The organism is Megasphaera vaginalis (ex Bordigoni et al. 2020), from assembly GCF_900240295.1.
Taxonomy (GTDB): Bacteria; Bacillota; Negativicutes; order Veillonellales; family Megasphaeraceae; genus Megasphaera; species Megasphaera vaginalis.
The window spans coordinates 57672-115342 of the sequence record NZ_OEQB01000003.1 but is presented as its reverse complement, the minus strand read 5'-3'; the positions used below and the strand labels follow the sequence as shown (position 1 = coordinate 115342).

Below are 57671 nucleotides of genomic sequence, written 5' to 3'. Positions count from 1 at the left end.
AGGCCGTTGCCGCTGCTGCGTCACGACAGCAAAAGCTGTTCATGATTCAGCGTGATATAGCCGATTTGCAACGGCGTTTGGAAGAAAACGCGGCGACCGTCGGGCAGCTTAAAGCCGACCGGCAGGAGCAGGAAGCGTTGTTGCAGCAGGCCCGTCAGGGACATACTGCTGCCGCGTCCGCGCTGATCGAAAGTGAAAAGCTCGCCGTACGTTGCCGCGAGACCATGGCCGAGGCCGCAACGGTACGGCAACAAGCAGTTGCTGCCGTTGAAGACGCAATCCGCAAAGAACGGCAACGGCATAATGAGGCGGAACGATTGCAGCAGCGCATTCGTGTTTTAGCCGGAATGGAAGAAGCCCATGAAGGAGCGGGGCAGGCCGCGCAGGCGGTCTTGGCGGCTAACCAGCCGTGGCGCAATCATGTATGCGGCATTGTCGGGGAGCTCTGCGCGATACCGGCGGCGTATGCCGTCGCCGTCGATGTCGCTCTTGGCGGGGCGGCGCGCCATGTTATCGTCGAACATGAAGAAGCCGCCCGTGCGGCGATCCGGTATTTGAAACAGCAGCACGGCGGCAGGACGACGTTTTTGCCGCTCAATACGGTCAAGTCGAGGAAGCGGACGGCCGAAGAGACCGCCGCTGCCGAAGAAAAGGGAATCGCCGGTTTTGCCGATGCATTAATCCGGTATGATGGTAAATATGCCGGTGTTTTTTCTTCTCTTTTGGGAAAGACGTTGATTGCCGATTCGGCGGATACCGGCTCGGCCGTCGCCCGGAAATACGGGTACAGGTTGAGGATCGTCTGCCTTGATGGCACGCAGTTCCATGTCGGTGGATCGCTGACCGGCGGCAGCAATCAGAAGCGGGAGGGGTCGCTGATCGGCAGGCGGGTTCTTCTGCACGAACTGCGCAGTCAGTATGACCGTTGTGAAGAGGAACTGCTTCAATTGCGTCATAAGGCCGCCGTTTGTCAGCGGGAAGAGACGGCTGCGTCGGCTGCTGTCGCGGCGCAGGAAAAAACGCTTCGTCAGCGTGAACAAGATTTGCAGCAGGTTCGCTGGCAGGCTGAGACGACACGGCGAGAGGCGGACAGGTTGTCGGTCTCCTTGCAGGAAGCAATTCGGAAGCTGGAGGCACTGACAGAACTTCGTTCCGATATTCAAGCCGAACTGGTCGCAGCCAATGAAACGTTGACGCGCTGGCAGAACGAACCGGAAGAAGGAAACGAGGCGTTGCGTGAAATGCATGCGGCCGCCTTGGCCGAAGCGGAACGTTGTCGGGAAACGGTGACAGAACGTCAGGTAGCGGTTGCGGCATTGCAGGAACAAGTCCGCCATGCGGAGATACAACTGGCTCAGAATGGAGACTGGCTGCAACAGCTGATGGAGGAAACCGAAGGAAACGTCAAAAGACGGCAAGATCTTGCCGCTAAAGAAGAGGAACTGACGCGGCTTTATGGCGAAGTTCAGGCCCATCTGCAGAAGAAGGAAGAGGAGCTGATGCAGAAGGAACGGGATAAGGACGCATTTTACCGATCGAAAGAAGATAATTTCCGCAAGAACAAGGAATTGGAAGAAGCGCTGCAGCAGCTGCGGGATGCATTGGAACACTGGGATCACCGCATTAACGGGCAGAATATACTGATAGAAAAGTACGGCGGAGAAATACGTCGCAGTGAAGAGCGTCTGGCGCTGCAAGGATTATCCCGGGCAGAGGCGATGGAAAAACGACGTGAAGGATCTTTGCAAGAACTTCAGCGGACACTGCGCGATTTGCAGCAATCAATTGCTGCCTTGGGGCAGATCAATCCGAATGCAGACAGAGAATATGAAAGTGCCGCTGAAAAGCATGCCTTTTATCAGCGACAATGCGACGATTTGCTGGAAGCGCGCCGCAAACTGACAGCCGTGGTGGCCGAGATCGACAAGGCAATGGCTGAACAGTTCAGCGCTGCTTTCAAGGAAATTAGCTGTCATTTCCAGAATGTCTTCAGCCGTCTTTTCGGCGGCGGTGAAGCAAAGATACTGTTAACGGACAGTCATCAAGTGTTAACGGCGGGAATTGAATTTATGATTCAGCCGCCGGGGAAGAAACAGCAGCCGCTGACGCTGCTTTCCGGCGGCGAACGGGCGTTGACCGTCATTGCGTTGCTGCTGGCTTTTTTGGCTTATCATCCGGCGCCGTTCTGTCTGGTCGATGAAGTAGATGCCGCTTTGGATGAGGCGAATGTCGAACGCATGGCGCGGTATTTGAAAAATTACAGCGGCAATACGCAGTTTATCGTCATTACTCACAGACGGCAGACGATGGAAGCGGCGAATACATTGCAGGGCGTGACGATGGAAGAAAAAGGGATATCCCGCCTTCTGACGGTTGAAGTGGATACGTTACTGGAGAAAGGAAGATGATCATGGGATTTTTTTCTAAATTGCGGCAAGGGCTGGAAAAAACGAAGCATTCATTAATCAGCAATATCGAAACAGTCGTTCGCGGCTATGCCAAAATAGACGAGGAAATGTACGATGATTTGGAAGCCGTCATGCTTACCGGTGATATCGGCGTAGAAACGACGGAATATTTACTCGGAAAAATACGCGAAGGCGTCAGGAGCAAGGAGATCAGGGACGGTAAAGATGTCGTGCCCTATTTGGAAAAGGCCATCGTCGCCTTGTTGGCGGAAAATGAAGCGCCCCTTCCCGACACGACGGGAACGACGAATGTTATTTTCATCGTCGGAGTCAACGGCGTCGGCAAAACGACGACGATCGGCAAGTTGGCGTCCTACTACATGCAGCAAGGAAAATCCGTCATGGTTGCTGCCGGCGATACCTTTCGCGCCGCTGCTTCGGAGCAGTTGACAATCTGGGCGCAGCGTGCCGGCGTGCCGATCATCAAGCACCAGGAGGGAGCCGATGCGGCTGCCGTCGTTTTCGATGCGACCGCTTCGGCCAAGGCCAGGAAGATCGACGTCCTGCTCGTCGATACGGCAGGGCGGCTGCATACCAAGTCGAATTTGATGGAAGAATTGCGAAAAATGGCGCGCGTTGCCAGTAAGAACATTGACGGTGCGCCCCAGGAAACGCTGTTGGTACTTGATGCGACGACGGGGCAGAACGCGGTCAGCCAAGCGAAGCTTTTCGGTGACGTCGTTCCGTTGACCGGCGTCGTCTTGACGAAGCTTGACGGTACGGCCAAAGGCGGCGTGATTTTGTCGGTAAAGCGGGAATTGGGCGTACCTGTCCGCTGGATCGGTGTCGGCGAGGGTGTTGATGATCTCCGTCCCTTTGATCCCGTGCAATTTGCCGACGCCTTATTTGATAAAAATATAGCGGAACGGGAGGCTGCCGGCGATTAATCTTCCGCTCCGCAGGCCGAAGCCGAACCGGCTCACGGATATACAGGCGATCTCTCCGCCATGAGAGATCGTTTTTTATATAGTTTTCAAGTGCAGCTAAAACGGGATAACCAAAAAGCGGGGAAGTGATTGACTATTGTTGCCGGGGGCCGTAAAATTTTACTCAGGACGACGCCGAATGAAGTATCCGTATAAGGGGACAAATTCGCATGATGAACAAGTATGTGGAGCCGTTGGAGGAAAGGGGAGATGATCCAGTGTATATTGCAGATCTGAACTATGTCAAACCGTTGGCAGAGGTGGAAAGATATTTACCGGAACATCGGGCTTTTTTGGAAAAATATTACCGTGCAGGCAAGTTTATTTGCTCCGGGAGGAAGAACCCGAGAACAGGCGGCATAATTCTGTTTAATGCCATTGATGAAAAGGAAATGAAGGCGATCATTTTAGAAGACCCGTTTCATGTGCACGGCATTGCAGCATATACGGTTACCGAATTTTATCCGACTAATTGTGCGAAGGATTTTGAACGCTTTACGGTATAGGCAAAGGAGCCGGCGGCGGAGAACGCAAAAGGCAGCGAGGGAACGGTGTAATCAGGAAAGCGCGGGACAGTTATCGGGTTCGTTACCGGCTGCGGGCCGATAAGGCCTCCTTTTGGGCAGAAGCGGGTAAAACGGCGCGCGTGTCCACCCTTTTTGGTGTTTGCCTGTCGTAGCAGCGCCGGCCGTGGAGACTGAAGGACAGCCCTACGTTTTGACCGGCAGAATGATGAATAGAGGGGGAATAGATGATGAATAAAGACATGATGCCCGTTATTTTTTTCGGTCACGGGTCACCGCTGAATGCGATTGATGAGAACAGTAAAGCCAGGGCGACGTGGGGGAAATGAGCCGGATCCTTGAAAAACCGCGATGCATTGTCGCTATATCGGCGCACTGGTATACGCAGGGCCTTTATGTGCGGACAGCCGACAACAATCCGAAGATCGATGATATGTACGGCTTTCCGGAAGCCTTGTACCGGCTGCGTTATGCGGCGCCGGCCTGTCCGGAGGAAGCGGCAAAAGTGCTGCGCCTTTTGGAACCGGCCGGCCGCGCCGGCAATGATTGGGGTCTTGATCACGGCGTATGGTCCGTTCTGGCCAATGTTTATCCGCAAGCTGACGTACCCGTCGTCATGGTCAGCGTCGACGGTTCGGCCGACAGTTCCGCTCAATTTGAAGTGGGCAGAAGGTTGGCGCCGCTGCGTCGGGAAGGGGTGCTGATTATGGGCAGCGGTAATGTCGTGCATAACCTGATGATGACGGATTGGGATATGACAGGAGGGTATACGTGGGCGGAGACTTTTAACGATCAGATCAAACAGGCCGTTTTGCAACACGATTACACTGCCGTTATCAATTACAAAAAGCTGGATCAGCAACACTTGGCCGTACCGACTCCGGATCATTTTAATCCCCTTCTGACTGTTCTGGGAGCCCTGGACGGCAATGAAAACGTGACGGTGTTCAACGATTATTGTGAGCTCGGATCAATGGCGATGACTTCGTATCTGTTCGGCGTCATATAAATAGAAAAGCTTTTCGGCAGCGATTTGACAAGGCGCTTTTTGGAAAATACGGCTATCATCGGTCTTCTGTTTGATCAAGCAAACGGAAAAGCCGCGGATATTCATGCCGGTTATCCTATAGACTTCGGTTCACTTGCTTCCCGGTTTTCATGAATCGGTTTGCCGGAGGCGCCGCGACATTGCAACCGGTAGATGCCGGTGCCGCCCATGCCGGCGGGAAAGCGGGTTTCTGGAAATTTAATGCTACAGTATAGCCGCTGCGGTATCCGTTGGATAAAGCCGGCATGAGAAGGAGAGGGTATCATGTATATCGGAAATCTGGCGCAATGGCAGGAAGAATGCAGGACATTGCCGTCATTCATCGTTCCTTGGATCACGTATTTGGCAGGGCAAGATCTCCTGGCGCTGCCTGTAGGCCGCCATGAATTGCCTGACGGCAATTATCTGAATATTGACGAGGCGGAAACGGCTCCGGCAGTGCGGCGAAAGATGGAAGCCCATTGCCGCTATGTCGATATCCAGTTGCTGTTGGAGGGTACGGAAAACATCGGGTATCAGCCGATCAGCGATGCCGGGCCCGTTACGGAGGAGCGCAGCGGTGCCGACGCCCGGTTTTACGAACCGCCTGTTGCCGATGATCTGGTCATTTCCATGGTCCCGAAGAAAACGATTGCCGTCTTTTTCCCGACAGACGGGCATCGTTGCCTTTGCAGTCCTGTCGGGACCGGTGCGACGGTTCGCAAGGCCATTTTGAAAGTTCGTTTACCCGAATGAATCGATTTGTCCTCGTTTATGGGAATGGGGCGGTCCGGCTGCGTCAAGTGACGAACGCAGAAGATGAAGAGGTGTTAGAGTCAGGCCGCGCTATTGACTTATAGGCGTATCCATATTAAACTAAAAGATGGTACTGAGTTTTCTTTTTCAGTTTCGCTCGGCACAAGGATAACGTTAGGTGGCATTATGGCGAAAGATATCAGCAAGGATATTTTGCAGGCAGCTTTGCATGAGATAAGTAAATACGGCGCCGATTTCCATATGGACGATTTGGCAAAAAATCTCCACATCAGTAAACGGACTTTATATGAGCATTTTTCATCAAAACAGGAAATCGTTCGTGCCGCTTTTATATCGGTGCAAGATGAACTGTATGAACAGCATCTGCAAATTCTTGAGAACCCGAATATCTCGGCCGAAGAGAAATTGATCGGTTATTTTCAGGTCAAATCGCCTCGGGTGGCGGTAATGACTGTCCGTGAAATGAACGCCTTGCTGGCTAAAATGCCGGATGTCCGCTCCGAACTGCTTGCCCGTTCCCGGCGGGATTGGCAGCTGCTGCAGCGTTTTTTTTGAAGTGGCGCAGGAGAGCGACGCGTTCCGTCATTTTCATACGCCGTTACTGATGCACATGCTGCAAGGAGCTGTAAATGACATTTTAGATCATCTCCATGCGACAGAAAGAGATTACTCGTATCCCGAATATATGGAAGAATGCATCCGCATCATTTTATATGGGATCAAGAGACAGGGGGCAAATGACAAATGATACAGAAGCATAGGATTGTAACGGCAGGCGTGGCGGCATTCACCGTGGCGGCTCTTTTGGCCGGCTGCGGCGCTACCAAGGGAGTGCAGCAGCAGGCAGTAGCCGTCAATACGTATAAAGTAGCTGCCGAAGATACACCGGTGAAGGCCGAGTACAGCGGCATTGTGGCGGCGACGGACAAGGTGCCGGTACAGCCGAAAATATCGGGGCGTGTTGTCGAAAAGTTCGTACAAGGCGGTCAGGATGTCAGCCAGGGGCAGCCGCTTTTCCGTCTGGACAGCCGTACGTATGACGCCGCTTTGGCGGCAGCTAAGGCAAGTCAGGCACAGGCGGCTGCCAACCTGGCTAATCAGGAACTGAATCTCAGACGGTATCAGACGCTGGCTTCGCAGGATGCTGTTTCGGCGCAGACCGTAACAGACCAGGAGGCGGCTACTAATCAGCAGGCCGCAGCCGTGGAAGCACAGGCGGCACAAGTTCAGGCGGCGCAGGATAATGTCGACGACACGATTGTTTATGCGCCTTTTTCCGGTAAATTGAATGTTGACGATGTTCCCGTCGGAACTTTTGCGACTGCCGGCTCGACGGCATTGGTGACCATTTCGACGACGAATCCCGTCTTTGTGGAATTTACGATCAGCGAAGCCGAATATTTGGATATGGTAAAAAAAATGCCGTCCGCGTCGGGAAGCTGGGGCGATCATTTGAAGCTCCGTCTCAGCGACGGCTCCGTTTATGCCTATGAAGGCCATGTGACGCAAGTCAATCACGGGATGGACGGCAATTCCGGTTCTATTGTCGTGAAGGCCGTCTTTGATAATCCGGAAAATCTGCTTTTACCGGGAATGTATGCTACTGTTATTTCCGATACGCAGGTGCAGCAGAAAGCTATTTCCGTGCCACAGCGCGCTGTGCAGCAAACGCTGGGCAAATACTTCGTTTCCGTTATTAATGAAAACGGAGAAGCCCAGAACAAGGAAGTGAAAGTAGGCGCGCAGGTCGGTAAGTTCTGGATCGTCACCTCCGGGCTTTCGGACGGCGACCTGATCATTGTCGACGGGTTCCAGAAGGCGAACGGGGCAACGTTGGAGCAGCATTTGCTGACAAAGGCGGATATCGTAAACGGAACGACGGACAGTCAGTCTAAATAGGGGGCAAAAAAGTGTTATCTAAATTGTTTATCAACAGGCCGATCTTCGCCATCGTCATTTCCTTGATGATCTCCGTTATCGGACTTTTGGCGATGTTTACGCTGCCTATTGCAAAATATCCGAAGGTTACGCCGCCGCAGGTGCGGATATCGGCGTCCTATGTCGGAGCGAATGCGGAGGTTGTCGGCACGACGGTTGCCAGTGTCATTGAACGGCAGATGACAGGCGTCGATAATCTGGTCAGCATGGAAAGCAGCAGTAATGACAGCGGCGTCTATTCCATGACGGCACAGTTTGAAACCGGCTCAAATGACGATATGGACACGGTTAACACCCAGAACCGCGTCAGCCAGATTTCTTCGACGTTGCCGTCTGAAGTAACGGCGACGGGGGTAACGGTGCAAAAGTCATCAAGTTCTATGGCCATGGTTTTTTCGCTGATCTCGCCTAACGGGACCTATGATCAGACGTTTATGAAGAACTATGCGACACAGTACTTTATGGACGAAATGAAATCTGTTTCGGGCATCGGCAGTGTACAGGAATTCGGCGCCGATTATGCCATGCGTATCTGGATGGATCCGTTAAAGATGAGAGTCCTGAAAGTGACGCCGACAGATGTTATCAGCGCCATTAAAAGTCAAAATACGCAGGCCGCCGTCGGTACTATCGGCGCGCGTCCGTACGTGTCCGATCAGAATTTCCAATATACGCTGCGTGCAGACGGCCGCCTGGAAAGTGCCGACGAATTCAAGAAAGTCATTATTCGCACCAATTCCGACGGCAGTATGGTCCGTGTCGGCGATGTTGCCGATGTTGAACTGGGCTCAAAGAGTTACGACGTTTTCGGCAGCTATAAAGGGAATCCGAGTGCGACCTTTATGGTCAGCTTGACGTCTGACGCCAATGCCATGCAAAGTGTCAGCGGTGTCCGCGCCGTACTGGAAAAGGCTAAAAAGTCTTTTCCGACGGATATGGATTATCTCGTGGTGTATGACAGTACGCAATTTGTTCGAGCTTCCATTGAAGAAGTTATTCAAACTTTTGTCGAAGCGCTGCTCTTGGTTGCGCTTATCGTATACCTGTTTCTCCAAAGCGGCAGATCGACGCTGATTCCGCTGATTGCCGTTCCCGTATCGCTGTTGGGTACCTTTGCGGCGTTCAAGGCGCTTGAGTTTTCGATTAACACCTTGACCTTATTTGCCATGGTGCTGTCCATCGGACTACTTGTCGATGACGCCATCGTCGTTATTGAAGCCGTGGAATATGAGATCAAATACAACAAGAAGACGCCGAAAGAGGCGACGCTGATCGCGATGGAAAATGTGCAAAATCCGGTTATCGGCGTTGCCTGCGTTCTTTCAGCCGTTTTCATTCCCGTATCTTTCCTGAGCGGTATGAGCGGTGTCCTATATAAGCAGTTCGCCTTGACGATAGCCGTTTCCGTCATGATCTCCGCTTTTATCGCGTTGACCTTGACACCCGCTCTTTGTGCGACCGTTCTTCGCGTTCATAAACCGACGGAAAATGCGAAAGGCCTTTTCCGATTCTTTCAGATCTTTAATGAAAAATTTGACAGCCTGGTCAACTGGTACGGTATCCGTTTGGCCCATTTGCAGCTCCATTTGAAAGGATGCATCGCCTTCCTGGTTGTCATCAGTGTGATTACGGCAGGACTTTTTACCGTTATTCCGACGAGCTTCGTGCCTTCTGAAGATAACGGGTTCGCTATGGTAAATACGACGCTCCCGGAAGGAACGACGCAGGCTGAGACGGAAAAGACGATGAATCAGATCGGCGCCTGGCTGCAGCAACAACCGGGGGTCAAGGACGTTATGCAGGTTGTCGGGTTCAGTCTGCTGGCGGGCAGTACTAAGACGAACGGCGGCGTTACCTTTATTACGCTCGATGACTGGTCGCAGCGTTCCGGCGCGGCTCTTTCCGTCGATACGCTGGTCGGCAAGATTATGGGTTTCGGCAACCGGTTGCCGCAGGCTACGGTTGTTGCCATGAATCCGCCGCCGATTGACGGCATGGGGACTTCCTCCGGATTTACGATACAGATCGAGAATCGTGGCGGTCATTCGACGAATGAATTGATGGACGTGACGAAAAAATTTATCGGCGCTGCCCGCAAACGGCCGGAAATCGGTTCCGTTTATACGGCTTTTACTAATGATACGCCGGGCTATCAGCTTGATATTGACCGCGACAAAGCGGCTCACGAAAAGGTGTCGCTAAGTGATTTGTATACAATACTGCAAACGTATTACGGATCTTACCAGATCAATGATTTTACGATTTTCGGGAGAAACTTCAAGGTCATGGTACAGGCGAAGCCGGAGTATCGGCAAAACCTGAATGACAACCGTTATTTGTACGTACGCAATTCCGATAATCAGCTGATTTCCGTCGACAATTTCGTGCAGCCGAAGCTGATCGGGTCCGCGTCGATTATTACGCGTTTCAATGATTATCCGTCCATCAAGGTGCAAGGCTCGCCGGCAACGGGATACAGCTCCGGCGATGCGCTGACCGCGTTGGCGGAAGTCGCCAAAGATACTTTAGGCGAAGGCTATGCGTACGAATGGTCCGGTATGAGCCGTGAAGAAATTGAAGCGGGAAATAAGACTATCTACGTCTTTGTCCTGGCCTTGCTCTTCGTATTTCTGGTGTTGGCGGCGCTATACGAAAGCTGGAAAGTACCCTTTGCCGTACTCTTCAGCGTGCCTACGGGCTTGTTCGGCGCGACGCTGTTCACGTATTTGCTGAACCAGCAGAATAACATTTACTTCCAGATCGGTATGCTTGCCGTCATCGGTTTGGCGGCGAAGAATGCAATACTGATTGTCGAATACGCGAAAGTGCGGGTCGACGAACGCGGTATGGATGTCGTTTCGGCAGCTATCGAAGCGGCGAAGATACGGCTTCGTCCGATTATTATGACTTCCTTGGCTTTTGTTGTCGGTTGTGTTCCGTTGGCTCTTGCCACCGGAGCCGGCGCAGCCTCGCGAACGACAATGGGGGTTACCGTCGTTTTCGGGACGTCGATGGCGACTGTTTTGGGACTGTTTTTGATACCGATGCTGTTCATTATTGTTGAACAGGTCGGCCGCCGATCGAAGAGAAAAGAAACGGCAACTGGCCGCTTCCGCGAATAAGCCGGCAGTTGTATAAGAAAAGGACGCACAGCTTTTGCTGTGTGTCCTTTTTTGTCGAAAGCGTGTGTGGTTACTGTCGGAGCAGTTTTTCTTTCAGCGCCAGATATGCTGTCGAATAGTACGGCTTTACCTGCGATTCGCGCAAATCGTTGCCGAAGGAGCGGCGGCTGACGGCGAGAAGTGGCGGCGCCTGGATCCGTTTGGCGACGGCAAAGCCGGCAATCAGATTCCACCATTTTTCCAGATCGGCAATAAAAGAAGCGGCAGTGGGGAAAATAGCAGCAACCTTAAGCGGGCAGCCGATATGGTCTTCCAATGTTCCGGCAGCATACCATTCCAGAATAGACTGCGGTGTAGCCCGCTGCCAGCGTTCGATAAAGGCTGCGAAGAGATAATCGTGGTAGGGATAAATCAACGGGTCGCCTTGTCCCTTGTCAATATTCTGGTTGGCAGACAGTTCGGCGCTGGGAATGATATCGATGCTGCCTTGCGGAACCACTTCACGTCTGAAGACGGCTTGATTCAGATAGCGCGCCAAGTCGTATACCTGGTGCTTCCACAAATCGGCTGTGGCCGCGAGAAAACCGGCGCTGTCACCGTAAAGTGTAGCGTAGCCGACGGCAGATTCCGCTTTGTTGGCATTGCAGGTGAAAACGCCGCCGAAGGCCGCAGCAGCAGCCGCAAGAATACGACTGGAGCGGTCGCGAGCCTGTATGTTTTCTTCGATGAAACTTGTCAGTTCCAGATGGCCCCGTTTTTTACCGCTTTGGTACAGAGCCGCTTCGGCAAATTGTTGCCGTGACAATTCCAGGCTTTCCTGAACGGGGATAACCGTGTAAAGACAGCCTATGTTATCAGCCAATTCTTTAGCCAGTCCCTTGGTTGTCGCCGAATTATAACAGCTCGGCATATTAATCAGCAAGATGTTTTCAGGCGGCAGGACGGAAGCGTATAAAGCGGCGTTGACAGCGGAATCGATACCGCCGGAGACGCCGATGACGACTTTTTTCAGACCGAGATCGCGAAGAAAGGAAGACAAGGCAAAGTGTAAACTGTCGTACAATTCAGCTGTTTCGCCTTTTGGCGGCGCCGTTTTGGCGGCAGACGCGAATCGGCTCGTCGCCTTGTCAAACTGCACGACAGCCAACTCCTCCGTAAAGCTGTCGCACTGGTAATGAAGACTGCCATCGCCGTTGTAGGCTCCGGAGGAGCCGTCAAAGGTATAAATATTTTTCCCGTTGTTTTGAATGCCCGTACAATTGACGTAGACTGCAGGACGGTGAAGGCTGCCGATGGCATTGCCGAAAAGGCGATGGCGACGGTCCGTTTTGCCTAAGGTGAAGGGCGAATTGGAAATATTGACAAATAAATCAATATCATACATTTCGCCCAAGTAAGCCATCGGCTTGAACGGGTAATTTTCATCCCAACTGGCTTCGCAAATGAGCGGACCGATGCAGAGTGTACCCTTGTCGCCGAAAGAAAGCTGTACAGGCGAAAGGAAGTCTTCCGGGAAAGCATGACGCTCCTGGGCTACTTCCATCAGCGAAGTGAAATATCGGATATCGCTGAATTCACGATAATTCGGCAAGAGCGTCTTGATATAAAAAGGATATGGCGAGCGGCCGGGAGAAATCAATTTTCCGTCTCTGGCAATGAACATCGCATTGTATTTACGCAGGCGTCCGTCAAGATTGACGCGTCCTTCCTCTTTGGCGACGTTGCCGAAAATAAGCGTGATTCCTTCGGATAATGACTGGATTTCTTTACCGAAAGCGACACATTCGTCGATGAAGTCGGGTTGGTCCCAAATGTCACCGATAAAATAGCCGGGAATAGACAACTCGGGAAAAATCAATATATCGCAGTTTGCCGCTTTCGCCTTACCGATGTCCGCTTTCATACGTGCCGTGTTGGCGCGCGGGTCTGCGGCTTTAATATCAAATTGTGAAAGGCCGATTGTAAACATGGGCAGGACTCCTCGCATGAGATTTGTTATGCTATTATACTATCACAAATAATCGGGGAAGCATAGAAAAGAGACGATAAGGAAGGACGGGAATACTTGACGTTGACCGGTCTTGCAGGTGTATACTAACGGTAAATCAATAGTGAAGGAGGGATACGATGCATTTGGGATTACAGGAATTGGTCGTTATTTTAGTCATTGTCCTGGTACTCTTCGGCGGCAAGAAGGTCAGCGGCTTAGGTAAGGCGTTGGGAACAAGCCTGCGGGAATTTAAGGAAGAAGTACATAAAGATGAACAAGGTGAAAAGAAGGAAGGGGTCAACGATGAAGACAAAAAAAACTGATGCTTTTTCCCACGTCGGTTCGATTTATTCTTCGCCCTTGGGAGATATACGGCTCGTTGCCGATGCCGAGGCCTTAACGGGACTTTGGTTTATCGGGCAGAAATACGAAGGCGGCACCGTTGATCTGGAAGCGGTCCGTTATGAAAGCAACGCTGTTTTATTGCAGGCAAGGCGTTGGCTGGACGCTTATTTTGCCGGAGAGAACCCGTCTTTGGACGGGTTGCCGCTGCATTTGCAGGGAAGTCTGTTCAGAAAAACCGTATGGAAGCTGCTTTGTTCGATTCCTTACGGGGAAGTGCGTACGTATCAGTCGTTGGCGTTGACGGCGGCGAAGTTGTTGGGGAAAGAACGGATGGCGGCGCAGGCCGTCGGCAATGCAATCGGTCATAATCCGATTTCCATTATCATACCGTGTCATCGCGTTGTCGGGACGACAGGGTTTCTGACCGGCTACGCCGGCGGCCTGGAAAAGAAAAAATGGCTTCTTGCCCATGAAGGTGTCACTATTGACGGAAGCGATAAAATTCGGTTGCAGCGTTGAACTGCTGTTCCGTAACACACGGCTCCGCCCGGAAGATGATCTTGTCTTCCCGGGCGGGGCCGTGTTTGGCAGAAGGGACGGTGTTGATAGAGCGTACAGGACGCGGTTTCTGCGGCATAATTCGGCTACGCCGTATTCCGACAGGGCCGGGCTTGCCGGCGGCGCCGCTTTATGCCGGGAGCGTCGCAGGTTGTGCAGCTTGGCGTGACCTTATTTCAGCATCAGCGGCACCGTCGTAATAATGATGTTTTTTTCCCGCAGCAGCCGCAGCCGCAAAAGCATGCCGCTTTGATTGTGCAAAAGCATATGCCACATTTTTTTGGTTTCAAATTCGGGAATGACGATGGTAATAACATCGTTCGGGCCGATATTGCTTTGCAGCCGGCGAATATATGTCAGCAACGGTACGGTCAGCTGGCGATAAGGGGAATGAATGATCGTCAGGGGCAGATCGGGTTCCAGATCGTGCCATACTTGTTTGACTCTTGCCGCGTATTCTTCATTCGTATTGATGTGAACGGCGCTGATATGGTGGTTGCCGTTGTCGATTATTTTGGCATAGCGCAATGTTCTTACGATCGTTCGTGTCGGAGAGTCCAGGGGGATGACGATATAGTTTTTGCCCAGCTCCTTTTCTTTTACTTCTGCGTATTCGGCGTCTGTCAACAATAGTTGCGCTTTCACGTTGTCATAATGACTGCGGATTTTCGTGAAAATGTATACGGCGAAAGGAATGAAAACCATGATGATCCAGGCGCCGTATAAAAACTTGGTCAAAATGATGATCACAATAACAGTGAAGGTGATGGAAGCGCCGAAGGCGTTAATCAATGCACCTAGCTGCCAGCCTTTGGTCCTCGTTTTAAAGCGATGGACTACCAGCCCCAACTGGGCGATTGTGAAGGAGATGAAGACGCCGAGCGCATATAAAGAAATCAAGTGATCGACGTTACCGTGAAACAGGTAGAGCAGTGCGGTTGCGGCGATTGTCAGGAAGATGATGCTGTTGTCATAGCTGAGCCGGTCGCCTCGGTTGCGCAGATAACGGGGAACATAGCCGTCATCGGCCATTAACGACAGAAGTGGCGGGAGTCCGTTGTAAGAGGTGTTGGCAGCCAGGTAGAGAATCAGCATGGTGGCGATTTGGATGAAATAATAAAAGATAGTTTGTCCGAAAATGCTCTTAGCCAACGTGGACAGCAAGGTAGTATTTTCCATCGGCAGCAGATGGTGGGTAAGGGTCAGATACGATATGCCAAGAAGCATGATCCCCAGTAAAACGGCCATATATACGGTCGTTTTTATGGCGTTTGTATCCTGCGGCTTTTTGAAAACGCTGACGCCGTTGGAAATGGCTTCGACGCCTGTCATGGAACTGCAGCCGTTGGCAAAAGCATGGAGCAAATAAAATATCGTCACGTTGCTTATGGCCGGCGTTACCGATTCGACAGTGGCGGCACGGCGGCACCGGAGGAGAGTTGATACAGGCCGCAGCCGATCAGGACCAGCATGCCGAAGACGAAGGCGTAGGTGGGCCAGACGAAGACGGTAGATGATTCCCGAACGCCGCGCAAATTGATGAGCATGAGGAGACAGAAGAGGACAAACAGATTGATGGCCATCGCATAGGGAAGTAAAGCGGGGAAGGCGCTCACGAAAGCGGCTGTTCCCGACGAAACGGATACGGCCACCGTCAGCGTATAGTCGGCCAACAGGGCGGCGCCGGCTATGAGCGCCGGTGTCCGGCCTAAATATTCCTTGGCAACGGCATAGGAGCCGCCTCCTTCGGGATGGACTTTGATAACCTGGGAGTACGACGTTGCCACGACGGCCAGTAAGATCGTTATGGCAATGACGATCCAGCTGAAATAGGCGTACAGCGAGGCGGCGGCCAGAATGATAGCGATCTGTTCCGGCCCGTAGCCGACGGATGAAAGGGCGTCGGAAGAGAAAATGGGCAGTGCCTTCCATTTAGGCAACGCTTCGCCTTTTAAATCAGCTGATGATAAGGGGCGACCGATTAAGATGCGGTGAAGATTTTTGAGCATATAGGATCCTTTCCTGAATCATGAGAAAAATGTTTTCAATTGATGCTGATTGATTATGCCACTCTTTTCAACAAAAGACAATGGGGAAAAATAAATTTACATTTTTTTACAGAACGATTGTCGGCGACAGCTTGACCTTTGTAATCCTTTTATGATATACAATACAAGTGAATACGAACTTTGACGATAGTTTTGACTGAGGGTAAGGATATGGCTGTTTTTTCAGATAAAGAAAAATATACAGTGATTATTGACGTTTTTTTGTTTCTGGCAACGTTTCTGCTCTTTTACGGCGTATACTATCTGAGCAGGGGAATGACGGTGCCTTTTTCGCTGACAGATGAACCGCGGATCACGTTGGATCCGCTCTATTTACCCTATTATGCCGGACGGTCTGCGCTGCGCATTTTTATTGCCTTCTTTTTTTCCCTGCTCTTTTCCTTGCTGTACGGATATATCGCCGCAAAAAATCCTACGGCGCGCCGGATCATGATTCCGCTGCTGGATATTTTGCAGTCCATTCCTGTCCTGGGCTTTTTGTCGGCGACAATACTCATGTTTATCAATCTTTTTCCGCATCGGTTGACCGGCGTCGAAATTGCTTCCATTTTCGCTATTTTCACGAGCATGGCTTGGAATATGACTTTCAGCGTCTACCAATCGATTCTTGCGGAACCGGGCGATTTGCAGGAAGCGGCGGACGTGCTGCACATGAACGGCTGGCAGCGGTTTTTACATCTCGATGCGCCGGTCTCCGCCATCGGCCTCGTTTGGAACGGAATGATGTCCTTCGGCGGTGCCTGGTTTTTTTTAGCTGCCAGTGAAGCGATCAGTGTCATGGGTCAAAATATTCAGCTTCCCGGCGTCGGTGCCTATTTGGCCGTTGCCACGACGGAAGGCGATTTTACGGCTATGTTTTACGCCGTTATTACGATGTTCATACTGATCGTTCTCATTGATCAGCTGTTTTGGCGGCCCCTTGTCGTCTGGAGCCGGAAGTTTAAGATTGAACTGTCCGAGAGCGGACAGCAGCCTTCTTCCTGGCTTTATGAAGCGCTGCAGCGTTCTTGGCTGATGAACTGTCTGGTGAAGAACATCATCCTTTTTCCCTGCCGTGCGGTCAATAAGGCAATCAACTTTTTTGCCGACGCCGTCGCTTCTTTTCAGCAGCGTTTGGCAAGAGATAAAAAAAAGCATGTCGTCGATGGGGTTATAAAAGGAGTTCTCCTTTTGGCTGCCGTCTATTTTCTGTTTCCCCTCTTGCAGAGCACCTTGTCGAATATCAGTGAGATCAAAGTGGGAGATATAGAAAACGCGGTTGTTTTGGGTCTATATACGCTGCTGCGAGTGTTGGCGGCCTTGACCATCGGCTTGCTTTGGACACTTCCTCTGGGCGTTGCCATCGGCTTGAGACCTAATCTGTCGGAAAAAATGCAACCTGTGATTCAGATCATTTCCGCTTTTCCGGCAAACATGATTTTTCCCTTTGTGACAATTATTTTCTTGAAGTATCATCTGGATTTCGAGTTCGGCTCCGTTTTTTTGATGATGCTGGGGACGCAATGGTATATCCTTTTTAATGTTATTGCAGGAGCCATGAGTATTCCTAACGATTTACTGGAAGCGGCCGCCGTTTTTCATATAACGGGATGGCGGAGATGGCGCTATGTGATTTTACCGAGTATTTTTCCGCATTTGCTTACCGGGCTGATTACCGCTTCCGGCGGAGCTTGGAATGCCAGTATCATTTCCGAAATCGTCATCTGGAAAGATCAGCCGCTGATTGCGCAGGGCCTGGGAGCCTATGTAAGTCAGGCGACGACAGCCGGTAATTGGCCGCAGATCATTATCGGCATCATGATTATGTGTCTGTTCGTCATTATGGCCAACAGGCTGATTTGGCAGAAATTATATGATCTTGCCGAAAGTCAATTCCACATAGAATAAGAGGTTACTTACGATGAAACAGCTCCTTAGCTTAGAGAAAGTGAATCAATCGTTCCGAATCAAAGGAAGAGAAGCGGTAACGATTTTGAAAGATATCAACCTTTCCGTCAACGAAGGGGAGTTTGTAGCGATTTTGGGGCCGTCAGGAGCAGGTAAGTCGACTTTGCTGCGGATTATTGCCGGCCTGATCACGCCTTCGCAGGGGACGGTATCCTATTTGGGGAAGCCGATTATCGGCGTCAATCCGGGGATTGCCATGGTGTTCCAATCGTTTGCCTTATTCCCCTGGCTGACTATTTTGGATAATGTCATGCTGGGGCTGGAAGGCAAGGAGATGTCGGAAAAAGAGAAATTAGAACGTTCGATGAATATTTTGGACGTTGTCGGCTTAGACGGTTTTGAAAGCGCGTTTCCGAAAGAGCTGTCCGGCGGTATGCGACAGCGTGTCGGCATTGGGCGGGCCCTGGTCAGCGAGCCGGATATCCTGTTGATGGATGAAGCGTTTTCGGCCTTGGATATTCTTACGGCCGAGAACCTGCGTCGTGACTTGTTGGATCTGTGGCTGGAAAAAAAGATTCCTACAAAGGCGATTATCCTGGTTACGCATGGCATTGAAGAAGCCGTATACATGGCGGACAGAGCCGTTATCCTTTCTACTCGGCCGGCTACGGTGCGGACGAATTTACCGATTTTGCTACCGCGGTGGCGTGAACGAAAGTCAACGGAATTTTTGACATATGTTGATAAAATCTATTCACTTATGACAAATCCGGAAACTGTCGGAAACGGAGATGCGGCGAGCGGCGTCTTCGGCGCTGCCGACAGCGGCAGGCAACAGCGCCGCGAACCGGTGTTATTGCCGAATGTGACGGCTAGTGCTTTGACCGGATTTTTGGAATTATTGGCCGATTCGGGAGAAAAAACCGATCTCTATAAGTTGGCTGATCGGTTTATTATGGATATTAAGGACTTTTTTCCGTTGGTGGAGTTTTCCAATTTATTACGCTTTTCTGCCGTTACGGAAGGGGATATCGCCTTGACTGAAGACGGCAAAATTTTTGCCGAAGCCAGCGTGTTGGAGCGCAAAGCATTATTTAAACAGCATATTCTGGACAATGTCGCCTTTATTCACGAAATGGCTCAAAAAATAGAAAATGATACGGATCAGAAGATGGATATTGATTATTTTCAGGAACAATTGGCCGCATCCATCGGCGATGAAAATGCGGAAAAACAAATGGATCTGATCATCGGCTGGATGCGTTATGCGGAATTGATTACGTACGATGATGTATCTGAGCAGGTGTCGTTTGACAACAGTTTATAATAATAATCGAAAAAAAAGTCCTGCACATGCGATTGTATACATCGTTACGTGCAGGACTTTTTTCAATTGCGTGCCGTTGCCGCTGCGAATCCATGGTGAAGACAGGTGCAGATTCTGTCGGTCAGCGATATCCCAAAACGGCGTGAACCGCGTCCGTACAGATGGCAACGGCCTGGTCCAGCGTGGTCCGGTCGATATTCAAGGGCGGGTTGAAATAGATCACGTCGCCAATGGGACGAAGGAGCAGGCCTCTTTTCATGGCCTGCCGGGCAATTTGAAAACCGATTCGCCGTGATGGGGGATACGGTTTCTTTTCGTCTTTGGAAGCGACAATTTCCAAGGCGTTGATCAGCGCGATATGGCGGATTTCGCCGATGTGACTGTGATTTCCCAGTGACGCTTGCAGTTGCGCGTGCAAATACGTTCCCGTTGCGCTGGCCGTTTCCAGAACGGCATCTCGCTGCAGGATGCGCAAAACTGTCGTTGCCGCCGTGCAGCCCAGCGGATTGCCGGCATAGGTGTGACTGTGGACAAAAGCCTTATGCGTTTCGTAATCGTCGTAAAAGGCGCGGTAAACGGCTTCTGTCGTAATCGTCAGCGACATGGGCAGATAACCGCCTGTCAAGCCTTTTGAGGTACAGAGGATGTCCGGACTGACCCGGCTCTGTTCGATGGCGAAGTATGTGCCTGTACGGCCGAAGCCGGCGGCGATTTCGTCATCAATGAGGAGTACGCCGTAAGCATCGCACAAACGGCGGAGCTTCGTTATGTAGGCCGGTGGATATATGCGCATACCGGCGGCGCCTTGCAGTAGCGGTTCAATGATCAGTGCTGCCGTTACGTTTCCGTAACGGGCGAAGGCCGCTTCGGCATGTTCGATGCAGGCACAGTTACAGCTGTCACGTTGTTCTCCGTAAGGGCAGCGATAACAATCGAGACCGTCGATGTGAATCGCTTCGGTCAGCAACGGTCGGTATAATCGGGCGTAGAGATCCATGCTGCCGACGGCCAGTGCGCCGATGGTTTCGCCGTGATACGACCCGGCAAGGCACATGAATCGTTGCCGTTCGGGATGCCCCGTTTGGCAGTGATATTGAAAAGCCATTTTTAGGGCGCATTCAACGGCGGACGAGCCGTTGTCGCAGAAATTGTAGCGCTGCAATCCCGGCGGCAATAACGGCGTCAATTCGCGGCAAAGAGAAATGGCCGGACGATGGGTAAAAGAAGCGAAGATCACGTGCTCCAGTGTGTCGAGCTGCTTTTTTACGGCAGCGTTGATTTCTGCATTGCAATGGCCGAGGAGATTGCACCACCATGAGCTGATAATATCAATATATTCTTTTCCGGCCCTGTCGTACAGATAGGGGCCTTTGCCGCGCTCAATAACGGGAAAGGCGAAACTTTCCGCATCCTTCATCTGTGTTGCCGGATGCCAGATGTATTTTTTATCGTCTTCTTGCCAGATATCGGTATTCATTTTGCACCTCTATTCATACAGGCCGGCCCAAAATCCGGCACTGCGGGGCAGCGTTTTTTCATCAGGTGCGACGGTGGCCAAAACGGGCAGTGCCGTCAGCTCTTCAATCATCTCGGCATTGTCCCTTTCCATGGCGGTATCGGTGTAACGATTAAGGATAAAACCTTTCACGGGCAGCCGGAGGGCCCGCATATAATGTGCCGTTAAAACGGCGCTGTTGATGCTGCCTAAGCCGGATGAACTGACAATGACGGAGGGCAGCCGAAACCAGGAAATGATATCGGTCAGGTAATAGACGGCACTGCCGTCATGGCGGATCGGGCAGACGATTCCGCCGCTTCCTTCTACGGTAAGGTATGCATGACGCTGTTTCGCCGTTTCATAATCATGGCAGATCACTTCTTTTTCCGGCTGGTTTCCTTCCCAGCGGGCTGCCAGATGCGGCGAGACGGCGTGTGTATAGCGATAGGACAGCAAGAATTCGGGTGGATCATTGATTTTTGCCATCTTATTTACGTAGTCGGCGTCACAGTCTTCGTTTTGCGGAGCACCGCTGACAGCCGCTTTGTAGTAGCCGCATGCGTAGCCGCCGCGGCGCAGCGTTTTACTGAGGAGTGCCGCTATATAGGTCTTGCCGACATCCGTGCCTGTTGCCGTTACAAAAAGGCCTTTTGTCATTTTTCCCCCTCCCTTCTCGCCGGCAGTGAGACAAAGGGCCGGATGCGCTTATAAAAGAATGCCGCCAACAGGGAGAGACAAATATCGCCCGGTACGGCGAGGAGAAAACAATACAAAAAAAGCGGCCAGAGCCCAATCGGCGATTGCAGGTAGACGGTATTGATGAAGTATACGTAGGCAATGCCGCAACTGTAAACGACGGCCAGACCGGACAGCGCTGCAACCAGCAGATACGTGCCGGTCAAGTTGACGCCTTTTTCGACCAGATAACCTGTCAGCCACGTGCCGCCGATAAAGCCGAGCAGATAGCCGAAAGTAGGTTGCAGCACATAGGCGGGGCCACCGCCGGCAGTAAAGATCGGTAAGCCGATGAGCCCGAGAAGAACGTATGTTCCGGTAGCAATTGCGCCGCGTTTGCCGAGAACCATGCCGGCTAAGGTTGTAAAGAAAAATTGCAGCGTGAAAGGGCAATATGGCAGCGGTACCCGAATGAAGGCGCCGATGGCGATTAACGCCGTAAAGAGAGCGCAGAGAACGGAAACTCTTGCCGTTTGTAGTGAATGAAAACAACGCATGAAAACACCTCGCTGAATAAAGTATCGTTCGGCCGAAAAACATGTTCACAGTATAGAACGTAACTTATTCCGTGTCAATGTTAACAATTATATAAAAATAAAAAGTTTACAATAAAAGTGATCAGATTATGAGAGGGGGTAAATATTTCGGCATAGTTTCAACGACAGAAAAAGGGCGTAAATTAAAGGTAAATTAAAATTCCATTAAAACTAAATGAAAATTGCTTCGCCGATGATTAAAATTTGATTAGAATTTCTGCTGAACAGAAATTACATGGTATTCTTGCCTTAAAAAGGAAAGGAGGCCGTGTTTTGGATATGGATAAGAGGCTGCCGCACTTAAAAGGAACGGCGCGGGAGTTGATTGACGCCTTGCTTGAAAAAGCAGTGTCTTTCCGGGCCAGTGACGTTCACATTGAGCCTATGGACAATATGGTGCGAATACGTTTGCGCATTGACGGCGTACTGATGACGCTGGGCTATATTCAGCGTGATAAACTGGAGGCCATGTTAGTACGCCTGAAGGTGTTGGCTTCTTTGGATATTGCCATGAAGCGGTTGCCTCAAGACGGGCGCTTCTTCTGGGAAGACTGCGGCAGGCGTTTTGATTTGCGCCTCAGCACGATGCCGACGATACGTGGGGAAAAAGCGGTCTTGCGTATATTGGACGCCGTTTCGGCAAGCCTGACGCTGACCCAGCTCGGGTTGACGGAATGCGTCATCAAAGAAATCAGATCGGTCATTCGCCTTCAGCACGGCTTGTTCATCGTCAGCGGTCCGACGGGAAGCGGCAAATCTACTACGTTGTATGCGATTCTGCACGAGCTGGATGCGGCTACTGTAAGCATTGCAACGTTGGAAGACCCTGTGGAATACAAGGTGGACGGTTTCTGTCAAAGTCAAGTTCACGCCAAAGGCGGCGTGGAGTTTCATAATGGACTGCGGGCGCTGCTGCGTCAGGATCCGGATATTCTCGTGATCGGCGAGATTCGTGACAGAGAAACGGCGGAAATTGCCGTTCGCGCATCGTTGACCGGTCATTTAGTGTTAACGACGCTGCATGCTTCTTCCGCGTTGGACGCGGTGACGCGCCTGTTGGACATGGGGATTGAGGCTTATCTCGTTGCAGATGCCCTCAGCGGCATTGCCGCGCAGCGGTTGGCACGCCGTCTTTGTCCGCAGTGCCGCAGCGGCGGCAGCCGCGGCCCCGGCTGTGCGCATTGTCATCAGTGCGGCTATTACGGCCGCTTTTGCCTCTGTGAAATCGTGCCTGTACGATATCATGTCAGAGCCGCCGTGCGGAACGGTGCCGGTAAAGATCTCCTGTCGGCGGCGGCAATAAAGGACGGCGCGCTGTTTTTTCATGACGCGGCTGCAGCTGCATTGCAGGAAGGATTAACCGATGCGGACGAAATTGATCGGGTCTGTACAGAATGACCTGGGAAGACAGTTGAACGGGATTATAGAGAAAGCCGTTTCGCGGAAGGCTTCGGATATTCATTTGCAGGAAGGCCGTGATCCGTTGTTTCGTTGCGGCGACCTTCTGGAAGACGCAGGCGGCGTTACCGTGGAAGCGTCTTTGCTGCAAACGTGGCTCGATACGCTGGGGCCGAAAGCGGAAGAAACCGGGTTTGCGTCTGCAGCTTACACTTGGGATCGGGGGATTCGCTGTCGCGTACACATTTCCCGTGAACTGGCCGGCATACACGCTGTCATTCGTTTGCTCTATCCGTTGGCGGACTTGCCTCCTGATGAGGATCAGCCGTTCCTGAACGATCTGGGAAGGTTGAAAGACGGACTGATTTTATTATGCGGTCCTACGGGGAGCGGCAAGACGACGGCGATTTGGCGCATTCTTTCCGCTGTCAATGAGGCGAGAAAATGCCATATCATCACCTTGGAAGAACCGATTGAGTATGTACTGCAAAGTAAGGAAACGCTCATTTCGCAACGGGAATTCGGACGGCATTTTTCTTCCTATGAAGACGGTCTCAAGCAATCGCTGCGTCAGGATCCGGATATTATCCTGATCGGAGAAATTCGTGATTTTTTAACTATGGAGGCTGCTTTGCATGCCGCCGAGACGGGACACCTTGTCCTTTCCACGCTTCATACGCGGTCGGCGCCGCAAGCTATCAGCCGTGTCGTCGGCATGAGCCCGGCCGGGCGTCAGGCGGATATTCGCTGCCGTCTTGCCTTAATCTTACAGGCCGTATTGGCGCAACAGGGAAAACAAGAGGAGGAAGGATATCGCATTTTTCGCGAAATTCTTGTGGTCACGCCGGCTGTAAGTCAGCTGATCCGCAGCGGCAAGGAGTATCAGCTTCCGGCTGTCATGCAGACAGGCGCTCAATTCGGCATGCGGACGATGGCGCAGGCGCTGCAACGCGGGAGGCGGCTGTGAGACGCTTTCGGATTGAAGTCGTCGACAGAGAAGGAAAGCTTCGTCATATGCATATCAGCGCGCCGTCCGAAGAAGATGTCGACAGTGCTGTGGCGAAACGGGGATGGCAGATTCGAACTATTGAAGGGGAAGGAGCATATTTTTTCTTTTGCTTCGCTTCAGTACCCAAATTCAGCACGGCAAGATTAGCCTTCTTTTTTTCACAATTGGCGATGTTGCTGCAGGCCGGGCTCCCCGTAGCGGAAAGCTGGCGCCTTATTTGTCGGGAGATGCGGAAGGACAAGGCGGCGGCCTTGTTGGAAGAGGGAGTAAGTAAAATGGAACGGGGAATGACGCTTTCAGCGGCGATGGAGGGGACCGGCTTGTTTCCGGCGTCTGCGTGCCGCATCCTGGCTGCCGGGGAATATGCCGGCACATTGGAAGGAACGTTGCAGCTTCTAGGTGCGTATTATGAAAGAGTCGGGAAAACGCGGCAAAAGATAGTACAGGCCCTTATCTATCCGCTGTTTTTGCTGGTTGTTACGAGCTTCGTATCTGTCGGCGCCGTCCTGTATATTCTGCCTGTTTTTGCAGCGCTTTTTTCTCACATGCAGACGCCGTTGCCGGCGGTAACGCGTCTTTTGTTAAGCGGCGGCGAGCTGATCAGAGAAAACAGCATTGGCCTTGTCCTTTTTTTGGTTGCCGCCACAGCTTCTATCTGGTACGGCTTCGGGAATGAAATCCGACGAGGGAAAATAGAAGGGGCGTTGTGTCAGTGTGAAAAAGCCCGAGAATTGTATTTGAGTTGGTGCTGGCAGCGCTTTTCCTTGGTACTGGCTATGCAGCTGGGCGGTACGGTTCCGCTTACAGAGGCTATGCGTCTGGCTGCAGATACGGTAGATGCCCCATGGTTTCGGCAGCGCGTTTATCGGTCTCTCCAGTATTTGGAAGGAGGCCTTTCCCTGAATGAAGCTGTCCGTATCTGCGCCTTTGACACGCCGTATGTAGGTGTAATGCTGCGTGTTGCCGAATCGACGGGGAATTACGAAGCGGTCTTGCAGTCTATTGCCGCATATTATTCCTGGCGGCTGGAGTCGTTGTCGGTAAAGGCGGGGAAAGCGCTTGAGCCGCTCATGCTGCTTATTATCGGCACTATTGTCGGCATAGTTGTTCTTTGTCTGCTTTTGCCGTTGTTGGCTATGACGACGGAACTTTCGCAATAAGGAGAGGAGTAGAAATGATGAATAAGAAGATGAACTTAATTGCCTTTCGGCAGTATCGGGTACGGAACGGCTTTTCCTTATTGGAAATGCTTATTGTCGTCAGCATTATTTTGATTTTAGCAACAATTGCGGTGCCGAAGTTTACGACAGCCGGCAAAACGGCAAAAGTGGCGAAAATAGAAGCCGATATCAGGACGATTGATAACGCCGCTGCTCTTTATGAACTTGAAAAGGGTACCTATCCGAAGACGATTAGCGTGTTGGTCGAAAGGGACGCCAACGGCAAAAGTTATTTGCAGTTCGAACCGGTTCTTCCCGATAATTCGAAATATACGATTGCCGCCGACGGTACCGTTTCCGGTACTTTTGACGGTGTGACCTATAATTCACGACGCGAACAGATAAAGCAGTAAATAAATGGAGAGTTTGATGATAAAAAATATGCTGGTATGGCCGGTATCCGTCTGGTTTGTGACGGCAGTTGCCGCTTCGCTGGTCATTGTTTGTACCGATCTCGCCTGTTTTTGGATACCCGATTTACCGGTACTGCTTTTAGGCGCCGCCAACGTCGCCGCTTTGGCCGGTGGTTTGTTTCGCCCGGATCCTCTCGTATCCTTGGCCGCCGCGTTGTTCTTCACGTTGTTGTATGTCTTCTTTCCCGGCGGTATGGGCAGCGGCGACCTGAAGTTGTTTTTGGCCCTCCTGCCGGGCTGCATCTGTTGCGGCGTCTGCGTGCTCGTTCTCTGTGCTTTTTGGACGGCTTTTCCGGCGGCGTTGGCGCAGTATTGGTTGTGCAGGAAGAAGATGTTGCCCTTCGCGCCTTTTTTAATTGTCGGCTGGTGGTTTTCCCTATTCTGGGGAAAGGAATGGCTGCAATGGACAGGCATATAAGAACGAAAAACGGAGGATTCATGTTGACAGAGTTGCTAGTTGCCGTCGCTGTGCTGCTCCTGCTTCTTTCCTCTGCCCTTCCTCGTGCCGGCAGATACGGAGCGGCTCATGCAGTCGATTTGGCGGCTCGTGAAACGGTGATGGAGTTGCAGCATATTCGTGAACATGCCTTGGGAAACGGCAAGCGCTACGGAGACCGATGGATCATTTCCCTTCGCAGCGGCGGATATACGGTACTTCATAACGGTGCGGCCGTTAGGGAGCGGTCATATCCGAAAAACGTGTGTGTCGCCAGTTACGGAGGGAGGCAATGTTATTTTGAATTTGATGATAAAGGAAAGCCGTTGGGAAAGCATATGCAGATTATTTTGCGTCAGGAAAATGCTGCCTATGAACGCAAAATTATCATCGCCGCGCAGACAGGCAGAATACGGATTGAATAAAAACGGTTTCATCTTAAGCGACGTTCTCCTGGCGGCCGTATTTGGGGCCTTTATCTTTCTGTCGTCAGCCGTTTTGCTTCATTCATCGCTTGACATGGTCACCAAGGCGAAGTGGATCCGTACAGCGGCCATGCTGGGGCGGTTGTATTTGGAAGAGAACGGTCAACATATACCGGCCATGTATGACGCCGGCGGCGACAGATATCTTCTTACGATGGAAAAAACAGTTGTATCTCATCGGTACAGTTGTCATCGTCTTACGGTGGAGATGCCTGATGGCAGGACAAAAAAATTTGAACGTTTCATTAATGAAAGATAGGAAGCAAAATGGTTTTGTTTTACTGAATATGCTGCTCTCGTGTCTTGTTTTTTTCATGATGTTCACGTCATTTCTTTTTCTGGGAACAACAGTCGTAAAGATCTATAAGGACAATGAAGTGAGGGAAGACCTGATGCGGCAGGGAATTCTGATTGATGAGACTTTATATACGGAATTGCGTTTTGCTTCACAAATCGAAACGCAGGACGCAAGCATTCGCTTCCTTGACGGCGCCGGCAAGCGATCCGGTTTTTCCGTGCATAACGGCACGGTCTATCGACTCCTCAGCAATGGTGGAGAACAGCCGTTGAGCGGTCGTGATACAGGTATTTCGAAACAGGGGCGATACGCTGTCAAAACATTCGGCAACGCGCCTTTTTTTAAGGACGAAGGCGGCTTTCTTCACATTTCCTTTATCCTTGAAGAAAGCAGTACCGGGCTGGCGTGGCCTTGCCGTCTTGCGGTCCGGCCGCTTACGGAGTTGATGTTTGATGGATCTGCAAAAGAAAAATAACGGCTTTGTCTCCTGCTTTGTCTTGGCCTTGGGGCTGACTGTATTGATGATAGCCATGGGCAGCGCCAGATTGGCGCAGGATCAGCTGAAGGAGGCCGAGGCTTATTGTGATACGGTGACGGCGGCGTATTATGCGGAGAACCTTCTGCATTTGTATTGGGACGAAATGTCGGCGCAGCCGTGTCGGGCTATGCCGCTCAGCGAGAAAAAAGACGGCCGGAAGTTTTATCCGTCAGCTCCGACGGCAGCCGACTTGGAAGTTCATTGTGTTACGGGCGTGCACAATTCAACTTTTGAAGGCACTGCACAGGCAAGCTGTACGATGAAGCTGAGCGGTATGACCAGAACTTGTTCGATTCGGTTTCAGGTCCGACCCGGTGAGGGTGATGCAGGAGATCAGATAGTGATTACACGCATCTCTTATTGAGGAGGCAGGTTATGTTACTGTATAGAAGAGCGATTCTTTGGTTTTCGAAGGACACGGTATATATTTTGAAGGGAATCAGGAACTGGCGTTTTTCCGTCGTCTCCTGCCTGTTTGACGCCCATCGGATCAGAGCCGGGACAGGACAGGCGTCGGGCATACGAGAAAAAGGGTTCCGGGAACTAAGTGAAATATACGGTCTTCAACAGTACAGGGTCAGCATTGTTGTCGGCGGGGGCAAGCTGATTTATAAACAAACGATATTGCCGACAGCGTCCAAGAAAAAGGCGAAAGAGTCCGTTTTTTGGGATAATACGCTTTTGGATCAGAGCGAAGATTTGGCAATCGACATTTACAGGGCCGGCAAGGTATCGGGTCAGGACGCTTACCGCTGGATTATCGGCGCCTACCCGCTGTCGGAAATTCGCATGCTTGCGGAAGGTGCCAATGCGTATACGGCGGGACTTGAAGAAATCGATATTTTGCCGACACTGGCGGCGCGTATATTTTCCGCTTGCGAGGGGACCGTATATTTGCCGGAAGGCAATGGTTGTCATGTCTTCGCCGTTAACAGCGGCGCTGTCGAGGCGTATGAATGGCAGGGAGAAAGGCCGTTGCTGCCGACAGATGACATGCCGTCGGCGACAGCCGTCCTGAAGAAGGATGGCCGCTGGCAGGAGGCCGTAGTAAAGACGACGGTGGGAAAGGTGATGAAGCAGTGGGAAATTCCGTATCTTGGCGCTTTCTTATTCGAAAAGCTTTAGATTCGTCCATGCGTTTCGATTTGACGGAACGGGAAAACGGCTTATGGGAAAAAAAGGCGGTACGGTATCTGTACAGCTTTTCCCTATACGGGTTGATCATCGCTTTGCTGCTGCTGGCGACAGCGAATGGCGTATTATATTGCAGAATTTGCAAACAGAAACAGGTGTATGAGGCGTATTTTTGGCCAAGTCAGCAAAAAATTGAGGAGCAGAACGCGGCGCTTCAAACGGTGCTGGACTACAGCCGGAAAGTAAATGCAGACCGAGGCGTTCATTGGAGTGCACTGCTGGTCTCTTTGGCGGAGACCAGGCCGAGTTCCGTAACGGTGACGTCGTTACAAGCGGATAAAGGAAAGCTTTTCATCGAAGGACGGACGCCGGACCGGAAGGCGTTGACGGAATGGCAGGGGAAACTCAGGCAGTTGAAAGCAATGACGAATATCGCCTTACGCAAAACGGCAAATGATAAGAACGGCAACATTTCCTTTTCTATGGAAGGAGAAACGTTTTCGGAGGGGAAAAATGAAAACTGATTCGGCCAAACGGCACCTGATTGTTCTAATTATCGTGTTTTTAATAACGGCAGGACTCATTGTCGTTTGCCGTCAGTTGTATGCAAAGAGCGCCGCCTGGGACGAGGCGCTGCAGAACGCGGCGCGTTACCAGGCGGCGTCGGAACAGGCGCCCGGTAACCCGCATAACCGGTTCCGTCCGGCAGAGGATCCGCCAGATCTGGAAACGGTAATCGATATGAACGGCAAGGCTTGTCATCTGCTTCTTCTTTCCATGCAATCCCTGCCGGATCAAAACAGAAGCGTTGAGGTGGAATTCACAGGGGCATATGGCGATGCGATCTGTTTTTTGAACCGCATGGAAGGGGCATCACCTCTTATACGGTGTCGCGTAAAGAAGATGGAAAGAAGAGAAGGGACTATTTATACACTCATGGAGGTGGAGAGCCGATAGGCGGTCAATTTCATATGTAATAAAATGGACAGTACGTTTATACATAAATTTATTGTGTAAAAAGTACTGTTTTTTTATGTTAATTTAAACGTTTTTTTGGTATAATGATATGCACATATTGCGTATAATCATTTGGCACGTACGCAAGGGGGGACAGAATGAAACGTAATATTGTTCTTGTCGGCATGATGGGAAGCGGAAAAAGTCATATCGGACGTAAACTGGCGCAACGGTTGAATTGGCAGTTTGTCGATACGGATCGCAAAATAGAACGGTCCGTAGGCATGAGTATTTCCGACTTTTACCGGCATGAGGGAGAAAAAGCATTTCGGGAAAAAGAATTCAATATACTGCAGCAAGTCAGCCGGTATCATGAAGCGATCATCTCTTTTGGCGGCAATTTCCCGATGAATATTGAAGCTTATAGAGTTTTACACCGATATGGATATATTATTGCGCTGCAGTCGGATCCGCATCGTGTGGAGGAACGCGTAGGACGGCATATTGGCAAGCGCCCTACCGTGGATTACGGCAATCTTCATGAATTTGTCATAAAAATGATACGGTCTTGGGAAGACATTTATTCGTATTGTGATTATGTGGTCGATACGACACGGGGCGGTGCGTCGCAGCTTGTAGAGACCATTGTTGAAGAAATTGACCGGCAAGGTGTCAGCTTTGCTGAACGTAAGCAAAAGGAGTATGAGTAAGATGATTAGTAAAATTGCTGTGCTGACGAGTGGCGGCGATGCGCCGGGGATGAATGCGGCTATTCGCGGCGTAACGCGTTATGCGATTCACAAGGGGCTGAGCGTCGAAGGCGTGATTCGGGGCTACGAAGGGTTGCTGAGCCGTCAGTTGAAGCCGTTGGGCAGACGTGATGTGGGAGAAATCATTCATCGCGGCGGTACGATGCTGCGTACGGCAAGATGTCTGGAATTTCTGCGGGAAGAGGTACAGGAGGAAGCGGCGGCGTATTTGCGCGAACAGGGAGTTGATGCGCTTGTCGTCATCGGCGGCGACGGTTCTTTGCGCGGGGCACAGGCACTGAGCCGCCTCGGCATTCATACGGTCGTCATTCCCGGTACGATTGACTGTGATATGATGGGGACCGAATATACGCTCGGCTTTGACACGGCGGTCAATACGGTGTTGCAGTCGGTCAATAAGATTCGCGATACGGCTTTTTCTCACGAACGCGTAGCCGTTGTTGAGGTGATGGGCAGGCACGCCGGTTTTATCGCTCTTTACGCCGGGATGGCGGCAGGAGCGGAGGCGGTTTTGATTCCTGAACATCCTGTCGATCTGGAAGCGTTGTGCCGACATCTTTATGAATCGCACAGCATGAAGAAAATGAGCAGTATCGTTATCGTTGCCGAAGGAGCGGCCAAAGGCTCCGATGTCGTTGAATATATTAAAAAACATTCGTATTTGGAGCCGAATCTGACCGTTTTGGGATATGTGCAACGCGGCGGCTCTCCGACGGCGCACGACGCGATCATGGCCAGCCGTTATGCGCAGGTAGCCGTAGAAAGTCTGCTGGCCGGTTTGTATGACTGCGTTGTCGGAACGATCGACGGCCGTATTGTGGCAATGCCGTATAAAGAGGCGGAAAAACTCCATTTTGCCATTGATGAACGCATGTATGAGTTGATTTTGGATCTGGGACGATAATCATGTAAGGAGTGTTTACGAGTATGCATTTTGATTTTTCTCTAATCTGGGACTCTTTGCCCTTGCTGCTGCAAGGGGCGGCTGTTACGATCGAAATTACGGCCATTGCCGTCGGCATCGGCTTTATTTTGGGTTTGATCACCAGCGTTTGCCGCTTATCCAACATAAAACTGTTGAAGGTTCTTGCCGTCTGCTATGTGAACGTTATTCGCGGTACGCCTATGCTGGTGCAGATATTCCTCATTTATTTCGCATTACCTCAGATACTCGGCATGCGTATCAATCCTTTGGTGGCGGCTGTTGCCGCCTGCTCCATTAACAGCGGCGCCTATGTTTCCGAAATTTTCCGCGCCGGCATTCAATCGGTCAATAAAGGACAGATGGAAGCAGGCCGGTCTCTCGGTCTTTCCTGGGGACAGACGATGCGGTACGTTATTTTGCCGCAGGCCTTCAAAAATATGATTCCCCCCCTCGGCAATGAATTCATTTCCATGACGAAAGAGACCTCCATGGTTTCCGTCATCGGCTTTGAGGAATTGACGCGGCGCGGTCAGCTGATCATTGCCAAGACCTACGGATCTTTTGAGATTTGGATGACCGTAGCCTGCCTGTATTTAATTATGACGTTGGGCATCGCGCAGTTGGTAAGTTATTTAGAACGGAGGTTTGCGACGGATGATAGAAATTAAAGGGTTGAAAAAAAGTTTCGGCAGCCATAACGTTCTGAACGGGATTGATCTCACGATCCATGATCAGGAGGTCGTCGTTATTATCGGGCCTTCCGGGTCCGGTAAGAGTACGATCCTGCGCTGCATCAATTATTTGGAAGCGCCGAGTTCCGGCGAGATTTCCGTAGACGGCATCAGCATGAGCGATGCGAAAAGCATTAATGCTATTCGCATGGAAGTTGGCATGGTTTTTCAGCGTTTCAATCTGTTTCCCCATATGACGGTTCTGGAAAATATCATGCTTTCTCCGATCAAGACTCGGCATATTGATAAAAAGGAAGCAGCTGAGACCGCGATGCGCCTGCTGGAAAAAGTGGGACTTGAAGACAAAAAAGATGCGTATCCCGATACCTTGTCCGGCGGGCAGCAGCAGCGTGTCGCCATTGCGCGGGCTTTGGCGATGAAACCGAAATTCATGCTTTTTGATGAACCTACGTCGGCGTTGGATCCCGAGATGGTGCGGGAGGTTCTCGATGTCATCAAGGCCTTGGCAAAAGACGGTATGGCAATGGCTATCGTTACGCATGAAATGGGTTTTGCCCGTGAAGTTGCCGACAGGGTTCTCTTCATTGACGAAGGATTGATTCTTGAAGAAGGAAAACCGGATGATATTTTTTCTCATCCAAAAGAAGGGCGAACGCAAGAATTTCTGTCTAAAATACTTTGAGAAAAACAGCCGTAAAGGCTGTTTTTTTGTATCGGCGAGGTGTTTTTGCTGATTCTCCGGAGAGAACACGGCAGTAGCAAAAGAACAATTGAAAAAATTTTTCAATTAATATAAAAAATAATTATTATTAGTTGATATATATAAAATAATATGATATTATATACTCATAAAGGATAGATTTGCTCTAAGAAAATATATAAGGGAGGATTGGAAGATGAATATTGTTGTATTAGTAAAACAAGTACCTGCCGTTTCCGATATTGAAATAGATCCGAAAACCAATAATCTGGTTCGTATCGGCGCGCCTTCAATGCTGAATCCCGTTGATTTCAATGCTGTCGAAGCGGCTTTACAAGTAAAAGAGGCGGTTGGCGGTACGGTTACGCTGATCACCATGGGAACCGCATTGGCCGGGGAAGCGATGCGCGACGGCATTGCTATCGGCGCCGATAAGGGGATTCTTGTCTCCGACGAACGAATGGGCGGTTCGGATACGCTGGCTACCGGAAAGATACTGGCCAAAGCTATTGCCGCTATCGGTGATGTTGATCTCGTCTTTACGGGAAAACAATCGGCTGACGGTGATACGGGGCAGATTCCGCCGGCAGTTGCGCAGCATTTAGGCATGTCGCTGGTTTCTTATGCAGATTCCGTTGTTGTAGACGGTACGACGGTGAAGGCAACCCGCCATAATCACGGCGGTATTGAAACGGTAGAAGCCCAGCTTCCGGCTGTATGCTCGGTTACGGAATTGATCAACACGCCGCGTTCGCCCAAGATCAAGGGTAAGATGAATGCCAAAAAAGCGATCTTCGATGTATGGCGTTTGGAAGATATCCAGTTGGATCCCGCTGAAGCAGGGAAGAGCGGATCGGCGACAACGGTTACAACGACCTTTGCTCCGGAAAAACATGCAGTCGGCATGATGATAGAAGGCAGTGACACGAAGGATGCCGTTAAAAAACTGGTAGATACATTAGCTTCCGAAAAAATACTGTAAGGGGAGGGAAAAGCGATGGAATTAAAACAAAATGTCTGGGTATATATTGAATTGGTAAACGGCACGATCAGTCCGCTGAGCTTGGAACTTCTCGGTAAAGGCCGTGAATTGGCTGACAGTAAAAAGAACGGACTTGTCGGCTGGATTATGGGTGAAGGTGCTGCTGCGGCAGCCGAACAGGTCATCGGATATGGCGCTGATGCCGTTGTCGTTGTTGATAATCCGGAATTAGCTTCTTTCGAATCGTCGCTGTATACGAAGGCGGCCGAAGAAGTTTTAAATAAATATGAACCGAATGTTGTCCTCATCGGCGCTTCGCATAACGGTCGTGATTTGGGCGGGCGCCTGTCAGCGGCTATGAATCTGGGGCTCGTTGCCGATTGCATCAATTGCGGCTACGAAGGCGACGATGATTCCATTACCTGGATTCGTCCCGCCTTTACCGGTAAATTGTTCGTGAAAATATTGACGACGACACGCCCGCAGTTGGCTACGATCAGTGATAAAATATTCCGCGGCAATGTTTTCGATGCGGGGCGTACAGGTGAGATCATTCATGAAACGGTTTCGTTAAATGGGGCAAAGCCGTTGCAGCAGGTTGTCGGTTTCGAACCGTTATCGGCTGAAGAACAGGAACTGACGATTACGAATGCGGAAATCGTCGTCGGCGCAGGCCGCGGCGTAGGCAGTCCTGAAGGCTTGCAGAAAGTCGCTGATTTTGCCGCTTCTATCGGCGCCGCACTTGGTGTTTCCAAGCCGCTCGTTGACAGCGGCTGGGCTCCCCATGAAAAACAGGTCGGCATAACAGGTTCGAAAATTGCGCCGAAGATCTATATCGCTCTCGGTATTTCCGGCGCGATTCAACATAAGCTCGGTTTGCAGGACGCAGAGCTGATTATCGCCGTCAATTCCGATCCTGATGCGCCAATTTTTGAATTTGCCCATTACGGTATCGTCGGCGATCTCTTCGATGCACTGCCGGTGCTGGAAGAGGAAATTAAAAAGATAAAATAAGATGAATAAAACTTAGACGTAAAAAAGATGCGGATCTTATGATCCGCATCTTTTTTACGTCCAATTTCCGTGACTGAAAACAGGGACTTCCGAACCGTCCTTTTTGATTCCCGTTATGTTCAGATCTGCTGAACCGATCATAAAGTCAATGTGAAGCATGGAATCATTTAATCCGGCTTTAGCCAACGCTTCGGCAGATTGATCGGGACCGCCTTTCAGACAAGTAGGGTATGCTTTGCCGAGAGCCAAGTGGCAGGAAGCGTTTTCATCAAAAAGGGTTTCATAAAACAATTTACCGGAGAGAGAAATCGGTGATGTATAGGGGATTAGAGCGACCTCTCCCAAGCGGCAGGCGCCGGCATCCATTTGCAGTAATTCTTTCAGCACCGTTTCTCCCGCAGCGGCGTGTACTTCCGTCACTTTACCGTTGGAAAAGGTCAAGGAGAAATCACGGATGACCTTTCCCTGATAAACCAGCGGTTTCGTGCTGAAAACAATACCGTCGACGGCGTCTTTATGCGGCGCCGTGTAGATTTCTTCCGTAGGAATATTGGCGTTGAAAGGGTGGTGGGCAGTTGTCTCTTCGACCCCGCCTTGCCAGATATGCGTTTCCGGCAGGCCGACAGTCAGGTTGGTTCCGTTTGCGCTTGTGTATCGGAGCGCCGTAAATGCCTGCGCCGTCATCCATTGACGTCTGCTTTTTAAGTGACTCAGATGACGGTTCCAATCTTCAAGGGGATCATCTCCGTCGGCGCGGGACGCTTTCAGAATTTCACGCCACAAGGCATCGATCGCTTCCTTTTCCGGCAGGTCGGGATACAACAGCCGTGCCCAGGCCGGGCCGGGCACGGCGGCGACAAGCCAACTGACCTTTGATGCCATCATGCCGTCTATATATTCTTTCAGCGCCTCGTTTTGCGCTCGCTGCGCCGCAAAAATCTTTTTACTGTCGATACGGTCCATTAAATAAGGATTGGCTGAAATCAGATTGCAGAAGGCGGCGCCCTGTCGATAGTAATGGAGACTGAAATCACGGCGCCAGTCGGGCAGTATTTTGAAGTTTTTCAGCTCTTCGTATTCATAGCGAAGGCGTGTGACAGCGTCAGATCGCCAATTGACAACGACTTGGGATGCGCCCAGGTCATAGGCCCTCTTGGTCAGCAGCGTGACGAAATCGGACGCGTCGACAGGTGCATTGACGACAAGAATCTGCCCTTTTCGCAGAAAAAGGCCTTTTTGCAGCAAGACATCGGTATAGTTTAGTAATTTTGCTCGTTCCATGAGATCCTCCTTTGCATTAAGCGCGCCAGGCCGTATGGTGCCAGAGACGGGCGTTCAATGAAAACGCGTTTATGGCCAGGCCGATGATCAGACTCAACCAGTACCCATAGGCGCCCCAGTCCGTTGCATGGGCCAGCGCGATGCCCAAAGGGATGGAAATGAGCCAATACGTGATGAAAGAGACGAAAGTGATGACCTTGACATCTTTATAGCCGCGCAAGATCCCTTGTACCGGTGTGCCGAGGGCATCAAAGAAGGCAAACAGCATGGCGTAAATGATGAAGGTGCGGATGTGAGTAAAGGTTTCATAATCACTGGTGAAGGCGCCGCTGATAGTGTCTAGACCGATGTAGGTCAACATTACCGTAAGGCAGGCAATAAACAGCGATACGCCTTGGCAGATCACGGCGTATTGCCGTGCGCCTGCAGGATTTTTGGCGCCGACTTCATAGCCGATGACGATCGTTGCCGTCAGACTGATGCTCCAGGGAATCGTGTATATAAACTCGGAATAACTGATCGCCGCCTGATTGGCGGCCAAAAAAACGGTGCCGAATTCACTCATGAGGAGGCCGACTATGCTGAATAGGCTCGTTTCGCAAAAAACGGCAATGAAGATAGGAATGCCCAGTCGCAGTTGTTCGCGGCACAGAAACCAGTCGAAAGGCCGAAAGACGCGCCACAGCCGGTATGAGCGGAAAGGTTCTTTGAAGCGAAAGATGAGGATAAAGAGAAAGAGCGTGAGCCAAGCGGCAATCGTGATAGCGTAGCCGGCGCCGGCGCCGCCCAGGGCCGGCAGCCCGGCCGCTCCGAAGATTAGTCCGTAGAACAGGAAAATGGTCAGCACCATGTTGGTCAGCAGTACGGCCATGGAAAGGTGCGTCATGCCGTGTGCATCAACAACGTAGCGTAAGGTGGCCTGTATGAAGGTAGGAAGAATCCCGAGAGACAGGGCAAAGAGATATTCTTTTGCGATGTAGTGGACAGCCGGGTCCAGGGACATGAGACGAAGAAACGGATCCGTAAAAATGATTCCGAAAAGGATAATAAAGATGGTGAAGAAAAGAGAAAGATAAATGCTTTGCATAATGTAGGAAGGGATATCATCCGTTTTGTTGGCGCCGCGCAGCTGCGAAAGAATTGGTGAAATGCCGAAAAAAATGCCGCAGACTCCGGCAAAGACGGGATACCAGATGTTAACGGCGACAGCGACGCCTGCCAAATCGACCGTACCGGCCCGGCCGCTGAAGACGCTGCTGAAGACATTGGTGCCGACTTGCGCCATTTGCGTCAAAAGCAAGGGGAAGAATAACATGAAAAAATAGTTGAGTTGATTTCGTGCGGGAAAGGTCATAATCCCTCCTATAAGAAATACATACTAAAACAAGCCCCGTTTGCACGGGGCCTGCAGGCATTCAAATTATTTTTCCAAGCCGTTTACTTTAACAGCTAAGCGAGATTTTTTACGGGCTGCTGTATTTTTGTGAATGACACCCTTTTGAGCGGCGCTGTCAATAACACTGCTGGCTTTATTAAACGCTGTTTTAGCGGCTTCTGCATCTCCTGCGGCAACGGCTTCGGTCGTATGGCGGATAGCTGTGTGTACCGAAGATTTTACCCGAGAGTTGGCTGCGTGACGGGCTGCGTCTTTTTCCATTGTTTTGATGTTGGATTTGATTTGCGGCAATTGATTCACCTCCCTACATTACAAGAACACTAGAAAGAATTTTATCATAGTATACTGCAAAAAGCAAGCGTTTACGCCTTGTTTTCAGAGCCGAAAACGGCTTTAATCTTATGAGCAACAAGTTCCTGTACATTTTGGCGACCGTCTTTCAAATATTGACGGGGATCGAAGTGATCGGGATGTTCTGCCATATGTTGGCGAATGCCGGCAGTCAGGGCCAGGCGCAGATCGGAGTCGACATTGATCTTGCAGACCGAAAGGGAGGCGGCTTTGCGCAGTTGTTCTTCAGGAATACCGACGGCATCTTTCAATTTGCCGCCGTTGTCATTGATGATTTTTACGTAAGCAGGAACGACGGAAGAAGCGCCGTGGAGAACGATGGGGAAGCCGGGCAGGCGTCTTGAAACTTCTTCGAGAATATCGAAGCGGAGCGTAGGCGGCACTAAAACGCCTTGTTCGTTACGCGTGCATTGTTCCGGCTTGAATTTATAGGCGCCGTGGCTGGTACCGATCGCAATGGCCAGAGAGTCGACGCCGGTTCTGGAAACAAATTCTTCCACTTCTTCCGGGCGCGTATAAGAAGCGTCTGCCGCATCGACATGGACATCATCTTCAATGCCGGCCAGTTGTCCGAGTTCCGCTTCGACGACGACACCGTGGGCATGCGCGTATTCGACGACGCGTTTCGCCAAGGCGACATTTTCATCGAACGCATACTGCGAGCCGTCGATCATGACCGACGTAAAGCCGTTATCAATGCAATCTTTGCAGGTTTCAAAGTCGGCGCCGTGATCCAGGTGAAGCGCTACGGGCAGATCATGGTCTTCCAAGGCGGCTTCCACGAGGTGTTTCAGATACGGCGGTTTGGCGTAATTTCGCGCTCCCGCGGAGGCCTGCAGAATGACCGGAGAATGCAGCGCTGCCGCTGCATCCGTGATTGCCTGTACTAATTCCATATTGTTGATGTTGAAAGCGCCGATTGCATAATGGCCTTCATACGCTTTTTTAAACATTTCCGTTGTCGTTACTAATGGCATGAGACATTCCTCCTAAATATAATCGTGCACTATATCATTCCAGCCAAATTTGTCGATGATATGTTTCATATCCGTCGGCAATGGGGAATTAACGGTGAGTCGGTTTCCCGTCACGGGATGAATAAATTCGATTTTTCCGGCGTGTAACGCCTGACGTGTCAATAAAGTGCGGTGACCGCCATACAAGTCGTCTCCTGCCAAGGGGCAGCCGAGGTAAGCGCTGTGCACGCGAATCTGGTGTGTCCGTCCCGTATGCAAGGTGATGCTGAGGAGACTGCAGTTATCGGCGGCTGCAAGACGGGTAAAATCAGAGACCGCCTCTTTGCCGTTATCGCACGTGCGGCGTTTTATTATACTGTCGCTGCAACGTCCGATGGGACAGGAAATATGCGCTGTTTTTGCCGGAAAGCGGCCTTCGGAAATAGCCAGATAGGTGCGGTGATAAAAAGACTTTTTTCTGTCAAAAGCATATTGTATATGCGGTGCTTTGGCGATCAGACAAAGGCCGGACGTGTTTTTATCCAACCTGTGCATGGGATGATAAGAAGACTGTTGGCCGCTTTCGTGATAATGAAAAGCGACGGCATTGGCCAGCGTGTTTTGCCGCACTGCTGCCGTTGGATGCATCAGCAGACCGGCCGGCTTGTTGACAACCAAAAGGTAGGCATCCTCGTAAGCTATATCCAGGGGAATGGGGCAAGGCGAAATGTGTTGATTAATGCTCAGATTGACTGTGATCCGGTCCCCTTCGCGCACCAGATCTTTGAGTAATGCCGGCGCGCCGTTTACGGCACAACTGCCGTTGTGTTTCAAGCGGCGCCGCAAGGTGGCCGAAATGCCGAAGTGACGCAGCGCCCCTGCCAGCGACGTCGGCTTTTCCAGAGGCCCTACTGTAAATTGAAGCATCGGTATCATTGTTTCCTGCATGATATCCCCTTCCTATCGCTATGTATAGTATACAGGAGAGAAATGCAGAAAGCCAATTAAGAAAAAGAGATTTAACAATTAATTATTAAATTTATATTTTCTTTATACATAGGAAAACCTATTCATAAAAAGCAGGAAAACAGTCGGCTCACATGGAATAAGTTAGTATGTCGGGTTCGTATACGTTGATTGCTGTTTTCGTAACCTCAATTTTATTATGACGGGAAGGATTTGCGAGGGTTGCATAGAATTATAGTAGTTGCAGCAGTGTTACTTAAATGATGATCAGGTGATACGAGTGAAGAAGTTTTCCAGTGAATTTATCGAACAAGTCCGCCAGGCTAATGATATTGTCAGCGTCGTTTCCGACTATTTGGTGCTGAAGCGAAGCGGACGGAATTTTTGGGCCTGTTGCCCCTTTCACAACGAAAAAACCGCTTCTTTCAGCGTAGCGCCCGATAAAGGCTTTTTTCATTGTTTCGGCTGTCATGCATCGGGAGATGTTTTTACCTTTATCATGAAGAAAGAGAATATTTCTTTTTCCGAAGCCGTGGAAATATTGGCTGCCAGAGCTCATATTGCGCTGCCCGCCTTCGAGCAGACGCCGGCGGAGCAGGCCAGGGAGCGACAGCGCAGCCGGTTATATGAAATCAATGAAATGGCCTGTACTTTTTTCCATAATTGCCTGGTGAAGACACATTACGGTGAAAAAGGGCTTGCCTATTTCCGGCAGCGCCATGTATCGGATGAGACGATCCGGACTTTTCGACTCGGGTTCGCACCTGACAGCTGGGATAAGTTGACCGAGGCCTTTCAGAAAAAGGGGATCGCCAAAGAGGAACTGCTGTTGTTGGGGTTGGCAAAGGAGAGCAATCATAAGGTTTACGACGCATTTCGCAATCGCGTCATTTTTCCCATACGGGACGGGCGAGGCAAAACCGTTGCCTTCGGCGGCCGTGTTTTGGATGACAGCAAACCGAAGTATCTGAATTCTCCGGAAACGCCGGTTTTTGATAAGCGCAGTCTTCTCTTTGCTATGGATGTGGCGCATAAAGGAATTTATGAAAAGGGCAGGGCTGTCCTGGTAGAAGGATATATGGATGTCATTTCGGCTCATAACCGCGGCATTACTAATGTTGTCGCTTCCTTGGGAACCGCTTTTACGGGAGAACAGGCGAGGCTCCTGCAGCGGCAGAGCAAGGAACTGGTTCTGTCCTATGATATGGACGGCGCCGGTCGGCAGGCGACGCTGCGCGCTATGGAAGTCGTGCGCGGGTTGGGGCTGACCGTGCGTGTCGTATCGTTGCCGCAGGGAAAGGATCCTGACGAGTATATCAATACCGCCGGCGCCGCCGCTTTTGAAGCGGCTGTCGCGGCGGCGCCGAATGCGCTGGAATATATGCTGCAAACGGCGATGCAGGAACACGACGGTGCGACGTTGGAAGGAAAGTCGGCGATTACGGCCATGGTATTTCCGGCGTTGATACAGGCAGATAGTCAAATCGTCATCGAAGCGTTTTTGAAACGCCTATCCGAACGACTGCAGATATCGGAAACAGCAGTTCGCACGGAATATAACGCTTACTTGACGAAACATCCTGAAGCCGGTCGGCAGAAGGTGGTCATATCGGGCAATATTGCGGCCGCCAATAAGACGGCGCGCGGCCCGCATGCAATGGCTGTGGCCGAAGAGAATATCCTGCGATTTCTCATGGAAAAGCCGGATGCCTGTGCGCGTATCGGCAAGATGATTGAGCGTGATTTCTTTAAAGATGAAAAACGGCGGGGTATTTATGAAACCCTGTTGAGACTGCATGATAGGGGCGGCAACTATACGCAAGGCGATGTGCAGGAACAGCTTGCGCCGGAGGAATGGGCAGAACTGTCCCGCATTATGGTACTGCAAGACGTGCCGCTCGATGAAAAAGTAGTATTGGATTATGTGAAGCGGTTCCGCTTTGCAGAGCTGCAGCAGGCTTATCGTCTGCACAGTCGGCAAGCCGCCGCCTACAGCCGTACCAATGACATACGGCTCCTTGAAGAATTAGAGGCATGTAAGAAAATCAGCGATGAAATGAAAAGATGGTCTTGACGGCAGAAGGGAGCGGTATCGTATGCGTATAGATGAAAAACAAGAGGAAACAATGACGATAGAGGAGAAGGAGAACGCAGTGACGGAAAAGAAGATGGCGAAAGCGGCGAAGGCGAAGCCGGTAAAAGGCAAAAAAAAGGCGGCAAAAAAAACGGAGGAAGTAAAGGGACTGACAGAGAAGGAACGGCAGGAACTGGCATTGTCCCACATTACGCAACTCATACAAGAGGGCCAGCAAAAAGGGTGTCTTTCTTACACGGAAATCATGAATGTCATGGAAGAAGATGATCTGACGCCTGATCAAATTGACAAGATGTATGAAGTGTTTGCCGAAAAGGGGATTGATATTGTCGGCGAGTCGGATCAGGTCAATGAAAATGAAGATCTTGATGACGAAGAAAACGAAAAGGTTGATGAACATGCCATCAATTTAAGTGTTCCCGAAGGTGTCAATATCGATGATCCCGTACGCATGTATTTGAAGGAAATCGGGCGGGTGCCGCTGCTTACGGCGGAAGAAGAGATTACTTTGGCGAAAACGATTGAACGGGGTTGTGCGGAAGATGCCGCGCCGGAAGACATACAGGCCGGCGTGGCGGCCAAAAAGAAACTCACCGATGCCAATCTTCGCCTCGTCGTCAGCATTGCCAAGCGTTATGTCGGCCGCGGCATGCTCTTTTTGGATTTAATTCAGGAAGGGAACCTGGGCCTGCTCAAAGCCGTCGATAAATTTGATTACAGCAAGGGCTATAAATTCAGCACCTATGCGACGTGGTGGATTCGTCAGGCGATTACCCGCGCGATTGCCGATCAGGCGCGGACGATTCGCATTCCCGTCCACATGGTGGAAACGATCAATAAATTGATTCGGATTTCTCGCCAGCTTTTGCAGGACAAAGGACGGGAACCGTTGCCAGAGGAAATTGCCGAAAAAATGGAAGTGCCCATTGAACGGGTGCGGGAGATCATGAAAATTGCGCAGGAACCGGTTTCTCTGGAAACCCCGATCGGGGAAGAAGAGGACTCCCATTTGGGAGACTTCATTGAAGATCAGGAAGCTGTCGCTCCTGATGACGCCGCTTCCTTCATTTTGTTGAAGGAGCAGATTGAAGATGTGTTCTCCTGTCTTACCGACCGGGAACGCAAGGTGTTGTACCTTCGCTTCGGATTGAAAGACGGCAGGCCGAGAACGCTGGAAGAGGTGGGACAACATTTCAACGTTACGCGCGAGCGCATTCGCCAGATTGAAGGAAAGGCGTTGAGCAAGCTGCGCAACTGGGGGAAACGGGAAAAAATCAAAGATTTTCTTTGATGCAGACAGCTTGACGGTCTATATTGATTAGCGTATAATACATAGGCAAGGTTCTCCGCAACCTTTATCTGCCGGGCCTATAGCTCAGCGGTAGAGCCACCGGCTCATAACCGGTTGGTCCTTGGTTCGAACCCAAGTAGGCCCACCAAATCATGAACAAGCTATTCCGCAGCATTGTGGGATAGCTTTTTTTCGATAGGAGTTTTTTTTATGAAATTGACGGCAAGATTAGCCGCTGCAGCCGCCTTCGTTCCCCGCGGCAGCGTGATTGTCGATGTCGGGACGGATCACGGCTATATACCGATCGATCTCTGTCAACGCGGCGTCTGTCCGCGTGCCGTCGCTTCCGACATTGTACGGGGGCCCTTATCTGCCGCTGCGGCTCACGTGCGGCAAGCGTCGTTGACGGAACGGATTGACTGCCGCCTGGCAGACGGACTCAAAGGCGTTCGTCTCGGAGAGGTTGACGGTGCTCTTATCTGCGGCATGGGCGGTTCGCTGATGATTCGTATTCTGACGGAGAGCGCCGCCGTCCGCGACCGTCTTTCTTTCTTGGTGTTGCAGCCCATGAGCGATGCGGCGGCATTGCGGTCATATCTTTATCGGATCGGTTGGTATCCGGACAGGGAGACGTTGATTGCCGACGGCGGCAGAATCTATCAGCTTTTGCGGGCGCGACAGGGGCGGCGGAAAACACCGCCGCAGTGGCAGCTGGAGATCGGCGCGGAAAATTGGCGCGAAAGGACGCCTTTATTGGGGGCGTTGTTGGACGAGATCATTGACAAAAAGAAAAAAATCCTGCAGGGCATGAGAAAAAGCCGCGCGATTCACGCTGAAGAGCTGCTGCTTTTGCGTCGGGAAATAGCGGAATGGGAGGAACGGAGATGGCAGTGCAAATAGCGGAAGTCATGAAAGTAATGAATGAATTGGCGCCTTTGCGGCTTCAGGAAGCATGGGACAATCCGGGACTTTTGATCGGCGATCCTCGTGCAAGTGCGGCAAAGATCATGGTTACCCTGGACGTTACCTTGGAGAATGCGGCTTATGCCGCAGAAAACGGGATCGACCTGATCATCAGTCACCATCCCGTGATTTTTGGCGGTATCAAGTCGATTCGAACGGATACGTATGACGGTGCCTTGTTCAGCAGCCTGTTAACGCATAAAACGGCCGTTTACAGCGCTCATACGAATTTGGACAGCGCCTTTGGCGGCGTCAATGACGTCCTTGCTGCGCGGTTGCGTCTGCGTGATGTGACACCGTTGAAAACGACGGATACGGAGGTCATGGGGCGCATCGGTTCTTTGCCGCAAAAGACGCGGGCCTGTGAATTTTTGGAATTTATGAAAAAAGAATTAGCGCTGCCGGTTTTGCCGTATGCCGGCGATGCGACGAAGGAAATTTTCCGCGTAGCCCTTTGCGGCGGGGCGGCGGCATCTTTTTTGGGAGACGCCGCCGCTGCCGGCGCCGATCTTTATGTGACTGGAGACGTCAAATACCACGATGCGCAGAACGCGGTAAAGCAGGGGATCCTTATTGCCGATGCAGGTCATTACGGCTCGGAAATTCCCGTCGTTTACGATTTGGCGAAGCGATTGCAACAGATCGGCAGGGAAAAAGGATGGGGAGCGGAGTGCATCGTTGATCCGACGAGCAAAAGCTTTTTCTCGTATTACTGATAAGAGGAGTGACAAGTCATGAATAAAGCAGATCACATCAAACGGTTGCAGGAAGATCCCATTTACGCTATCATGGGCGAAGCCTTATCGCTAGGACGAAAAAATGTCGAAGTCGCCAAGGCGCTGCTTGACAGCGGCGTGAAAATCATTCAATACCGCGAAAAACATAAGACTTGGCGTGAGAAATATGCCGAAGGAAAGGCGATCGCCGCCTTATGTCATGAACGAAACGCCACGTTTATCATGAATGATTCCGTCGATTTGGCCATTGCCTGCGGTGTTGACGGCATTCATGTAGGTCAGGACGACGCGCCCGTCGAGATTGTCCGCTCTCTGGCCGGCCCCGACGTCTTTATCGGGCTTTCGACGAATACGGTTGAAGAATTGAAGGGCGCCGTTGCCGCCGGCGCCGATTATGTCGGTTTCGGGCCGATGTTTCCGACGCGATCGAAAGCCGATGCCAATGAAGTCGTTACGGCCGACAGCATTGACTTTGCACTCCGGCTGCCGTTGCCTGTCGTGACGATCGGCGGTATCGGCCGTGATAATATTCGCGCCGTTTACGAGCAAGGCTTTCGCTCCTTCGCCATGATCAGCGCGCTCGTGTCTCAGGCCGATATTGCTGCCGCCGTCGGCGAATTGCGCCGTATTTTGGCACGATGAGCGTCGTTGTCTTGACGAACAGGGCGATATGAGATAGCATATAATACTGATGAGTATGAAAGGTAATCGCCAGTACGCTGTACTGGAGGAAAGTCCGAGCTCCACAGGGCAGGATGCCGGATAACGTCCGGCGAAGGCGACTTTAGGGAAAGTGCCACAGAAATGTGTACCGCCACGTTTGTGGCAAGGGTGGAACGGTGCGGTAAGAGCGCACCAGCAGTAAGGTAACTTACTGGCTAGGCAAACCCCATCTGGAGCAAGACCGAATAGGGGAGGGATGAAGCGGCCCGCTGATCTTCCGGGTTGTGTCGCTTGAACAGGCCAGTAATGGTCTGTCTAGATAGATGATTACCGCTGCGCAGGCAGAACAAAACTCGGCTTATTGATTACTCATCAGCTTGCAGATACCAAGCTGTCCGCATCTGCGGACAGCTTGTTTTGCATTTGCTTGCAGAGAAAGTGATAATTTCTTTACAATTACATAGGGGCATGATATCATAAACAATAAGTGAAATAGCGGGAAAATGGTTCCTGTTGTCTCTATCAACATAAAAGTGAGGGATTCAAGTTGGCACTGATCGTTAAAAAATTCGGCGGCAGTTCCGTTGCTACGCCGGATAAGATGAGAGCAATCGTACAGCGTGTTTTGGCAGGAAAACAACCTGGCGACCAAATCGTTATCGTCGTCTCCGCAATGGGAGATACGACGGATGATTTAGTTGCTCTTGCCAAGGAAATAACCTCCAAGCCCTACGGGCGCGAAATGGATATGCTCCTTTCGACAGGTGAGCAAGTATCGATTGCGCTCATGGCCATGGCTTTCCGGGAAGCGGGGCATAAAGCGATTTCGCTGACAGGTCAGCAGGCGGGCATCACGACGAGCGACGCCTTTAATAAGGGACGGATTCTTGATATTCAGGCGCAGCGCGTTATCGACGAATTAAAGGACGGCAATATCGTTATCATCGCCGGTTTTCAAGGGATTACGGAGCATGGCGATATTACGACTTTGGGCCGCGGCGGATCCGATACGACGGCCGTCGCCATTGCCGGCGCCATTCATGCCGATGCCTGCGAAATATATACTGACGTTGACGGTATTTACACATCCGATCCCCGCGTTGTTACCAATGCGCAGAAAATGGGCGAAATCACCTATGGAGAAATGTTGGAGATGGCGAAGCTGGGCGCCGGTGTTATGCAGCCGCGCGCCGTGGAAATGGGCAGCCGTTTCAACGTGCCGATCCACGTTCGTTCAACTTTTTCCGATGTGCAGGGGACAATGATACAGGAGGATTACTCGATGGAAATTAAGCAGTATTTGATTCGCGGCGTTGCCGAAGACAAGAATGTGGCCAAAGTAACGGTTCTGGGCGTGCTCAATCAGCCCGGACATGCGTATAAAATATTCTCCGAATTGGCGGATCAGAATATCGATGTCGATATGATCGTGCAGAGCGTGCGTGTTGCCAAAGAAGGGACGACGGATATTACGTTTACCGTTTCCCGTTCCGAATTGCCGGCCGTACGCGATGTATTCGCTAAAATACGCGGCGAAATCGGGGCTGAAGATATTTTGATCGACGATAAGATGGCCAAGGTTTCTGTCGTCGGCGCCGGTATGGCGGGGCATCCCGGCATTGCAGCCAGCATGTTCGGCATTCTCGGTGATAATGATATCAATATCGAAATCATTTCGACTTCAGAAATCAGCATTACTTGCCTGATCGCCGAAGAGAGCGTCGATAAGGCCGTGCAAAAGATACACGACCATTTCTTTGCTGAAAGTGAAGCATAAAATGTCCGTTTTGGATAACTTTGTAGAAGAGATACTGCATGCTGAAGGGTTGTTGCAGTCAAAGGGGTCAAAACAGGCTTTTCTCGGTCGCTTGTTGCGCGGGTTGGAAAAAGAAAGGCCGCCGCAGTTCAAGGTACCGTTGCCGAAGTATACATTTGAAAGTAATTTGCATGGTCTGAGCTATGATTACCAAAAGCGGGAAGTAACGCTCTCTTATAAGGTTGCCAGCGCCGTTTATCCCGATGTAATCGTGTCGTTTGGAACGTTTCGCGTTCTGTTGGAAGGACTTTCCCTTTGCATCCGCATGCAGAAATGGTAATTTATACCGCAGTTCCCGAGGGAATTGCGGTACTTTTTTTGGAGGTTTCATGTTCATAGGAATTGATATCGTCGAAATCGGACGGATAGAAGCCATGGCAAAGCGCCATGAAAAAGCATTACAGCGTTTTTTTACGCCTGCCGAAATTGCCTACTGCAATCGGCGTGAAAAAAGCCGGTATCATTCGCTGGCCGGTATTTTTGCAGCTAAAGAGGCTTTTTTCAAGGCCTTGGGCACAGGGTTTCGACAAGGAACGTGGCATGACGTCGAAGTGGATCATGATCGTCTGGGTGCGCCGTTTTTGCGGCTCAGCGGCGTTCATGCCCTTGCGGCAGCGGCAAGGTCGACGCGGCCGCCGGCAGTATCGATCAGTCATGATGGCGATTATGCCGTCGCGCAGGTGATTTGGGAAGAAGACAGGGAGGCCTGAACGTGAAAAAAGTAAATCAAACGGCGCAAATGAAGGCGATGGATGCGGCGGCCATGACCGGGATTTACCGTATGCCGCCGGCGGTACTGATGGAAAATGCCGGTCATGCCGTTGTGACGGCCGGTGCGGCTTACCTTGACGGATGGGCGAATAAGGATGTCATCATTTTTTGCGGGCAAGGGAATAACGGCGGTGACGGATTTGTCATCGCCAGGCATCTTTTAGCTGCCGACGCCCGCGTATACGTGTATGTTTTGGGGCAAGCGGCGGCGTATAGCCCGGAAGCGCAGTGCCATTTGCATTCGCTGCGTCAATTGGACGGGGCTGACTGTATTGTCGTCGACTATGGCGAGTCCTTTGAAGCATGGCACCTTCTGTGTCATCGCCTGTTTGCCAGCCAAGTCGTTATTGACGCCATGATCGGTACGGGTTTCCATGGTGAATTGCGGCAGCCGGTGCGGAATATTGTCGGTAAAATAAATGAGGCGGCGGCTATGGGACGGATCAAGGTCATTGCTGTCGATATGCCCAGCGGCGTTGATGCCGACACGGGCGCCGTCAGCGTCACTGACGGCGCTGACGGCGCGGGGGGACCTCTGTTTGCCGATTTGACGGTGACTTTTGGCGCGCTGAAACGGGGACAGCTTTTTTATCCCGGTAAGACCAGCGTCGGTGAGCTTCGTTTCGATCCGATCGGCATGCCGGCGCCGTTACTGCGGCAACAGGAGACGGATGGCGCTTACGTTTTGGAATCGGCTGATGTTGCGGAACTGCTGCCGCCCCGTCAGCCTGACAGCCATAAGGGAACGCATGGCACAATTGCCGTGGTCGCCGGGTCGAACGATATGGCCGGCGCCGCTTTGATGACGGCGCAAGGCGCCATGCGCGCCGGCGCCGGCAAGATATTTTTGCAGGTGCCGGCGGCAACGGCTCCGTACTGTATCGGCAGAGTACCGGAAGTGATGGTGCGCGGCGTCGGGGCCGGTTCTTCCTTTGCCCCCGGCGATGCAGACGTTTTGGTTGCGGCGGCGCATGGCTGGTCCGCGCTGGCTATGGGGCCCGGTATGGGTAAAGACAGCGGTCTGACGTCATTTTTAAAAAAGCTGATCGAGGAAACGTCTTGTCCTATCGTTCTTGACGCGGATGCGCTGAACGCGCTTACCGAAGAACGGGGATTTATTGCGGCCCACGGTGAACGTATCATTATGACGCCGCACTTGGCCGAATTCGGCCGGCTCAGCGGTCTTTCCGTCGCGACGATCAAAGAGGACTGCATTCGTGCCGCGAAAAACTTCGTGAAACGCTGGAATGTCACGCTCGTTTTAAAAGGTGCGCCGACGATAATCGTTTCCCGGAAAACCGGTAACGCGTATTTGAATCCGACCGGGAATGCCGGCATGGCTTGCGGCGGTATGGGCGACGTTTTGACCGGTATGGTGGCCGCTCTGGCGGCGCATCGCGATTTGGGGCTGACGGAAGCGGCCTGTGCCGCCGTTTATCTCCATGGTGCCGCAGGAGATGTCTGCCGACAGGCGTACGGTCCCTACGGATACTCTCCACTCGAGGTCGCCGCTGCGATACCGCGGGTTTTGGCCGAGTTGGATGAAGGGCGCCGTTTGCCTGTATTGCGGCGGCCGCTTATAGAAGGCTGACGCGGCGATTGTGATAAAGTTGACAAATATGTCAGCTTTGTGAACAATAACGACTTTTCTTACTATTGGAAGCAGATTGTGCTATAATGAGTCCGTCAGCATTTTAACTAGAGAGGTATGTGCAATGAAAAAACTGTTACTGTTACCGCTGTTGTTGTTCCTTTGTTTATGTCCGCTGCTGCCGGCTCAGGCTGCTTCCAAAGCGGAAATCAGCAGTGTCCGTATTGCTACGCGCAACGATTCCAATACACCCTTTGTCCGAACTGTTCTGGACGTGACCAAGAAGGTTACGCCAAAACTGTATATTGATAAAAGCGGTGAATACATTACTGTTTCTTTACCTAACACGGTGCTTCAAAAAGATGTCGACAAGACGTATACGGCAGATCCCCGCGTTATTACGAAAGTGTCGTTGTCGCAGCGTTCATCGGCGACTTATGTCGATATCAAGGTTCCGCAGGCGGTCGGCAAAGATGATCTGCACGTTTTCACCTTGCCGGCAGATGCTAAAAATAACAAACCGGCTCGTGTCGTCATTGACGTCAATGACAAGTCGGGGAAGATTAAGCAGTGGAACCATTGGAATGAGCTTAATTTGCGAACCCATACGACGGACGGAAAGAGCGGCGGCGCCGCCCTGCCTGTGCCGACGTATAGCGGCAGCCGCAATTACAGTTTGACCAAAGGACTGAAAGGGAAGACGATCTGCATTGATCCCGGTCACGGCGGTACGGATTCCGGAGCTGTCGGTTCCTATTCCTTTGAAAAAAATATTACCCTCGGCATTGCCAAAAGAGTCCAGACGCTTTTGCATGACGCCGGCGCCAATGTCGTCATGACGCGTACCGGTGATGTTGACGTTTATGCGCCGAATGCCGGTGCCGTCGAAGAACTGCAAGCCCGTTGCAACATAGCCAATGCTGCCGGTGCCGACGCGTTTGTCAGCATTCACATTGATTCTTCGTCTGCCGCCGACGCCGGCGGAGTGACGGCATATTATAACGGCAAAACGGCGTATGATTCCGCTTTGGCCACTCGTATCCACGCGCAGAACATGAAGGCGACTTCCTTTGATGATCGCGGTATTCGTGTTGCCAACTATTACGTGTTGTTGCATACGCAGATGCCGGCTACACTGTTGGAATTGGGCTTTATTTCCAATGCCGGTGAAGAACGGACATTGAATACCGATGAACAGCAGCAGAATTTTGCAGAAAGCATCGTCAAGGGCTTGGCTGATTATTTTGACAACAACGGCAAGTAAGTTGACAAATATGAAAAAGTCATATAAAATAGAAAAGTCATAGCATACTTAGTGGCTGTGAAGGTAAGCCGCATGGAGAGGCATTTAAGTCCGCAAGGCGCCGTATTCAGCGAGTATATTGTGAGGGAGGTGTCACTCATGTACGCTATTATTGAAACCGGCGGAAAGCAGTATCGTGTTCAGGAAGGCGACAATATTTTTGTTGAAAAACTGGCCGGCGATGTTGATTCCGAAGTCGTATTTGATCAGGTATTGGCAGTCGGTAATGACGGAGATATCAAGATCGGATCTCCTGTTGTTGCAGGCGCCAAGGTTACGGCGAAGGTTTTGGCTCAGGGCAAAGAAAAGAAGATTCTTGTTTTTAAATATAAAGCAAAATCAAACTATCGCCGCCGTCAGGGTCATCGTCAGCCGTTTACCAAGGTTGCCATTGAAAAGATTGAGGGCTAATGATTACGGTTTCCTTATTTCGTAATGGAGAACATAGGTTTTCCGGATTCGAAGCTTCCGGTCATGCCGATTACGGCGAGGCAGGCGCCGACATTGTCTGCGCAGCTGTTTCCGCATTGACGCAAACGGCTCTTTTAGGTCTGCTGAAGTATGCCGGCGGCCGGCTGTCCTATTCTGTAAAGGACGGTTTTGTATCCGTTCGTCTGCAAGCAGTGACAGATGAGACCGAAGTTATTATGGAAACATTGCAATTAGGTTTACAGGAAATTTCACGACAATACGAAAAGTATGTCGCAGTATATTCATCAGAGGCAGGAGGTGAACGAAATGTTCAATTTTGATTTGCAGCTCTTCGCTCATAAAAAAGGCGTCGGCAGCACGCGTAACGGCCGCGACAGCGAAGCAAAGCGTCTTGGCGTCAAATGCCATGACGGCGTCGTTGTCAAAGCGGGCAACATCATCGTTCGCCAGCGCGGCACTCATTTCCATCCCGGCACTAACGTAGGCATCGGCAAAGATGATACGTTGTTCGCCTTGGTTCCCGGAAAGGTTGCTTTTGAACGTGCTGGCCGCGTTAATCGTAAGGTTAGCGTTTATCCCGTGGAAGCATAAAAAACTGAACGAAATCCTGCAGTTCTTCTGCAGGATTTTTTTATTTCCCCTTTTCCTCTGCAAGAGGGGCGGAGGAAGAAAGGATGAATCGAAACGGATGAAGCACGCCATTGCCTTTGCCAGCGACTTTGATAATACCCTGTATTTCGGGGCGGAAAAAAGCGGTTGCCGTATCGAGGATAGAGAAGAAATTCGCCGCTTTCAATCGGCAGGAAATCTTTTCGGAATCAGTACGGGGCGGTCCTTGCGGGAGATACGCCATGCCGCCGGAGATATTCCTTTTGATTTCTATATTTTGACGAGCGGCGCTTTGGTTCTCGACGGAGACTGTCAGCTTATCGCCGCCAGCGAGGTAAGTACGGAACGATTGCGGCAGATCTATGAACGGTATAAAGCGGATACACTCAGTGTCATTCATGCCGCCGGAGGTGTTTATACCTTTGCCGCCGGAAATGCGATGCAAGAGCATATCGACACCTTTGACAGTCTTTCTGGCATGGCCGTTTACGGTATGTCTTTCCATGTGTGGACACCGGAAGCGGCCGCCGCTATGGCTGAACAGATCAATGCGTGGTGCGGCGGAGAAATAAGGGCATTCCAAAATGTAGCTAATGTCGATATCGTAGCTGACGGCGTTTCCAAAGGCGCTGCCTTGCAATGCGTCAAAGCTCATTACGGCGTAGCGGAAACGGCGGCGATCGGTGATTCTTATAATGATATTCCCATGCTGCAGGCTGCAGCGAAGAGCTTTACCTTTTTTGATTCGCCGTTGCAGGTGCGGTTGGCGGCGTCGCATATTGTCGGTTCCGTTTCTGAAGCCCTGACGATTTGCGGCGGACAGTAGCCGAAAGAATGGCTTGCTGTGCCGTATAGGGAGGCACAGCGTATTATGCTGAAAGAGAATTGATATTCATACCGCAATGCCATGCTTAAAGTATCAGGCAATCTATTGGCAATCCCTTTTATATATGATATACTCACGATGTATTAAATGCAGAAAAGGAATAGACCCGTTTCAGTCGTTATCCGCAGGGAGATGAACTGGAATGCTTTTCTGAAAACACCAATTTATTGCGACTTGTATCTGTACAGGAACAAGAACGGAGGCTACGATGGAAAAGATCAATCAAGTACCGGCACACAGCGGCTTTATGAATGTGCGTCAATTGACAGTGACAGGATTCCTTGCGGCAATCACCATTTTTCTCGGATTGACCGGCTACGGGTTTATCCCTCTTATTGTCATGAATGCGACGATCCTGCATATCCCGACGATTATCGGCAGCATTGCAGGAGGCAGGAAAGTGGGTATCGTCGTTGGATTTATTTTCGGGCTTTTTTCTTTTATCAGGACATTGCAGGCGCCCAGTCTGTTGCTCCTCTTTGCCGTACAGTATAATATCGCCTATGACGCGATTATTTGTATTGTGCCGCGCATACTGTTAGGGCTGGTTGCTTACGAATTGTATCGCCATATGAAAGGGACGGAAACGATCAGGACGGCGGTAACGGCCGTTCTGGCGACTGTCTGTCATACCGTGATGTTTCTCGGCTCCTTTACACTCCTTGTCGGTTCCGCTTATGCCGAAAGTAAGGGCATTCCGCTGATGAACGTCGTTAATATCATGACCGGAATTACCATTGCCAACGGTATTCCGGAGGCTTTGATTTCCGGTGTTATTGTAACCCCGATTATTATTGCGTTGCGTCGGACCGGCATCAAGGTTGATTAGCATAGCTGACTGCGAGATATCCAGCGGATATCTCGCTTTTTTTTTGAGTTGTATTGTGCAGTCGGTTTGATATAATATAAAGATATCATTCAATTGTTGTTACATTTATGAGGAGGTTATTTATGAACTATTGCAGTACCAGATCCGGGGAAACTGTTTCGCCGTCGTATGCTTTGCTTCACGGTTTGGCTGCAGACGGCGGTTTGTATGTGCCTGAAACATTTCCCGAACAAGTTTTATCGTCTGCAACGCTTGACCATAAATCATATCAGGAATTGACAGAATTGGTTCTGTCCTATTTCTTTACCAATTTTACGGCTGCAGAACGGAAGGCGCTGGCTGCGGCTGCTTATAATGCGGATACGTTTCGCGATGCGCGTATTGTGCCGTTGCACTCCCTGGATACGGATGTGACCTTGGCCGAACTCTTTCATGGCCGGACGTTGGCTTTTAAGGATTTGGCGCTGTCCCTGTTTCCCCATTTGCTTACTGCGGCCAGAAGGCAGGAAGGCGAGTGTAAAGACATACTGATTCTGACAGCCACGAGCGGCGATACGGGCAAGGCGGCCCTGGAAGGGTTTAAAGACGTAAAGGGTACGCATATTATGGTGTTTTATCCCAATGACGGAGTCAGTCCCATGCAAGAGCGGCAAATGCGCACGCAAGAAGGGGAAAATGTCCGTGTTGCCGCTATTCAAGGAAATTTCGACGATGCGCAGAGTTTTCTGAAAAGGATTTTCGTCGATAAAGATGTTCGCGATTATGCGGCTGAACGAAATATCCTTTTTTCCAGTGCCAATTCGATCAATATCGGGCGTCTTCTGCCGCAGATTGTTTATTATGCCGCAACGTATGCATCGCTGATGGAAAACGGTGCCGTTGCTGCCGGAGAAATTGTTGACGTCGTTGTTCCGACCGGGAACTTCGGCAATATTTTGGCCGGGTATTTTGCCAAAAAGATGGGCGTGCCCATTGGCAAACTGATTTGCGCATCTAATCGCAACAACGTTCTTACGGATTTCTTTAAAAATGGCGTCTATGACATGAACCGCGAATTTTATACGACAGACAGTCCGTCTATGGATATTCTCCTGTCCAGTAATTTTGAACGATTCTTGTACTATGTCGCCGGTGGAGATACACAAAGGGTGGCGGCCTGGGAAGATGAGCTGGCGCGTACGGGGAAGATGGCCGTCAGCGCGGCGGAACTGACCTCGTTGCGGCAGGATTTCGACGGAGACTGGATCGACGATGATGAAACCAGGGCCGTTATCAGCCACGTGTATAACGATTGCGGTTATCTTCTGGATCCGCATACGGCGGTGGCATACGGCGTTTACTTGAACCGACGCAAGCGGGGGTTGACGGAAGGACGGCATACCGTCGTGATGGCAACGGCTCATCCGTATAAATTTCCGCCCGTCATTTGCCGTGCTTTAGCGCTTCCCGAGGCTGCGGATCCCTTCCTTGCCCTGGGGGAAATCAGCGCCGTTACCTCTCTCGGTTTGCCGCAGCCGTTGGCCGATTTGCGGCAAAAAGAGCTCCGCTTCAATCAAACCCTTGAAAAAGAAGAAATGAAAAAAGCCGTGTTGGCTTTTATTGATACGATTTACGAAAAAAACAAACAAAAGGGCTAGAGGTGGAGAAGCGTTGAACAAAGGTGTCGTTTATTCCGTTTTGGCCGCCCTTGCCTTCAGTCTTCAAAATGTGATTGTCAAGGAGCTTTCCGTTACGATGGGGACCGGCGAGATCGCGTTTTTCAGAGGATTTCTCAGTGCGCTGCTGCTCATTGGGATCATGAAGGCGCAACATATTCATTTGTCTCACGAAGATCGTCCGGCATTGGTATTTCGAGGTATCGCCGGCGGTATCGGCATGGTTTGCATTTTTTACGGCCTGCGCGGGATGCCGTTGGCCGATGTTTCCATCTTGTCACAGTTGTCGGCATTTTTTGTCATGATCTTTGCCGTCGTTTTTTTGAAGGAATCCCTGCCGAAGGGGGCGGTCATACCGCTCTTCGTTATTATTTTCGGGGCTTGTTTGGTCGTGCGGCCGTGGAATTTTTCTTCCTTTAATAGCTATTCGCTCTTCGTTTTGGCGCAGGCCGTGTTTGCCGCCGCAGCCTATACGACAGTCAGCAAGCTGACCCGTTCGGGGCGTCATCATCAGGACGAGATCGTTCTGTATTTTCTTGTTTGTGCCGCCATTTCCGGGCTCGCTCTTATGGGAACGGATTTTATTATGCCTGACGGGAGAGAATGGTTCCTTTATGTTCTGCTCGGCATCATTACCATTGCCGCTCAAATTTGGATGACCGATTCCTATACCTACGGGAATCCTGTCGTCGTCAGCTTTGTCGCCTATATCGGCGTTTTTTTCAACGCCTTGTGGGGGTTCGTTATCTTTGATGAAATGCTGACGCTGCTTACTTTAAGCGGCGGCCTTCTCATCATCGGCGGCTCCATGTATCTGACGAAGCTGAAACATGACCGCGTTGTCAGGCTGTCGGCCGTGCGCAGCAGAACGGAGAAAAAATAACGTGTTCCCATGTTATGTAAAACGAAGAAGCACTCTTCGCGTTTTGCGGAGAGTGCTTTTGATTATTCCATCAATGTTGCCGGCAGGGCGAGTTCGTCCGGTGTCGCACAGAAATGAAAGTCCGGATTGCGTTCAATAATCCAATTGGCTTGCCACTCATTAGTGATCAGCAGGACGACGCGTTGTTTGTGATCTTTAACGATCATGGCGCTGTCGATATTTTTCAGGTGCTCATATGTCTGACTGTCCGATTCGATCCAACGGGCGATGGAGTAGGGCAGCGTGTTCATTTCCAGATCGACGCCGTATTCGTGTTTCAATCTGTATTCCAATACTTCAAACTGCAGTTGGCCGACGGCGCCGACAATATAGCTTTCCATGGAGCCCAGGTTTTCGTAGATCTGGACTGCTCCTTCCTGGGCCAGCTGCGTCATGCCTTTCAGAAATTGTTTTCGTTTCATCGAATCCTTGGCGCGGATACGAGCGAACAACTCCGGCGGGAACGTCGGGAAGTCGGCGAAGGTGACGGTCTTCTTGTCTGAAAAAAGCGTATCGCCGACGCCGAGATTGCCGCTGTCGAAAACGCCGATGATATCACCCGGATAAGCATCCTCGATGATCGTCCGCTCTGTTGCCAAAAATTGCTGCGGCTGCATGAGTCGCAAGGTTTTTCCCGATTGGCGGTGCGTCACGGTCATTCCCTTTTCGAATTTTCCGGAACAAATGCGCATAAAGACGATGCGGTCGTGGTGTTGCGGATTCATGTTGGCCTGAATTTTGAACACGAATGACGTAAATTGCTCTGCATCCGGTAAAACCGTACCTTCAAGGCACTTGCGCGGCTGCGGTTGCGGCGCCAGCTCTAAAAATTTATCCAAAAAAGGCTTGACGCCGAAATTGGTCATTGCCGAACCGAAAAACATCGGTGTCAGCGTACCGTTTTTTACTTTTTCCATATCGAAATCGTCGCCTGCTTCGTCGAGCAGTTCAATATCGTCAATGAGCGACTGGTGGACGTCTTCATCCAATAAGTCGCTGAAAAGAGGATCCGCGGTGGAACCTTTTGTCGAAGCAAGCTTGTGTTGACCGTGAGACGTGTCCTTTTCGAACAGTTCGATCGAAGCGGCATTTCGATCGTAAATGCCCTGATAATTGCCGTTGATGCCGATCGGCCAATTCATCGGATAGGCCCGGATGCCGAGAATATCTTCTATTTCGGACAGCAAATCGAAGGGATTGCGGCCGAAATGGTCAATCTTATTGACGAACGTAAAAATGGGAATGCCCCGTTCTTTGCAGACGCGGAACAGCTTTTTCGTCTGTGCTTCGACGCCCTTGGCAACGTCGATGAGCATGACGGCGCTGTCGGCAGCCATCAACGTGCGGTATGTATCTTCACTGAAGTCCTGGTGTCCGGGGGTATCGAGTATATTGATGTGATGCCCTTCATAGTCAAACTGCAATACGGAACTGGTAACGGAAATGCCACGCTGTTTTTC

At 51.0% G+C, this 57671-nt stretch carries 60 protein-coding genes, 1 tRNA gene and 1 other RNA gene (2 of these 62 cut by a window edge); 50 read left to right on the top strand and 12 right to left on the bottom strand.

What is annotated here, in order from left to right:
• From smc to C0977_RS04765, 8 genes are all read left to right on the top strand, one after another.
• Positions 1-2408 carry the 3' portion of a chromosome segregation protein SMC gene (gene smc, locus C0977_RS04800; RefSeq protein WP_101912625.1) on the top strand. It extends 1147 nt beyond the left edge of the window, so only the last 2408 of its 3555 coding nucleotides appear in the window; its start codon lies off the left edge, out of view; the stop codon is at positions 2406-2408.
• A gap of 2 nt (positions 2409-2410) precedes the next feature.
• The gene (gene ftsY, locus C0977_RS04795; protein ID WP_023052928.1) at positions 2411-3355 is read left to right on the top strand and encodes a signal recognition particle-docking protein FtsY; all 945 of its coding nucleotides are present in this window, start codon (positions 2411-2413) and stop codon (positions 3353-3355) included.
• Between the two features lie 209 nt (positions 3356-3564).
• Positions 3565-3900: a YciI family protein gene (locus C0977_RS04790; RefSeq protein WP_200814221.1), complete on the top strand. Its 336-nt coding sequence runs from the start codon at positions 3565-3567 to the stop codon at positions 3898-3900.
• Between the two features lie 343 nt (positions 3901-4243).
• The gene (locus C0977_RS04785) at positions 4244-4927 is read left to right on the top strand and encodes a dioxygenase (protein ID WP_200814220.1); all 684 of its coding nucleotides are present in this window, start codon (positions 4244-4246) and stop codon (positions 4925-4927) included.
• A gap of 303 nt (positions 4928-5230) precedes the next feature.
• Entirely contained in the window at positions 5231-5701 is a 471-nt protein-coding gene (locus C0977_RS04780; RefSeq protein WP_101912624.1) for a YhcH/YjgK/YiaL family protein, read from the top strand.
• Between the two features lie 186 nt (positions 5702-5887).
• A complete protein-coding gene (locus C0977_RS04775; RefSeq protein ID WP_234987573.1) occupies positions 5888-6277 on the top strand; it encodes a TetR/AcrR family transcriptional regulator in 390 nt (129 codons plus the stop codon).
• Between the two features lie 189 nt (positions 6278-6466).
• On the top strand, positions 6467-7621 hold the full coding sequence (locus tag C0977_RS04770; RefSeq protein WP_101912623.1) for an efflux RND transporter periplasmic adaptor subunit: 1155 nt from the start codon (positions 6467-6469) through the stop codon (positions 7619-7621).
• Positions 7622-7632: 11 nt separating this feature from the next.
• Positions 7633-10782 carry an efflux RND transporter permease subunit gene (locus C0977_RS04765; RefSeq protein ID WP_101912622.1) on the top strand — a complete coding sequence of 1050 codons (3150 nt, stop codon included), beginning with the start codon at positions 7633-7635 and terminating at the stop codon, positions 10780-10782.
• A gap of 70 nt (positions 10783-10852) precedes the next feature.
• Here C0977_RS04765 and nadE read toward each other — a convergent pair whose 3' ends face one another.
• Positions 10853-12751, bottom strand: a complete 1899-nt coding sequence (gene nadE / locus C0977_RS04760) for an NAD(+) synthase (protein ID WP_101912621.1) — start codon at positions 12749-12751, stop codon at positions 10853-10855.
• 158 nt (positions 12752-12909) lie between these two features.
• Here nadE and tatA point away from each other — a divergent pair, with 158 nt between their 5' ends.
• From tatA to C0977_RS04745, 3 genes are read left to right on the top strand one after another with little or no spacing between them, the layout of a single operon-like run.
• Positions 12910-13095, top strand: coding sequence for a twin-arginine translocase TatA/TatE family subunit (tatA, locus tag C0977_RS04755; RefSeq protein WP_101912620.1), 186 nt, complete (start codon positions 12910-12912; stop codon positions 13093-13095).
• The gene (locus C0977_RS04750) at positions 13076-13636 is read left to right on the top strand and encodes a methylated-DNA--[protein]-cysteine S-methyltransferase (protein WP_101912619.1); all 561 of its coding nucleotides are present in this window, start codon (positions 13076-13078) and stop codon (positions 13634-13636) included. The genes tatA and C0977_RS04750 overlap by 20 nt, the downstream gene beginning before the upstream one ends.
• Positions 13602-13844 carry a hypothetical protein gene (locus C0977_RS04745; protein ID WP_101912618.1) on the top strand — a complete coding sequence of 81 codons (243 nt, stop codon included), beginning with the start codon at positions 13602-13604 and terminating at the stop codon, positions 13842-13844. Before C0977_RS04750 ends, C0977_RS04745 begins: the two co-directional genes overlap by 35 nt.
• Positions 13845-13846: 2 nt before the next feature.
• On the opposite strand, the gene C0977_RS04740 is transcribed toward C0977_RS04745, so the two are convergent.
• Complete coding sequence (locus C0977_RS04740; protein WP_200814219.1) at positions 13847-15055, bottom strand: APC family permease; 1209 nt, start codon at positions 15053-15055, stop codon at positions 13847-13849.
• Positions 15056-15072: 17 nt separating this feature from the next.
• The gene (locus C0977_RS11210) at positions 15073-15684 is read right to left on the bottom strand and encodes an amino acid permease (protein WP_200814218.1); all 612 of its coding nucleotides are present in this window, start codon (positions 15682-15684) and stop codon (positions 15073-15075) included.
• Positions 15685-15894: 210 nt separating this feature from the next.
• Here C0977_RS11210 and C0977_RS04735 point away from each other — a divergent pair, with 210 nt between their 5' ends.
• Both C0977_RS04735 and C0977_RS04730 read left to right on the top strand, forming a co-directional pair.
• Positions 15895-17631, top strand: coding sequence for an ABC transporter permease (locus C0977_RS04735; protein WP_101912617.1), 1737 nt, complete (start codon positions 15895-15897; stop codon positions 17629-17631).
• Between the two features lie 13 nt (positions 17632-17644).
• Positions 17645-18958 (top strand): nitrate/sulfonate/bicarbonate ABC transporter ATP-binding protein, encoded by a 1314-nt coding sequence (locus C0977_RS04730; protein ID WP_101912616.1) that lies wholly within the window; start codon positions 17645-17647, stop codon positions 18956-18958.
• A 121-nt stretch (positions 18959-19079) separates the two neighbouring features.
• On the opposite strand, the gene bioA is transcribed toward C0977_RS04730, so the two are convergent.
• From bioA to C0977_RS04715, 3 genes are read right to left on the bottom strand one after another with little or no spacing between them, the layout of a single operon-like run.
• Positions 19080-20435 carry an adenosylmethionine--8-amino-7-oxononanoate transaminase gene (bioA, locus tag C0977_RS04725; RefSeq protein WP_101912615.1) on the bottom strand — a complete coding sequence of 452 codons (1356 nt, stop codon included), beginning with the start codon at positions 20433-20435 and terminating at the stop codon, positions 19080-19082.
• A gap of 9 nt (positions 20436-20444) precedes the next feature.
• Positions 20445-21113 (bottom strand): dethiobiotin synthase, encoded by a 669-nt coding sequence (gene bioD, locus C0977_RS04720; RefSeq protein WP_101912614.1) that lies wholly within the window; start codon positions 21111-21113, stop codon positions 20445-20447.
• Positions 21110-21688: a biotin transporter BioY gene (locus tag C0977_RS04715; protein WP_101912613.1), complete on the bottom strand. Its 579-nt coding sequence runs from the start codon at positions 21686-21688 to the stop codon at positions 21110-21112. The genes bioD and C0977_RS04715 overlap by 4 nt, the downstream gene beginning before the upstream one ends.
• 318 nt (positions 21689-22006) lie before the next feature.
• Here C0977_RS04715 and C0977_RS04710 point away from each other — a divergent pair, with 318 nt between their 5' ends.
• From C0977_RS04710 to C0977_RS04625, 18 genes are all read left to right on the top strand, one after another.
• Positions 22007-23125, top strand: a complete 1119-nt coding sequence (locus C0977_RS04710; RefSeq protein WP_101912724.1) for a GspE/PulE family protein — start codon at positions 22007-22009, stop codon at positions 23123-23125.
• Positions 23091-24092, top strand: a complete 1002-nt coding sequence (locus C0977_RS04705) for a type IV pilus twitching motility protein PilT (RefSeq protein WP_101912612.1) — start codon at positions 23091-23093, stop codon at positions 24090-24092. Before C0977_RS04710 ends, C0977_RS04705 begins: the two co-directional genes overlap by 35 nt.
• Positions 24089-25294 (top strand): type II secretion system F family protein, encoded by a 1206-nt coding sequence (locus C0977_RS04700; RefSeq protein ID WP_101912611.1) that lies wholly within the window; start codon positions 24089-24091, stop codon positions 25292-25294. The genes C0977_RS04705 and C0977_RS04700 overlap by 4 nt, the downstream gene beginning before the upstream one ends.
• A gap of 14 nt (positions 25295-25308) precedes the next feature.
• Positions 25309-25707 (top strand): competence type IV pilus major pilin ComGC, encoded by a 399-nt coding sequence (locus C0977_RS04695; RefSeq protein ID WP_023052834.1) that lies wholly within the window; start codon positions 25309-25311, stop codon positions 25705-25707.
• A 16-nt stretch (positions 25708-25723) separates the two neighbouring features.
• Entirely contained in the window at positions 25724-26185 is a 462-nt protein-coding gene (locus C0977_RS04690; protein WP_023052918.1) for a prepilin peptidase, read from the top strand.
• 20 nt (positions 26186-26205) lie between these two features.
• A complete protein-coding gene (locus C0977_RS04685) occupies positions 26206-26628 on the top strand; it encodes a prepilin cleavage protein (protein WP_145995073.1) in 423 nt (140 codons plus the stop codon).
• Entirely contained in the window at positions 26621-26947 is a 327-nt protein-coding gene (locus C0977_RS04680; protein WP_101912609.1) for a hypothetical protein, read from the top strand. The genes C0977_RS04685 and C0977_RS04680 overlap by 8 nt, the downstream gene beginning before the upstream one ends.
• A complete protein-coding gene (locus C0977_RS04675; protein WP_145995071.1) occupies positions 26904-27461 on the top strand; it encodes a hypothetical protein in 558 nt (185 codons plus the stop codon). The genes C0977_RS04680 and C0977_RS04675 overlap by 44 nt, the downstream gene beginning before the upstream one ends.
• On the top strand, positions 27439-27888 hold the full coding sequence (locus C0977_RS04670) for a hypothetical protein (RefSeq protein ID WP_023052778.1): 450 nt from the start codon (positions 27439-27441) through the stop codon (positions 27886-27888). The genes C0977_RS04675 and C0977_RS04670 overlap by 23 nt, the downstream gene beginning before the upstream one ends.
• 11 nt (positions 27889-27899) lie before the next feature.
• A complete protein-coding gene (locus C0977_RS04665) occupies positions 27900-28649 on the top strand; it encodes a hypothetical protein (protein ID WP_101912607.1) in 750 nt (249 codons plus the stop codon).
• A complete protein-coding gene (locus C0977_RS04660; protein WP_101912606.1) occupies positions 28604-29182 on the top strand; it encodes a PilN domain-containing protein in 579 nt (192 codons plus the stop codon). Before C0977_RS04665 ends, C0977_RS04660 begins: the two co-directional genes overlap by 46 nt.
• Complete coding sequence (locus tag C0977_RS04655) at positions 29172-29615, top strand: pilus assembly protein (protein ID WP_101912605.1); 444 nt, start codon at positions 29172-29174, stop codon at positions 29613-29615. Before C0977_RS04660 ends, C0977_RS04655 begins: the two co-directional genes overlap by 11 nt.
• A gap of 158 nt (positions 29616-29773) precedes the next feature.
• Positions 29774-30325: a shikimate kinase gene (locus C0977_RS04650; RefSeq protein WP_023052817.1), complete on the top strand. Its 552-nt coding sequence runs from the start codon at positions 29774-29776 to the stop codon at positions 30323-30325.
• 1 nt (position 30326) lies between these two features.
• Positions 30327-31289, top strand: coding sequence for a 6-phosphofructokinase (gene pfkA, locus C0977_RS04645; RefSeq protein WP_101912604.1), 963 nt, complete (start codon positions 30327-30329; stop codon positions 31287-31289).
• A gap of 23 nt (positions 31290-31312) precedes the next feature.
• Positions 31313-31978, top strand: coding sequence for an amino acid ABC transporter permease (locus C0977_RS04640; RefSeq protein WP_023052840.1), 666 nt, complete (start codon positions 31313-31315; stop codon positions 31976-31978).
• Entirely contained in the window at positions 31965-32684 is a 720-nt protein-coding gene (locus C0977_RS04635) for an amino acid ABC transporter ATP-binding protein (RefSeq protein WP_023052779.1), read from the top strand. Before C0977_RS04640 ends, C0977_RS04635 begins: the two co-directional genes overlap by 14 nt.
• A gap of 214 nt (positions 32685-32898) precedes the next feature.
• Positions 32899-33684 carry an electron transfer flavoprotein subunit beta/FixA family protein gene (locus C0977_RS04630; RefSeq protein ID WP_023052870.1) on the top strand — a complete coding sequence of 262 codons (786 nt, stop codon included), beginning with the start codon at positions 32899-32901 and terminating at the stop codon, positions 33682-33684.
• Positions 33685-33699: 15 nt separating this feature from the next.
• Complete coding sequence (locus C0977_RS04625; RefSeq protein WP_023052800.1) at positions 33700-34698, top strand: electron transfer flavoprotein subunit alpha/FixB family protein; 999 nt, start codon at positions 33700-33702, stop codon at positions 34696-34698.
• A gap of 54 nt (positions 34699-34752) precedes the next feature.
• Here the strand turns inward: C0977_RS04625 and C0977_RS04620 are convergent, their stop codons facing one another.
• From C0977_RS04620 to C0977_RS04600, 5 genes are all read right to left on the bottom strand, one after another.
• Positions 34753-35979 (bottom strand): aminopeptidase, encoded by a 1227-nt coding sequence (locus tag C0977_RS04620; protein ID WP_101912603.1) that lies wholly within the window; start codon positions 35977-35979, stop codon positions 34753-34755.
• Between the two features lie 16 nt (positions 35980-35995).
• Complete coding sequence (locus C0977_RS04615) at positions 35996-37333, bottom strand: MATE family efflux transporter (protein ID WP_101912602.1); 1338 nt, start codon at positions 37331-37333, stop codon at positions 35996-35998.
• Positions 37334-37399: 66 nt separating this feature from the next.
• Complete coding sequence (gene rpsT, locus C0977_RS04610) at positions 37400-37666, bottom strand: 30S ribosomal protein S20 (RefSeq protein ID WP_101912601.1); 267 nt, start codon at positions 37664-37666, stop codon at positions 37400-37402.
• Positions 37667-37737: 71 nt separating this feature from the next.
• Complete coding sequence (fba, locus tag C0977_RS04605) at positions 37738-38703, bottom strand: class II fructose-1,6-bisphosphate aldolase (protein WP_101912600.1); 966 nt, start codon at positions 38701-38703, stop codon at positions 37738-37740.
• A 12-nt stretch (positions 38704-38715) separates the two neighbouring features.
• Complete coding sequence (locus tag C0977_RS04600; RefSeq protein ID WP_234987572.1) at positions 38716-39630, bottom strand: RluA family pseudouridine synthase; 915 nt, start codon at positions 39628-39630, stop codon at positions 38716-38718.
• Positions 39631-39928: 298 nt separating this feature from the next.
• On the opposite strand from C0977_RS04600, the gene dnaG reads away from it, so the two are divergent.
• From dnaG to C0977_RS04505, 19 genes are all read left to right on the top strand, one after another.
• Positions 39929-41722, top strand: coding sequence for a DNA primase (dnaG, locus tag C0977_RS04595; protein ID WP_101912599.1), 1794 nt, complete (start codon positions 39929-39931; stop codon positions 41720-41722).
• A gap of 22 nt (positions 41723-41744) precedes the next feature.
• A complete protein-coding gene (gene rpoD / locus C0977_RS04590; protein WP_234987571.1) occupies positions 41745-43034 on the top strand; it encodes an RNA polymerase sigma factor RpoD in 1290 nt (429 codons plus the stop codon).
• Positions 43035-43107: 73 nt separating this feature from the next.
• A tRNA-Ile gene (locus C0977_RS04585) sits at positions 43108-43182 on the top strand.
• Between the two features lie 62 nt (positions 43183-43244).
• The gene (locus tag C0977_RS04580) at positions 43245-43934 is read left to right on the top strand and encodes a tRNA (adenine(22)-N(1))-methyltransferase (protein WP_023052864.1); all 690 of its coding nucleotides are present in this window, start codon (positions 43245-43247) and stop codon (positions 43932-43934) included.
• Complete coding sequence (locus C0977_RS04575; RefSeq protein ID WP_101912598.1) at positions 43919-44713, top strand: Nif3-like dinuclear metal center hexameric protein; 795 nt, start codon at positions 43919-43921, stop codon at positions 44711-44713. Before C0977_RS04580 ends, C0977_RS04575 begins: the two co-directional genes overlap by 16 nt.
• Positions 44714-44731: 18 nt before the next feature.
• The gene (gene thiE / locus C0977_RS04570; RefSeq protein ID WP_101912597.1) at positions 44732-45376 is read left to right on the top strand and encodes a thiamine phosphate synthase; all 645 of its coding nucleotides are present in this window, start codon (positions 44732-44734) and stop codon (positions 45374-45376) included.
• 50 nt (positions 45377-45426) lie between these two features.
• An RNA gene (gene rnpB, locus C0977_RS04565) (RNase P RNA component class A) lies at positions 45427-45773 on the top strand.
• A gap of 171 nt (positions 45774-45944) precedes the next feature.
• The gene (locus C0977_RS04560) at positions 45945-47174 is read left to right on the top strand and encodes an aspartate kinase (protein ID WP_023052887.1); all 1230 of its coding nucleotides are present in this window, start codon (positions 45945-45947) and stop codon (positions 47172-47174) included.
• Position 47175: 1 nt separating this feature from the next.
• Entirely contained in the window at positions 47176-47493 is a 318-nt protein-coding gene (locus C0977_RS04555; RefSeq protein WP_101912596.1) for a hypothetical protein, read from the top strand.
• A gap of 49 nt (positions 47494-47542) precedes the next feature.
• On the top strand, positions 47543-47923 hold the full coding sequence (acpS, locus tag C0977_RS04550) for a holo-ACP synthase (RefSeq protein ID WP_023052884.1): 381 nt from the start codon (positions 47543-47545) through the stop codon (positions 47921-47923).
• A gap of 2 nt (positions 47924-47925) precedes the next feature.
• Positions 47926-49575: an NAD(P)H-hydrate dehydratase gene (locus tag C0977_RS04545; protein WP_101912595.1), complete on the top strand. Its 1650-nt coding sequence runs from the start codon at positions 47926-47928 to the stop codon at positions 49573-49575.
• Positions 49576-49699: 124 nt separating this feature from the next.
• Entirely contained in the window at positions 49700-50839 is a 1140-nt protein-coding gene (locus C0977_RS04540) for an N-acetylmuramoyl-L-alanine amidase family protein (protein ID WP_101912594.1), read from the top strand.
• 138 nt (positions 50840-50977) lie between these two features.
• Complete coding sequence (gene rplU / locus C0977_RS04535; RefSeq protein WP_023052835.1) at positions 50978-51289, top strand: 50S ribosomal protein L21; 312 nt, start codon at positions 50978-50980, stop codon at positions 51287-51289.
• The gene (locus C0977_RS04530; protein ID WP_023052882.1) at positions 51289-51630 is read left to right on the top strand and encodes a ribosomal-processing cysteine protease Prp; all 342 of its coding nucleotides are present in this window, start codon (positions 51289-51291) and stop codon (positions 51628-51630) included. Before rplU ends, C0977_RS04530 begins: the two co-directional genes overlap by 1 nt.
• Positions 51617-51901: a 50S ribosomal protein L27 gene (gene rpmA / locus C0977_RS04525; RefSeq protein ID WP_023052777.1), complete on the top strand. Its 285-nt coding sequence runs from the start codon at positions 51617-51619 to the stop codon at positions 51899-51901. Before C0977_RS04530 ends, rpmA begins: the two co-directional genes overlap by 14 nt.
• A 97-nt stretch (positions 51902-51998) precedes the next feature.
• Positions 51999-52745 carry an HAD-IIB family hydrolase gene (locus tag C0977_RS04520; RefSeq protein ID WP_159459034.1) on the top strand — a complete coding sequence of 249 codons (747 nt, stop codon included), beginning with the start codon at positions 51999-52001 and terminating at the stop codon, positions 52743-52745.
• A gap of 268 nt (positions 52746-53013) precedes the next feature.
• Positions 53014-53634 carry an ECF transporter S component gene (locus C0977_RS04515; protein ID WP_023052792.1) on the top strand — a complete coding sequence of 207 codons (621 nt, stop codon included), beginning with the start codon at positions 53014-53016 and terminating at the stop codon, positions 53632-53634.
• 122 nt (positions 53635-53756) lie between these two features.
• The gene (thrC, locus tag C0977_RS04510; RefSeq protein WP_101912592.1) at positions 53757-55271 is read left to right on the top strand and encodes a threonine synthase; all 1515 of its coding nucleotides are present in this window, start codon (positions 53757-53759) and stop codon (positions 55269-55271) included.
• 13 nt (positions 55272-55284) lie between these two features.
• Positions 55285-56172: a DMT family transporter gene (locus C0977_RS04505; RefSeq protein ID WP_023052776.1), complete on the top strand. Its 888-nt coding sequence runs from the start codon at positions 55285-55287 to the stop codon at positions 56170-56172.
• Between the two features lie 62 nt (positions 56173-56234).
• Here C0977_RS04505 and C0977_RS04500 read toward each other — a convergent pair whose 3' ends face one another.
• A protein-coding gene (locus C0977_RS04500) for a peptide chain release factor 3 (RefSeq protein ID WP_101912591.1) crosses the window boundary here: on the bottom strand, positions 56235-57671 show its 3' portion. It continues 177 nt past the right edge of the window; only the last 1437 of its 1614 coding nucleotides appear in the window; its start codon lies beyond the right edge, outside the window; it ends in the stop codon at positions 56235-56237.

Coding starts and splice junctions, on each gene's coding strand:
- ftsY (WP_023052928.1), top strand. CDS start 2,411: ATGGGATTTTTTTCTAAATTGCGGCAAGGGCTGGAAAAAACGAAGCAT.
- C0977_RS04790 (WP_200814221.1), top strand. CDS start 3,565: ATGATGAACAAGTATGTGGAGCCGTTGGAGGAAAGGGGAGATGATCCA.
- C0977_RS04785 (WP_200814220.1), top strand. CDS start 4,244: ATGAGCCGGATCCTTGAAAAACCGCGATGCATTGTCGCTATATCGGCG.
- C0977_RS04780 (WP_101912624.1), top strand. CDS start 5,231: ATGTATATCGGAAATCTGGCGCAATGGCAGGAAGAATGCAGGACATTG.
- C0977_RS04775 (WP_234987573.1), top strand. CDS start 5,888: ATGGCGAAAGATATCAGCAAGGATATTTTGCAGGCAGCTTTGCATGAG.
- C0977_RS04770 (WP_101912623.1), top strand. CDS start 6,467: ATGATACAGAAGCATAGGATTGTAACGGCAGGCGTGGCGGCATTCACC.
- nadE (WP_101912621.1), bottom strand. CDS start 12,751: ATGTTTACAATCGGCCTTTCACAATTTGATATTAAAGCCGCAGACCCG.
- tatA (WP_101912620.1), top strand. CDS start 12,910: ATGCATTTGGGATTACAGGAATTGGTCGTTATTTTAGTCATTGTCCTG.
- C0977_RS04750 (WP_101912619.1), top strand. CDS start 13,076: ATGAAGACAAAAAAAACTGATGCTTTTTCCCACGTCGGTTCGATTTAT.
- C0977_RS11210 (WP_200814218.1), bottom strand. CDS start 15,684: ATGCTCAAAAATCTTCACCGCATCTTAATCGGTCGCCCCTTATCATCA.
- C0977_RS04735 (WP_101912617.1), top strand. CDS start 15,895: ATGGCTGTTTTTTCAGATAAAGAAAAATATACAGTGATTATTGACGTT.
- C0977_RS04730 (WP_101912616.1), top strand. CDS start 17,645: ATGAAACAGCTCCTTAGCTTAGAGAAAGTGAATCAATCGTTCCGAATC.
- bioA (WP_101912615.1), bottom strand. CDS start 20,435: ATGAATACCGATATCTGGCAAGAAGACGATAAAAAATACATCTGGCAT.
- bioD (WP_101912614.1), bottom strand. CDS start 21,113: ATGACAAAAGGCCTTTTTGTAACGGCAACAGGCACGGATGTCGGCAAG.
- C0977_RS04715 (WP_101912613.1), bottom strand. CDS start 21,688: ATGCGTTGTTTTCATTCACTACAAACGGCAAGAGTTTCCGTTCTCTGC.
- C0977_RS04710 (WP_101912724.1), top strand. CDS start 22,007: ATGGATAAGAGGCTGCCGCACTTAAAAGGAACGGCGCGGGAGTTGATT.
- C0977_RS04705 (WP_101912612.1), top strand. CDS start 23,091: ATGCGGACGAAATTGATCGGGTCTGTACAGAATGACCTGGGAAGACAG.
- C0977_RS04695 (WP_023052834.1), top strand. CDS start 25,309: ATGATGAATAAGAAGATGAACTTAATTGCCTTTCGGCAGTATCGGGTA.
- C0977_RS04690 (WP_023052918.1), top strand. CDS start 25,724: ATGATAAAAAATATGCTGGTATGGCCGGTATCCGTCTGGTTTGTGACG.
- C0977_RS04685 (WP_145995073.1), top strand. CDS start 26,206: ATGTTGACAGAGTTGCTAGTTGCCGTCGCTGTGCTGCTCCTGCTTCTT.
- C0977_RS04675 (WP_145995071.1), top strand. CDS start 26,904: ATGGCAGGACAAAAAAATTTGAACGTTTCATTAATGAAAGATAGGAAG.
- C0977_RS04670 (WP_023052778.1), top strand. CDS start 27,439: ATGGATCTGCAAAAGAAAAATAACGGCTTTGTCTCCTGCTTTGTCTTG.
- C0977_RS04665 (WP_101912607.1), top strand. CDS start 27,900: ATGTTACTGTATAGAAGAGCGATTCTTTGGTTTTCGAAGGACACGGTA.
- C0977_RS04655 (WP_101912605.1), top strand. CDS start 29,172: ATGAAAACTGATTCGGCCAAACGGCACCTGATTGTTCTAATTATCGTG.
- C0977_RS04650 (WP_023052817.1), top strand. CDS start 29,774: ATGAAACGTAATATTGTTCTTGTCGGCATGATGGGAAGCGGAAAAAGT.
- pfkA (WP_101912604.1), top strand. CDS start 30,327: ATGATTAGTAAAATTGCTGTGCTGACGAGTGGCGGCGATGCGCCGGGG.
- C0977_RS04640 (WP_023052840.1), top strand. CDS start 31,313: ATGCATTTTGATTTTTCTCTAATCTGGGACTCTTTGCCCTTGCTGCTG.
- C0977_RS04635 (WP_023052779.1), top strand. CDS start 31,965: ATGATAGAAATTAAAGGGTTGAAAAAAAGTTTCGGCAGCCATAACGTT.
- C0977_RS04630 (WP_023052870.1), top strand. CDS start 32,899: ATGAATATTGTTGTATTAGTAAAACAAGTACCTGCCGTTTCCGATATT.
- C0977_RS04625 (WP_023052800.1), top strand. CDS start 33,700: ATGGAATTAAAACAAAATGTCTGGGTATATATTGAATTGGTAAACGGC.
- C0977_RS04620 (WP_101912603.1), bottom strand. CDS start 35,979: ATGGAACGAGCAAAATTACTAAACTATACCGATGTCTTGCTGCAAAAA.
- C0977_RS04615 (WP_101912602.1), bottom strand. CDS start 37,333: ATGACCTTTCCCGCACGAAATCAACTCAACTATTTTTTCATGTTATTC.
- fba (WP_101912600.1), bottom strand. CDS start 38,703: ATGCCATTAGTAACGACAACGGAAATGTTTAAAAAAGCGTATGAAGGC.
- C0977_RS04600 (WP_234987572.1), bottom strand. CDS start 39,630: ATGCAGGAAACAATGATACCGATGCTTCAATTTACAGTAGGGCCTCTG.
- rpoD (WP_234987571.1), top strand. CDS start 41,745: ATGCGTATAGATGAAAAACAAGAGGAAACAATGACGATAGAGGAGAAG.
- C0977_RS04580 (WP_023052864.1), top strand. CDS start 43,245: ATGAAATTGACGGCAAGATTAGCCGCTGCAGCCGCCTTCGTTCCCCGC.
- C0977_RS04575 (WP_101912598.1), top strand. CDS start 43,919: ATGGCAGTGCAAATAGCGGAAGTCATGAAAGTAATGAATGAATTGGCG.
- thiE (WP_101912597.1), top strand. CDS start 44,732: ATGAATAAAGCAGATCACATCAAACGGTTGCAGGAAGATCCCATTTAC.
- C0977_RS04555 (WP_101912596.1), top strand. CDS start 47,176: ATGTCCGTTTTGGATAACTTTGTAGAAGAGATACTGCATGCTGAAGGG.
- acpS (WP_023052884.1), top strand. CDS start 47,543: ATGTTCATAGGAATTGATATCGTCGAAATCGGACGGATAGAAGCCATG.
- C0977_RS04540 (WP_101912594.1), top strand. CDS start 49,700: ATGAAAAAACTGTTACTGTTACCGCTGTTGTTGTTCCTTTGTTTATGT.
- rplU (WP_023052835.1), top strand. CDS start 50,978: ATGTACGCTATTATTGAAACCGGCGGAAAGCAGTATCGTGTTCAGGAA.
- C0977_RS04530 (WP_023052882.1), top strand. CDS start 51,289: ATGATTACGGTTTCCTTATTTCGTAATGGAGAACATAGGTTTTCCGGA.
- rpmA (WP_023052777.1), top strand. CDS start 51,617: ATGTTCAATTTTGATTTGCAGCTCTTCGCTCATAAAAAAGGCGTCGGC.
- C0977_RS04520 (WP_159459034.1), top strand. CDS start 51,999: ATGAAGCACGCCATTGCCTTTGCCAGCGACTTTGATAATACCCTGTAT.
- C0977_RS04515 (WP_023052792.1), top strand. CDS start 53,014: ATGGAAAAGATCAATCAAGTACCGGCACACAGCGGCTTTATGAATGTG.
- thrC (WP_101912592.1), top strand. CDS start 53,757: ATGAACTATTGCAGTACCAGATCCGGGGAAACTGTTTCGCCGTCGTAT.